At 71.4% G+C, this 57671-nt stretch carries 43 protein-coding genes, 2 pseudogenes and 1 riboswitch (2 of these 46 running past the window's edge); of the genes and pseudogenes, 18 read left to right on the top strand and 27 right to left on the bottom strand.

Annotated features, from left to right (window positions below; all coding sequences use genetic code 11):
• Positions 1-534 carry the start of a SpoIIE family protein phosphatase gene (locus LUX31_RS02080; RefSeq protein ID WP_235472789.1) on the bottom strand. Its footprint begins 1851 nt before the window's first position, so the window shows 534 of its 2385 coding nt (coding positions 1-534); it begins with the start codon at positions 532-534; its stop codon lies off the left edge, out of view.
• A gap of 595 nt (positions 535-1129) precedes the next feature.
• Between LUX31_RS02080 and LUX31_RS02075 the strand changes: the two genes are divergently transcribed.
• From LUX31_RS02075 to LUX31_RS02060, 4 genes are all read left to right on the top strand, one after another.
• On the top strand, positions 1130-3379 hold the full coding sequence (locus tag LUX31_RS02075) for a glycoside hydrolase family 9 protein (protein WP_235472788.1): 2250 nt from the start codon (positions 1130-1132) through the stop codon (positions 3377-3379).
• Positions 3380-3479: 100 nt separating this feature from the next.
• Positions 3480-3725 carry a hypothetical protein gene (locus LUX31_RS02070; RefSeq protein ID WP_235472787.1) on the top strand — a complete coding sequence of 82 codons (246 nt, stop codon included), beginning with the start codon at positions 3480-3482 and terminating at the stop codon, positions 3723-3725.
• Between the two features lie 3 nt (positions 3726-3728).
• Positions 3729-4106, top strand: coding sequence for a toxin Doc (locus LUX31_RS02065; protein ID WP_053745133.1), 378 nt, complete (start codon positions 3729-3731; stop codon positions 4104-4106).
• 471 nt (positions 4107-4577) lie between these two features.
• Positions 4578-6224 (top strand): RICIN domain-containing protein, encoded by a 1647-nt coding sequence (locus LUX31_RS02060; protein WP_235472786.1) that lies wholly within the window; start codon positions 4578-4580, stop codon positions 6222-6224.
• Between the two features lie 215 nt (positions 6225-6439).
• Here the strand turns inward: LUX31_RS02060 and LUX31_RS02055 are convergent, their stop codons facing one another.
• Positions 6440-8059 (bottom strand): purine-cytosine permease family protein, encoded by a 1620-nt coding sequence (locus LUX31_RS02055; protein WP_235472785.1) that lies wholly within the window; start codon positions 8057-8059, stop codon positions 6440-6442.
• A 519-nt stretch (positions 8060-8578) separates the two neighbouring features.
• Here LUX31_RS02055 and LUX31_RS02050 point away from each other — a divergent pair.
• Positions 8579-9013 (top strand): protease inhibitor, encoded by a 435-nt coding sequence (locus tag LUX31_RS02050; protein WP_235472784.1) that lies wholly within the window; start codon positions 8579-8581, stop codon positions 9011-9013.
• Positions 9014-9151: 138 nt separating this feature from the next.
• Here LUX31_RS02050 and LUX31_RS02045 read toward each other — a convergent pair whose 3' ends face one another.
• The 3 genes from LUX31_RS02045 to LUX31_RS02035 all read right to left on the bottom strand — a co-directional run bounded on the left by LUX31_RS02045 (position 9152) and on the right by LUX31_RS02035 (position 11821).
• Positions 9152-9568: an STAS domain-containing protein gene (locus LUX31_RS02045; RefSeq protein WP_235472783.1), complete on the bottom strand. Its 417-nt coding sequence runs from the start codon at positions 9566-9568 to the stop codon at positions 9152-9154.
• A 149-nt stretch (positions 9569-9717) separates the two neighbouring features.
• Positions 9718-10212 carry a methyltransferase family protein gene (locus LUX31_RS02040; protein WP_235472782.1) on the bottom strand — a complete coding sequence of 165 codons (495 nt, stop codon included), beginning with the start codon at positions 10210-10212 and terminating at the stop codon, positions 9718-9720.
• A gap of 97 nt (positions 10213-10309) precedes the next feature.
• Positions 10310-11821 (bottom strand): MFS transporter, encoded by a 1512-nt coding sequence (locus LUX31_RS02035; protein ID WP_235472781.1) that lies wholly within the window; start codon positions 11819-11821, stop codon positions 10310-10312.
• Positions 11822-11990: 169 nt separating this feature from the next.
• Between LUX31_RS02035 and LUX31_RS02030 the strand changes: the two genes are divergently transcribed.
• On the top strand, positions 11991-12839 hold the full coding sequence (locus tag LUX31_RS02030) for an alpha/beta fold hydrolase (RefSeq protein WP_235472780.1): 849 nt from the start codon (positions 11991-11993) through the stop codon (positions 12837-12839).
• A 7-nt stretch (positions 12840-12846) separates the two neighbouring features.
• On the opposite strand, the gene LUX31_RS02025 is transcribed toward LUX31_RS02030, so the two are convergent.
• The 4 genes from LUX31_RS02025 to LUX31_RS02010 all read right to left on the bottom strand — a co-directional run bounded on the left by LUX31_RS02025 (position 12847) and on the right by LUX31_RS02010 (position 19058).
• Positions 12847-15681, bottom strand: a complete 2835-nt coding sequence (locus LUX31_RS02025) for an NHLP bacteriocin export ABC transporter permease/ATPase subunit (RefSeq protein WP_235472779.1) — start codon at positions 15679-15681, stop codon at positions 12847-12849.
• 1 nt (position 15682) lies between these two features.
• Positions 15683-17905 carry an NHLP family bacteriocin export ABC transporter peptidase/permease/ATPase subunit gene (locus LUX31_RS02020; protein ID WP_235472778.1) on the bottom strand — a complete coding sequence of 741 codons (2223 nt, stop codon included), beginning with the start codon at positions 17903-17905 and terminating at the stop codon, positions 15683-15685.
• Positions 17902-18708, bottom strand: a complete 807-nt coding sequence (locus tag LUX31_RS02015) for an HlyD family efflux transporter periplasmic adaptor subunit (RefSeq protein ID WP_235472777.1) — start codon at positions 18706-18708, stop codon at positions 17902-17904. Before LUX31_RS02015 ends, LUX31_RS02020 begins: the two co-directional genes overlap by 4 nt.
• 131 nt (positions 18709-18839) lie before the next feature.
• Complete coding sequence (locus LUX31_RS02010) at positions 18840-19058, bottom strand: type A2 lantipeptide (RefSeq protein WP_235472776.1); 219 nt, start codon at positions 19056-19058, stop codon at positions 18840-18842.
• Positions 19059-20076: 1018 nt separating this feature from the next.
• On the opposite strand from LUX31_RS02010, the gene LUX31_RS02005 reads away from it, so the two are divergent.
• The gene (locus LUX31_RS02005; RefSeq protein ID WP_235472775.1) at positions 20077-21468 is read left to right on the top strand and encodes a S1 family peptidase; all 1392 of its coding nucleotides are present in this window, start codon (positions 20077-20079) and stop codon (positions 21466-21468) included.
• A gap of 542 nt (positions 21469-22010) precedes the next feature.
• Here the strand turns inward: LUX31_RS02005 and LUX31_RS02000 are convergent.
• Positions 22011-24065, bottom strand: coding sequence for a SpoIIE family protein phosphatase (locus tag LUX31_RS02000; protein ID WP_235479769.1), 2055 nt, complete (start codon positions 24063-24065; stop codon positions 22011-22013).
• A gap of 363 nt (positions 24066-24428) precedes the next feature.
• Between LUX31_RS02000 and LUX31_RS01995 the strand changes: the two genes are divergently transcribed.
• Positions 24429-25043 carry a response regulator transcription factor gene (locus tag LUX31_RS01995; protein WP_235472774.1) on the top strand — a complete coding sequence of 205 codons (615 nt, stop codon included), beginning with the start codon at positions 24429-24431 and terminating at the stop codon, positions 25041-25043.
• Positions 25044-25328: 285 nt separating this feature from the next.
• Here the strand turns inward: LUX31_RS01995 and LUX31_RS01990 are convergent.
• The 4 genes and pseudogenes from LUX31_RS01990 to lanKC form a co-directional block, all read right to left on the bottom strand.
• Positions 25329-26231 (bottom strand): annotated as a pseudogene (locus LUX31_RS01990) (ATP-binding cassette domain-containing protein); the annotation flags it as partial.
• Positions 26232-27312: 1081 nt separating this feature from the next.
• On the bottom strand, positions 27313-29040 hold the full coding sequence (locus LUX31_RS01985) for an ABC transporter ATP-binding protein (protein WP_235472773.1): 1728 nt from the start codon (positions 29038-29040) through the stop codon (positions 27313-27315).
• Between the two features lie 86 nt (positions 29041-29126).
• The gene (locus tag LUX31_RS01980; protein WP_235472772.1) at positions 29127-29243 is read right to left on the bottom strand and encodes a SapB/AmfS family lanthipeptide; all 117 of its coding nucleotides are present in this window, start codon (positions 29241-29243) and stop codon (positions 29127-29129) included.
• Between the two features lie 66 nt (positions 29244-29309).
• On the bottom strand, positions 29310-31952 hold the full coding sequence (lanKC, locus tag LUX31_RS01975; protein ID WP_235479768.1) for a class III lanthionine synthetase LanKC: 2643 nt from the start codon (positions 31950-31952) through the stop codon (positions 29310-29312).
• Between the two features lie 183 nt (positions 31953-32135).
• Between lanKC and LUX31_RS01970 the strand changes: the two genes are divergently transcribed.
• The 5 genes from LUX31_RS01970 (at position 32136) to LUX31_RS01950 (ending at position 38449) form a co-directional block, all read left to right on the top strand.
• Positions 32136-34616, top strand: coding sequence for a SpoIIE family protein phosphatase (locus LUX31_RS01970; RefSeq protein ID WP_235472771.1), 2481 nt, complete (start codon positions 32136-32138; stop codon positions 34614-34616).
• A 104-nt stretch (positions 34617-34720) separates the two neighbouring features.
• The gene (locus LUX31_RS01965) at positions 34721-35788 is read left to right on the top strand and encodes a glucose-1-phosphate thymidylyltransferase (protein WP_235472770.1); all 1068 of its coding nucleotides are present in this window, start codon (positions 34721-34723) and stop codon (positions 35786-35788) included.
• Positions 35785-36777, top strand: a complete 993-nt coding sequence (gene rfbB / locus LUX31_RS01960) for a dTDP-glucose 4,6-dehydratase (protein ID WP_235472769.1) — start codon at positions 35785-35787, stop codon at positions 36775-36777. Before LUX31_RS01965 ends, rfbB begins: the two co-directional genes overlap by 4 nt.
• Entirely contained in the window at positions 36774-37649 is an 876-nt protein-coding gene (rfbD, locus tag LUX31_RS01955) for a dTDP-4-dehydrorhamnose reductase (protein WP_235472768.1), read from the top strand. The genes rfbB and rfbD overlap by 4 nt, the downstream gene beginning before the upstream one ends.
• A complete protein-coding gene (locus LUX31_RS01950; protein ID WP_235472767.1) occupies positions 37646-38449 on the top strand; it encodes a class I SAM-dependent methyltransferase in 804 nt (267 codons plus the stop codon). Before rfbD ends, LUX31_RS01950 begins: the two co-directional genes overlap by 4 nt.
• 71 nt (positions 38450-38520) lie before the next feature.
• Here LUX31_RS01950 and rfbC read toward each other — a convergent pair whose 3' ends face one another.
• On the bottom strand, positions 38521-39120 hold the full coding sequence (gene rfbC / locus LUX31_RS01945; protein ID WP_235472766.1) for a dTDP-4-dehydrorhamnose 3,5-epimerase: 600 nt from the start codon (positions 39118-39120) through the stop codon (positions 38521-38523).
• A gap of 4 nt (positions 39121-39124) precedes the next feature.
• On the bottom strand, positions 39125-41083 hold the full coding sequence (locus LUX31_RS01940; protein ID WP_235472765.1) for a glycosyltransferase family 2 protein: 1959 nt from the start codon (positions 41081-41083) through the stop codon (positions 39125-39127).
• Between the two features lie 178 nt (positions 41084-41261).
• Between LUX31_RS01940 and LUX31_RS01935 the strand changes: the two genes are divergently transcribed.
• A complete protein-coding gene (locus tag LUX31_RS01935; RefSeq protein ID WP_235472764.1) occupies positions 41262-41771 on the top strand; it encodes a metallophosphoesterase family protein in 510 nt (169 codons plus the stop codon).
• On the opposite strand, the gene LUX31_RS01930 is transcribed toward LUX31_RS01935, so the two are convergent.
• On the bottom strand, positions 41768-42874 hold the full coding sequence (locus LUX31_RS01930) for an XdhC family protein (protein ID WP_235472763.1): 1107 nt from the start codon (positions 42872-42874) through the stop codon (positions 41768-41770). The genes LUX31_RS01935 and LUX31_RS01930 overlap by 4 nt on opposite strands.
• A 110-nt stretch (positions 42875-42984) precedes the next feature.
• Between LUX31_RS01930 and LUX31_RS01925 the strand changes: the two genes are divergently transcribed.
• The gene (locus tag LUX31_RS01925) at positions 42985-44847 is read left to right on the top strand and encodes a cellulase family glycosylhydrolase (RefSeq protein WP_235472762.1); all 1863 of its coding nucleotides are present in this window, start codon (positions 42985-42987) and stop codon (positions 44845-44847) included.
• 117 nt (positions 44848-44964) lie between these two features.
• Here LUX31_RS01925 and LUX31_RS01920 read toward each other — a convergent pair.
• Positions 44965-45638 (bottom strand): annotated as a pseudogene (locus LUX31_RS01920) (YncE family protein); the annotation flags it as partial.
• Here LUX31_RS01920 and LUX31_RS01915 point away from each other — a divergent pair.
• Positions 45585-45731, top strand: a complete 147-nt coding sequence (locus tag LUX31_RS01915) for a hypothetical protein (RefSeq protein ID WP_235472761.1) — start codon at positions 45585-45587, stop codon at positions 45729-45731. The pseudogene LUX31_RS01920 and the gene LUX31_RS01915 overlap by 54 nt on opposite strands.
• Here the strand turns inward: LUX31_RS01915 and LUX31_RS01910 are convergent, their stop codons facing one another.
• Together LUX31_RS01910 and LUX31_RS01905 are read right to left on the bottom strand one after the other, a co-directional pair.
• Positions 45732-46580: a bifunctional 5,10-methylenetetrahydrofolate dehydrogenase/5,10-methenyltetrahydrofolate cyclohydrolase gene (locus LUX31_RS01910; protein WP_235472760.1), complete on the bottom strand. Its 849-nt coding sequence runs from the start codon at positions 46578-46580 to the stop codon at positions 45732-45734.
• A gap of 22 nt (positions 46581-46602) precedes the next feature.
• Positions 46603-46713: riboswitch (ZMP/ZTP riboswitch) on the bottom strand.
• Between the two features lie 18 nt (positions 46714-46731).
• Positions 46732-47106 (bottom strand): nuclear transport factor 2 family protein, encoded by a 375-nt coding sequence (locus LUX31_RS01905; RefSeq protein ID WP_235472759.1) that lies wholly within the window; start codon positions 47104-47106, stop codon positions 46732-46734.
• A gap of 173 nt (positions 47107-47279) precedes the next feature.
• Between LUX31_RS01905 and LUX31_RS01900 the strand changes: the two genes are divergently transcribed.
• Positions 47280-47576: a hypothetical protein gene (locus LUX31_RS01900; protein ID WP_235472758.1), complete on the top strand. Its 297-nt coding sequence runs from the start codon at positions 47280-47282 to the stop codon at positions 47574-47576.
• Positions 47577-47652: 76 nt separating this feature from the next.
• On the opposite strand, the gene LUX31_RS01895 is transcribed toward LUX31_RS01900, so the two are convergent.
• The 7 genes from LUX31_RS01895 to LUX31_RS01865 form a co-directional block, all read right to left on the bottom strand.
• The gene (locus LUX31_RS01895; RefSeq protein ID WP_235472757.1) at positions 47653-48864 is read right to left on the bottom strand and encodes a type III PLP-dependent enzyme; all 1212 of its coding nucleotides are present in this window, start codon (positions 48862-48864) and stop codon (positions 47653-47655) included.
• Positions 48861-50657, bottom strand: coding sequence for an IucA/IucC family protein (locus LUX31_RS01890; RefSeq protein WP_235472756.1), 1797 nt, complete (start codon positions 50655-50657; stop codon positions 48861-48863). The genes LUX31_RS01895 and LUX31_RS01890 overlap by 4 nt, the downstream gene beginning before the upstream one ends.
• Entirely contained in the window at positions 50657-51868 is a 1212-nt protein-coding gene (locus LUX31_RS01885) for an MFS transporter (RefSeq protein ID WP_235472755.1), read from the bottom strand. Before LUX31_RS01885 ends, LUX31_RS01890 begins: the two co-directional genes overlap by 1 nt.
• Entirely contained in the window at positions 51865-53586 is a 1722-nt protein-coding gene (locus tag LUX31_RS01880) for an IucA/IucC family protein (protein WP_443045918.1), read from the bottom strand. The genes LUX31_RS01885 and LUX31_RS01880 overlap by 4 nt, the downstream gene beginning before the upstream one ends.
• Positions 53583-54770, bottom strand: coding sequence for an ATP-grasp domain-containing protein (locus LUX31_RS01875; RefSeq protein ID WP_235472754.1), 1188 nt, complete (start codon positions 54768-54770; stop codon positions 53583-53585). The genes LUX31_RS01880 and LUX31_RS01875 overlap by 4 nt, the downstream gene beginning before the upstream one ends.
• Before the next feature lie 120 nt (positions 54771-54890).
• On the bottom strand, positions 54891-55931 hold the full coding sequence (locus tag LUX31_RS01870) for an ABC transporter substrate-binding protein (protein WP_235472753.1): 1041 nt from the start codon (positions 55929-55931) through the stop codon (positions 54891-54893).
• A complete protein-coding gene (locus tag LUX31_RS01865; RefSeq protein WP_443045917.1) occupies positions 55928-56650 on the bottom strand; it encodes an iron chelate uptake ABC transporter family permease subunit in 723 nt (240 codons plus the stop codon). The genes LUX31_RS01870 and LUX31_RS01865 overlap by 4 nt, the downstream gene beginning before the upstream one ends.
• Positions 56651-56826: 176 nt before the next feature.
• On the opposite strand from LUX31_RS01865, the gene LUX31_RS01860 reads away from it, so the two are divergent.
• On the top strand, positions 56827-57671 hold the 5' portion of the coding sequence (locus LUX31_RS01860) for a (2Fe-2S)-binding protein (protein WP_235472752.1). It continues 1 nt past the right edge of the window; 845 of the gene's 846 nt are visible here — the first part of the coding sequence; its start codon is at positions 56827-56829; only part of the stop codon is in view: it crosses the right edge, with 2 bases visible at positions 57670-57671.

Genomic DNA, 57671 nt, shown 5'->3' with positions numbered 1-57671 from the left:
GTCGAGCATGTGCTGCTCCAGCTCCGCGCTGCGCCCCTTGCCGCCTATCTCGGCGATCCTGAGCCCCCGGATGCGCTCCAGCGGCAGTCCGATGACCCCGGCCATGGCGTCGTTCAAGCCGTGCAGCCGTAGCCGGTCGTCGTAGACGGCCGTCGCACAGGGCGCCTGGGCCAGCGCGGCCCGCATCAGCGGGTCGTCCTCGGGGCGCGGCCCGCCCTCCAGCGGGGTGACGACGAGCCACTCGGCCGGGCCGCTGTCCGGGGCCGGCCGGTGGTGGGCGAGGAGCCAGGTGGACACCGTACGGCCGTCGCGGTGACGCAGCGCGATGGTGCCGGACCAGGGGTCCTGGTCCGGGCGGCCGGGCCCGGCCGTATCGCCGTCGGCCAGCAGAGAAGCGGCGGGACGACCCAGCACCTCGGCCGCCGACCAGCCCAGCAGCCTGCGAGCGCCCTCGTTCCAGCCGGTCAGTGTGCCCCGCTCGTCGACGACGGCCCGCGCCGTGGCGGCATCGTCGAACGGGTACACCGGACTCATCGTCGCTACTCCATCGTGAACACTCACAGTGAGCAAGGGACGTCACTGGTGTTCCACAGTAGTGCGTTCTTCCCGTGTGCGGTCGGGAACACCGCTGCCCCCGGGCCGCCCGAAAGGCCGCCGCGCGGGGCGCGAATCAGGCCGTTGTGACAGGTGAGACGGGAGTACGTCACCGGAACCTTGACGGGCACATGTTGCTCACCGTCAGAATCTGTTTGGTAACGATCAGTTGTGATTACTTCTGGGCCCTGACGAGAGTTCTGGGCCCTGCCGAGGGAGCACCCCGACCACGGACCACGGCACGACCAGCGGCATCGGCTTCTTCCCCGGCGGCCTCGCCTGGTACCGCCTGCACCCCCACCCAGCCCGTCCGGCGTTTGAGGACGAGGCCGTTCAGGCCGACAGCGGGGGTCTGGGGGCGGCAGCCCCCAGGGATGGGGCGGGTAGGGGCGGCGGGGGCGAAAAACCCGTTCGGAGCGTTGACGCGCCGTGCAACCTCCCACAGCATGGGCCACGTCCGCCCCTGGGAGCGCTCCCACGGCACCCGCAAACGCCGCTCCTCCCCGCGCCCCCACCTCACCCGAGGAGCCCAGACGTGAAACGACGCAGAACCACCCTGCTCTCCCTCACAGCCCTCCTCACAGCAACCCTCACCACCCTCCCGACCACCACCCCCACCGCCGCAGCCGACGAGATCGAGCAGGTCAAGAACGGCACCTTCGACACCACCACCGCCCCCTGGTGGACCACCAGCAACGTCACCGCGGGCCTCGCCGACGGCGCCCTCTGCGCCGACGTCCCCGGCGGCACCACCAACCGCTGGGACGCAGCCGTCGGCCAGAACGACATCACCCTCGTCAAGGGCGAGTCGTACCGCTTCGCCTTCAAGGCCACCGGCACACCCGCCGGACACGTCGTCCGGGCGATCGTCGGCCTGTCCGTCTCCCCGTACGACACCTATTTCGAGGTGAGCCCGCAACTCAGCGTCTCCGGCGACTCCTACACCTACACATTCACCGCACCCGCCGACACCACCCAGGGCCAGGTCGGCTTCCAACTCGGCGGCAGCGCCGACCCCTTCCGGTTCTGCATGGACGACGTGTCGTTGCTGGGCGGGGTGCCGCCCGAGGTGTACGAACCCGACACAGGACCCCGGGTACGGGTCAACCAGGTCGCCTACCTCCCCGCCGGGCCGAAGAACGCCACGCTCGTCACCGCCTCCACCCAGCCCCTGCCCTGGCAGCTGAAGAAAGCAGACGGGACGACAGTCGCCCACGGCAGGACCGTGCCGCGTGGCATCGACGGCTCCTCCGGGCAGAACGTCCACTCGATCGACTTCGGCGCCCACCGCAAACGCGGCACCGGCCTCACCCTCGTCGCCGACGGCGAGACGAGCCGCCCCTTCGACATCGACGCGAGCGCCTACGACCGGCTGCGGCTGGACTCGCTGAAGTACTACTACACGCAGCGCAGCGGCATCGAGATCCGCGACGACCTGCGCCCCGGCTACGCCCGCCCCGCCGGCCACGTCGACGTAGCGCCCAACCAGGGGGACTCCGACGTTCCGTGCCAGCCCGGCGTGTGCGACTACACCCTCGATGTCACCGGCGGCTGGTACGACGCCGGTGACCACGGCAAGTACGTGGTCAACGGGGGTATTTCGACGTGGGAGCTGCTGAGCACGTACGAACGCGCCTTGTACGCCCGTACGGGACAGCGAGGCGCGCTCGGTGACGGCACGCTCGACATCCCGGAGAGCGGCAACAAGGTGCCGGACGTCCTCGACGAGGCCCGCTGGGAGCTGGAGTTCCTGCTGAAGATGCAGGTGCCCGACGGGCAGCCGCTCGCCGGCATGGCGCACCACAAGATGCACGACGAACAGTGGACCGGGCTGCCGCTGCTGCCGAGCGCCGACCCGCAGAAGCGCGAACTGCACCCGCCGACCACCGAGGCCACCCTCAACCTCGCGGCCACGGCGGCCCAGGCGGCCCGGCTGTACCGGCCCTACGACCGTACGTTCGCCGCGCACGCCCTCGCGGTGGCGCGCAAGGCCTGGACGGCGGCGCTCGCTCACCCCGACATCCACCCCGACCCGAACGACGGAACCGGCGGCGGCGCATACCCCGACACCGACGCGCGGGACGAGTTCTACTGGGCGGCGGCCGAGCTGTATCTGACCACGGGCGAGAAGGCGTTCGAGCAGCACATCCTCAAATCGCCCGTCCACACTGCCGACATCTTCGTCCCCCTCGGCTTCGACTGGGCCAGGACCGCAGCGGCCGGCCGCCTCGACCTGGCGACCGTCCCGAACCGGCTCCCCGGCCGGGACAAGGTCCGCCAGTCGGTGATCAAGGGCGCCGACCGCTATCTGGCCACCCTGGCGGCACACCCGTACGGCATGCCCTACGCCCCCGACGCCAGCCTGTACGACTGGGGCTCCAACGCGCAGATCCTCAACAACGCCGTCGTCATCGCCACCGCGTACGACATCGGCGGCGCCTCGAAGTACCGCGACGGCGCGCTCCAGAGCATGGACTACATTTTCGGCCGCAACGCGCTGAACATGTCGTACGTGACGGGCTACGGCGAGGTCAACTCCCACCAGCAGCACAGTCGTTGGTACGCCAAGCAGCTCGACCCGAGCCTGCCGAGCCCGCCCGACGGCACAGTCGCCGGAGGCCCCAACTCGGGCATTCAGGACCCCTACGCACAGAGCAAACTCCAGGGCTGTGTCGGCCAGTTCTGCTACATCGACGACATCCAGTCCTGGTCGACGAACGAGCACACGATCAACTGGAACGCCGCCCTGGCCCGGATGGCGTCCTTCGTCGCCGACCAGGGATAGCCGGGCCGGCCGAGCTGCGCCTCGTCCCCTCGGTACCACTGCCCTACCCGCCTGACCTGGGGGTATTTACGGGTAAGTACCGGCGCGGTACCGTGGGGGCATGCCAGCTCTGAATGTGGAGTTCAGTGACCGCGAGCTAGAGGACCTGCGGCAGATAGCCAAGGAGCGCGGTACGTCGATGAAGGCTCTCGTGCGTGAGGCGGCGGCGGCCGACATCGCCCGGCACCGGGCCCTCCAGGAGGGCGCGGAGGAATTCCGGCGGTTCTTCGCGGCCCACGCGGACGAGTTCGCCGCCGCGTTTCCCGAGGACGAACCGGTCGCGCCGGGTCGGGGACGGGTCGCCTGACCGATGGCTCCCGTCATCCACATCGACGTGCCCTGGCTGCTCCAGCGCCACGAAGAGGTCCTGCCGGACCAGCCCACGGTCAACGACTTCTCGGCCCTGGTGGCCGCCGTGGCCCGGCATCGGGTCGACCCCCCGCGCCTCGGCGTGGACTCCGACCCGGCCTGGCGGGCCGCCGCGCTGCTGCACACCCTCGCGCTGCTCAAGCCGCTGCCGTCGGCCAACGCCCGCTTCGCCTGCGCCACCGCCGTGGCGTACATGTTCGTCAGCGACGTCGGCATCGACCCGCCGTACGGCGCCCTCGTCGACCTCGCTCGCGACCTGATCTCGGGCAAGACCGACGTCTACGGCGCGGCCGACCGGCTGCGCTCCTGGCAGATCTGAGCAGGCGTCTTCTGCCGCCGGGGGTGACTTCGGCCCCGCCCTCGGGGCCGCCGACCGAGGGCGGGAGGAACGGGGTCGGCGGCCGTTTCGCGTGGGAGAGCCGCCGTCCCGCGCGTGGCCTCCGAGGAAGGGCCGGGTTCCAGTGGACTACGCCTTCGCGCGCGCCGGGAGCGTGCGTGATGCACCGGCGCGTGCGTCCGGTTCACACGGGGCGCGGGAAAACACCGAAAGCCGGTACGGCCACCGGTAGTTTCTGCTGTTGCTGACTTTCCTTCAATGAATGGATGTTGCTCAAGCGCCTTGTTGGCCGTGAGTGACTTGTGCAAAGGTGAACTACCTGTGCAGGGGGAATGGCAGGGTTCGATTCACCGGTGGCGGGGGGACGCAAAGCCGCCGGTCTTCGTGCGGACTCGTCCGGGCCGTTTCCCGGAACTGCAGTGAGTCACCCGCGCGTGGGAAGGAAACCGCTCAGTGCCCACCCCCCCTCCTCGTCCGTCCTACCCCCCGTACTCCGGTGGGGTCCCGGGGGAATCGGACGAGAGTCTCGCCGCCCAGCTCAGAAGCAGGCCGGAGGGCGAGACCGGCCCGTCCGTCGCTCTTCTGACGGCGCGGCACTGGCAGGCGACCCACGAGTACGCGGTCATCTGCCTCGCCACTTCGGCCCAGGCCGCCTCGATGGTCACCGCCGCCGCCTTCCACCAGGTCCTGGAACGGGTGATGCGGGCCGAGTCGGCCGTCGCACTGCGCCCCCGGTTCCTCGTGGCCGTTCGCGACACTGTCAGGGGGTGGGCCGCCGACGACCGCATATCCGACGTACTCCCGGATCTGAGGAAACCGGCGGGCGGTCGCGGTATGCGCGCGGCGAAGTCCATGACGCCGGAAAACCGTAAGCTCGCGGAGCGTTCGTTCCAGGCCCTTCCCGGACTCGCGCAGTGCCTGTTGTGGCACACCGAGGTGGAAGCCGAGCCGATGAATGTCCCCGCCGTTCTTCTTGGCATGGACACGGATACGGCTGCGGCTTCGCTGGAACAGGCGCGCGAACAATTCCGTGAGGGCTGTGTACGCGCCCACCGGGAACTCGCGCCGTCCAAGGACTGCCGGTTCTACAACCGTCTTCTCGACGTTCCCATCCGGCGCGGTGGCGCACTGCTGCCCGATGTCCAGCAGCATCTGGTGGAGTGCCGCTACTGCCGTTACGCCGCGGAGCAGTTGAGCCATTTCGAGGGCGGCCTGGGCACGCTGCTCGCCGAGGCGGTGCTCGGCTGGGGCGCGCGTCGCTATCTCGACTCCCGTCCGGGGCGCGGCGAGGTCGGCACACGGACGCGGGGACATGCGCGTCACGGCGGCAGAGGCGAGCGCGGTGGCGCGGGCCGAAGCCGTCTCCTCTCCCGGATTCCCTCCCCGCGCCGCCCGGTGGCGGGCGTGCCCCGGAACAGGAAGACCCTGCTCACGAGCGTGGGCCTGGCCTCGGGGGTCGTCCTCGCGGTCGTCCTGGGCAGTGGCCTGTGGCCGAAGGACGGCAGCGGCGCCGACCCGGCCGCCTCGTCCAGCGCGACCGGCGGACGCGCCCCGGTGCCCGACGCCTCGCCGATCCCGCCGGCAGTGTCCTCCTCGCCACCGGGGACGGGCGGCACCCCGACCACCGCCCGGCAGACCCGGCTGCGCAACGTCACCGCCGACCTGTGCCTCGACGTCCGGGGCGGGAAGGCCACGGCCGGCGCCGTCGCCAGGCTCGCGTCCTGCTCGACCGCGTGGACCCAGATGTGGTCGTACGACGACGACGGGCTGTTGCGCAGTGTCGCCAACCCCGACCTGTGCCTGGACTCGCACGCCGACGCCGGTGTCGTCATCCTCGGCCGCTGCGCCGCCGCGTCCGCGGAGCGGGGGGACGACGTGCGCTACGACCTCACGGTGCGGGGCGAGTTGCTGCCGCGCTGGGAGGAGGGCCTCGCGGTGGCCCCCGCCTCGGACGACCCGGACGCGGACGTGGTCGTCAAGGTCCGGGACGGCTCGGCGGAGCAGCGTTGGCTGACGGACACGGTCACGGCGAGCCCCGAGTCCCTGTCGATAGGGGGCCCAAGAGAGGAGGCGGCCCAGGTGAACGCGAACCCGACGTAGGGAGAGTTTTCTCGCCCCCGCCGCCCTTACCCGTCCCATCCTCGGGGGCTCCGCCCCCGAACCCCCTTGTCCTCAAACGCCGGACGGGCTGACTACCCAGCCCGTCCGGCGTTTGAGGACAAGGCCCCTTCAGGGCCGACAGCGGGGGTCTGGGGGCGCAGCCCCCAGGGGATGGGAATGGGTAGGGGCGGCGGGGGCGAAAAAATCCCCCAGCCTCAGCCCCGCTCCGCGGCCAGCGCCGCAGGCAACCCCTCCCCGCCCGCCCCCGGCCCACTCACCGGCGGCACCGCAACATCCACCGTCCGAGCCAGCCGCGCCCCCTCCGGCCCATACACCGCCCGAGGTTCAGGGAACACCCGCAGCAGCGTCAGGAACAGGACCGCGGAGACGGCCAGGGACAGCGGCAGGCTGATGTCGATGCCGTTCGCCAGATCCCCCAGCGGCCCGACGAACTGCCCCGGGATGTTCGTGAACAGCACGCCGATCACCGCCGAGACCCACCACGCGGTCATGCCCCGCCAGTTCCAGCCGTGCGCGAACCAGTAACGCCCGCCCCGCTGACGCCGGTTGAAGACCTGGAGCGCGTCCGGGTCGTACCACCCGCGCCGCGTGTAGAAGCCCAGGATCATCACCACCATCCACGGCGTCGTACACGTGATGATCATCGTCGCGAACGTCGAGATCGACTGGACGAGGTCGAACCCGAACCGGCCCACGAAGATGAACGCGATCGACAGCACACCGACCAGCACGGTGGCCCGCACCCGGGACAGCCGGGGGAACACCGACGAGAAGTCGAGTCCGGTCCCGTAGAGGGAGGTCGTGCCCGTCGACATGCCGCCTATCAGCGCCAGCAGGCACACCGGCAGGAAGAACCAGTCCGGCGAGATCGCGAGCAGCCCGCCCACGAAGTCGGGCGCCGCCGGATCGACATAGTCCGGGGCCTTCGTCGCGATGATGCTCGCGGTCGCCAGGCCGAACACGAACGGCAGCAGGGTCGCCAGCTGCGACAGGAACGCCGCGCCGATCACCTTGCGGAGCGGTGTGTCCGCCGGGATGTACCGCGACCAGTCCCCGAGGAACGCGCCGAACGACACCGGGTTGGACAGCACGATCAGCGCCGCGCCGATGAAGGACGGCCAGAACAGCTCCCGCGTCGCCGCGTCGGCCGAGTCCGTGAAGACACCGGCGTACGACGGGTCGAAGTCCCCGGCGAACGCGACCGCGCCGACCAGGAACAGCACCGTCGCCGACAGCACCGCGATCTTGTTCACGAACAGCATGAACCGGAACCCGTACACGCACACCGCCAGCACCAGCCCGGCGAAGAGCGCGTACGCGACGCCGTACGTCACATCGCCGCGCGGCAGGCCGAACAGCCGGTGGGCGCCGCCGACCAGGGCGTCGCCGGAACTCCACACCGAGATGGAGAAGAAGGCGATCGCGGTGAGGAGGGAGAGGAAGGAGCCCACCACGCGGCCGTGGACGCCCAGATGGGCGGAGGACGAGACCGCGTTGTTGGTGCCGTTGACCGGGCCGAAGACCGCCATCGGGCAGAGGATCAGCGCACCCACGACCACTCCGAGGAGCGTGGCCGCGAGGCCCTGCCAGAAGGAGAGGCCGAACAGGATCGGGAAGGCGCCGAGGACACAGGTGGAGAAGGTGTTGGCGCCGCCGAAGGCGACCCGGAACAGGTCGAGCGGGGTCGCGGTGCGGTCCGCGTCGGGGATGCGTTCGACGCCGTGCGTCTCGACCTCGGTGAGGGCCGGGGGCGCGGCGGAAGGGGAGGAGTCTGGCAGCGAGGGCGACGGGGGTGACGGGGGCGACGAGGACATGGAGGGCTCCAGCGGGGGATCGGCGGTGGAGCGCGTTGTGGCGCGGACAGAGGGAAGGGCCGCCGTCGCCGCTGGGGTGTGTGGCGCAGGCGGATGCCGTCCTCGGGTGGTCTGCCGACCGTAGGGGGACCGGTGAAGGCCGCACCAGAGGACGTTTCATCCATCTTTCGAGTCCCCCATGGACGGATGTGCCATGGAGGCGACAGGTGCACCGACAGTCGTGTCGCCAGCCGCACCGGAATGTTTCAGGCCGATTAAAAAGGCTGGTGGATCCGGCCAGTCGGTCGCCCCGGGCGATCAATGACCGCCCGGTTGCGGGCTCCAGGCGTTCGAATCACGTGACTTCACGCCACTGATTCAATACGCAAGGTTACTGAAACGCGTGGGGTCGAGATGAGTTTCGGCGCCGGACTCGGCAGACTCACGCTCGCCGATCCGGCCCGACCGGCTGGGATCGAGTACCCATGCGGACCGTTGGACCTTCGATTCGCATTCAAACTGAGCGGAAGGATGCACAAAATGCCGAACACCGCGCGCTGGGCAGCGACTCTGACACTGACGGCCACCGCCGTCTGCGGCCCCCTCACCGGGGCCGCCGTCGCTGCTCCGGCCCCCGCCCCCGCCGGGCTCTACGCACCCTCGGCCCTGGTGCTCACCGTGGGACACGGTGAGACCTCGGCCGCCGTCACCCCCGAGCGTGCCGTCACCCTCACCTGTGCGCCGACGGCCTCGGGCACCCACCCGGCCGCGTCCGAGGCCTGCGCCGAACTCCGCGCCGTCGGCGGGGACCTGGGCATCCTGGAGGCGAGAAATGACGTGAAGTGCACCAAGCAGTACGACCCCGTGGTCGTCACCGTCGAGGGCGTGTGGCGGGGGCAGCGGGTCGCCTATGAGCGGACTTTCGCGAACGAGTGCGTGAAGAGCACCTACGGGACGGCCGTCTTCACGTTCTAGGGACCGGGGTCGCGCGCTCCCGTGAGCCTCGCAGGACGCTCGCGGATGGGGAGGGCGATCCCTGTGTCGCGGGGTGCCGCGCGATCTCGCAGCGGGGCCGGTCGGTGGTGTGGGGCTGCCGACCGGCCCTTGACGTACCTATGAGTGCCCCTGCTCGGGGATCCGGGCGAGTGGCGGGAAGCGGTGCAGCAGGCCCGAGGCGCGCAGCAGGCGGTGGAGGCGGGGGGTGTCGGAGACCAGACGCAGGCGTCCGCCGCGTTCGCGGGCCCGGGTGTCCGCGCGGCACAGTTCGCGCAGGCCCGAGCAGTCGAAGAAGTCGACGTGCCGGAGGTCGACCAGGACGTCCGGGGCGGGGCGCGAGGTCGCGGCGTCCAGGTGCTCGGCGAGGAAGCCCGAGGTCGCCAGGTCGATCTCGCCGGTGACCTCGACCACGGTGAACGGCCCGCTCGGGTACGTGCGGGCATACGGGCCGGCCGTCGGCGGCGGGGCTCCGGACGAGTCCGGGGCCGTGCGCTCGGGCGGCCAGGGGATACGGTCTTCGGCTTCCGGCGTCATGGCTGCTCCACCTCTGCAGGGGGCGCATTCGATCTCGGTAGCTACCCCGGCGGAGTCGTGACCATCCCTGCCGCGCCTCCCACAAGATCTGGTTCACTCGACAAGGTGAATTACGGCCGTTTTGGTTGACGTTTCCGTGCGGGGTGCACTCACTCGCCCTGCCAGGGGTGCGGTCGAGGCCACCAGCCCGGTACCGACCGGCGGTAACGCTCGTACTCGGCGCCGAAACGGTCGGCCAGCGCCGGCTCCTCGTACCAGCGCGCGAACGCCCACATCAGCAGCCCGGCGCAGGCGCCGTACGTGAACAGGACCGGCCGGGCGAGCAGGAGCGCCTGGCCCGCGACTGCGGCGACGACCGCCACGTACATCGGGTTGCGCACGTAGCGGTAGAGGCCGCCGACGACGAGGTGTTCGGTGGGTGCGACGGGGGCCGGGGTGCCGAGGCCCTCGGCGACGAAGCGGGCGAAGGCCGACAGCAGGACGGCCGTACCGGCCGCGAGCGGGATCAGGCCGGCCAGGCGCACGGGCAGCCACCAGTCGCTCGCCCGCCATCCCGTCAGCCACCACGGCAGGAGGACCGCCACGGTGCCGGGGGCGAGTGCCAGGAAGAGTGAACTGCCCAGGGCCGCCGCCGATTTGCGCATGCCTTCACCGTGGCAGCGCGGCGGACGTCGCGACAGCCGAGAGGGCCGCCCTCTCCCTGAAGACGGCGGCCCCTCGGCTTGGACGGACCCGGGTGGGTCACATGTGGATGACCGGGGCGGCGCTCTCGTCCTGGGCCGGCACGCCCGGGCGGTAGAGGAGGAAGGTGATCAGCGCGCCCACCGCGAAGAAGCCGGCCGACCACCAGAAGGCGGTGGTGTAGCTCTCGATCGTCGCCTGGGCCTGGACCAGCTTGTCGCTCGCGTTGCGGCCGGACAGATAGTTGGTCGCGGCGCTCGCGGCGAGCGTGCTCAGCAGCGCCGTACCGATCGAACCGCCCACCTGCTGCATGGTGTTGACCGTCGCGGAGGCCACTCCCGCGTCCTCGTCGCCGATTCCGCTGGTCGCCAGCTGCATCGCGGGCGGCATGATGACGCCCATGCCCACGCCGATCACCAGCAGCTGCGGCAGGACGGCGGTGCTGAAGTCCGAGCCGATGTCGATGCCGGTCAGCCAGACCATGCCGAGCGCGCCGAGGAGGAAGCCCGCCGGGATGATGATCTTGGGGCCGAAGCGGGGCACGAGCCGGGTGGTGGACACCTGGGCCGCGACCATCAGGGCCGCCATCATCGGCATGAAGGCCAGGCCGGTCTTGGTGGGGCTGAAGCCGAGGTTCAGCTGCAGGTAGTAGGTGAGGAAGAGGAAGACACCGAACATGCCCGCGCCGGAGATGAGCACCGTGAGGAACGACGCCCCCCGGTCCCGGTCGAGCAGGACACGCATCGGCAGCAGCGGGTGCTTGGCGCGGGTCTGCCACCAGGCGAACCCGGCGAGGAGCAGTGCGCCCGCGATCAGGAAGCCCCAGGTCTGCGGTGAGCTCCAGTCGTGCGTCTCGGCGTTGGAGAAGCCGTAGACCACGGAGAAGAGACCGGCGGAGACCAGCAGGGTGCCCGGGAAGTCGATCTTCGAGTTGGCGGCGTCCCGGTGGTTGCCGAGCAGCATCCAGCCGCCCACGAACGCGACGACGGCGAAGATCAGGTTGACGTACAGCGTCCAGCGCCAGTCGAGCGCGTCGGTCAGCAGACCGCCGAGCAGCAGGCCCACCGCGCCGCCGGCCCCCGCGATCGCGCCGTACACGCTGAACGCGCGGGCCTTCTCGCGGGCGTCGGTGAAGGTCGTGTTGAGGAGGGAGAGAGCGGCGGGCGCGAGCAGGGCGCCGAAGACGCCCTGGAGGGCGCGGGCGATGACCAGCATCTCGAAGCTGTTGGCGGCACCGCCGAGGACGGAGGCCCCGGCGAATCCGGCGACACCGATGAGGAAGGCGGGCTTGCGGCCGAAGAGGTCGGCGATCCGGCCGCCGAGCAGCAGCAGGGAGGCGAAGGCCAGCGCGTACGCGGTGACGATCCACTGCCGGTTGCCGTCGGAGAAGCCGAGGTCGGCCTGGGCGGAGGGGAGCGCGATGTTCACGATGGTGGCGTCGAGGACGACCATCAGCTGCGCGAGTCCGATGATCGCGAGGATCCACCACCGCTGCGCGTTCGGCGCGGCGGACCCCTTCTCCGTGGTGTTCGCGACGCCCTTCGGGGCGCCTTCGGTCAGGGACTGGGACATCTGAGCACACTCCAGGGAAGGTCGCTCGTAAAGAGGAGTAATGGAGACCGGGGGTTACGAATACGTAAACGAAACGGTTTCGTACTCCCGATGCTTCGAGCCTAGACCAGATTCATCGAAACGGCAAAGTATCGATACGGGAAAGTATCGCTAGGGAGGATGTGCGGACGTGCGCAGCGGCAGGCTGGCGGTCGACGGGGCCGAGCTGTACTACGAGGTGCGCGGGGTCGGTCCGGCCCTGCTGATGATCAGCGGTGCCGGGGGAGACGCCGGCTACTACTCCGGGATCGCCGAGGGCCTCGCCGACGCCTTCACGGTGATCACCTACGACCGGCGCGGCAACTCCCGCAGTACGGGTGGCGGTGACGGCCCGATGGAGCTGGCCCGGCAGGCCGCCGACGCCCGCGCGCTCGTCGGCGACCTCGCGGGCGGCCGGGCCCTGGTCTTCGGCAACAGCGGCGGCGCGATCATCGGCCTGACGCTGGCCGCGCTCCACCCGGAGTGCGTGCTGGGCCTCATCGCCCATGAACCACCTGCCGTGAACGTCCTCCCCGACGGCGACCCCGGGCGCGGCTTCTTCGCCGAACTGGCCGACCTGTACGCGGCGGGCGGCGCCCCGGCGGCGGGCCGCCGCTTCGGCGAGACGACACGCGGCGAGGGCTCCTACCGCTGGCCCGCCGACCTGTGGAAACGGTTCCTGGGCAACGCCGACCACCTCTTCGGCCGCGAATGGCCCGCGTTCGCCGCCTTCCGTCCCGACGAGGAGGCGCTGCGGGCGGCCCCGTTCCCCATCGTCCTGGGCGCGGGTGCGGACGACCGGGGTACGTACTACGCCCTGCCGTCGATCGAGATCGCCCGCCGGATCGGCGTCCCGTGGGTGGAGTTCCCCGGCATCCACATGGAGTTCCTGCGCCACCCGTCCCGCTTCGCGGCGGCCGTACGGGTGCTGGCCACGCAGATGTACGGCGCCGACGGCAGGGTTCCGGAACTGTGGCGGGGCGGGCCGGAGACGCCCTGACGATCCCCTACGCCAGCTGCCGTCGCACGAGTTCGTGCAGCCGCCCGCCCGTGTCCGCCAGCAACTGCGCCGGCGGGCCCTGCTGGGCGACCTTGCCGTCCTCCATCACGATCACCCGGTCCGCGTCCAGCACCGTCGACAGCCGGTGGGCGATCACGATCCGAGTGGCGTTGAGGGCACGCGTGCTCTCGATGACGATGCGCTGGGTCTCGTTGTCCAGGGCACTGGTGGCCTCGTCGAAGAAGAGGATGCGCGGCCTGCGGATCAGCGCCTGCGCGATCATCAGCCGCTGTCGCTGGCCGCCCGAGATCGCGCCGCTGCCCTGGACGATGGTGTGCAGGCCCATCGGCATCCGCTTGATGTCCTCGGCGAGGCCCGCCATCTCGGCGGCGGCCATCGCTTCCTCCGGCGTGTAGGGCTCCGTACCGCAGATGACGTCCAGGATCGAACCCGTCATCGGCTGGGCGTGCTGGAGGACGACACCGCACTGGCGTCGTACGGCCGACTGGTCGAGGGCGCCCAGGTCCTGGCCGTCGTACAGCACACTGCCCGAGACCGGTTTGTCGAAGCCGATCAGCAGGCGCAGCAGGGTCGACTTGCCGCAGCCGCTGGGGCCGACGATCGCGACAAACTCTCCCGCCTTCACCTGGAAGGACACGTCGTCCAGGACGAGCGGGCCGTCGTCCGCGTAGCGGAAGGCGAGTCGGCGGGCCTCGATCGCGCCGGTCAGCACGCCGGGCCGGGTGCTCGCGACACGTACCTCCGGGGTGGCTTCGAGCACCGGCTTGATCTCCTCGTACAGCGGGAGCGCGGCCACCCCGGAGACGAAGGCGCCGGTCAGCTGGGTGACCGAGGTCAGCAGCATCGTCACCGACGTGTTGAAGGTGAGGAAGGCCGCCGCCGACATCTCACCGCGTGCCGGGCCTGCCAGCAGCATGAACATCAGCAGCGTGCAGATCGGCAGGTAGACGGCCCCCAATACCGTCGTGAGGTTCTTGATGCGGCCGACCTTCTGCTGGAGTTCGCGGCTGCGCGCGAACTCGCCCGCCCAGGCCGCGTACGCGTAGTTCTCGGCCGCCGCGACCCGCAGTTTGGGCAGTCCGCGCAGGGTCTGGAAGGCCTGGTTGTTCAGCTTGTTGGACAGGACGATCAGGCGCCGCTGCCAGCGGACCTGCCAGAGGCCAAGTCCCAGGAACACAGCGGCGATCACCACCAGCATGCCGATCGCGGCCAGCGCCATCGGGACGCTGTACCAGAGGAGCAGGCCCAGGTTCATCGCCGCGACCGTGACCGACTGGGTGACGACCGGGGCAACTCCCGCCAGCAGCTTGCGGATCGCGCTGATGCCCATCGCCGCACTCGCCAGCTCACCGGTCGAGCGCTCGGTGAAGAACTTCGTCGGCAGCCGCAACAGCCTGTCCCAGACAGCCGGTTGGAGCGTCGCCTCGATGCGGCCCTCCATCCGGAGCAGGGTGAGGTTCTGCATCAGCATGAAGGCCGCCGCCACCACACTGCTGATCATCACGGCCAGACAGAACTGCACGATCAGCGTGGTCTGCGCCTTCGGTACGAACTCGCCGAGCACCTTGCCGGTGGCGACCGGTACGAGCGCGCCGATCGCGATCGTCACCAGGCTGCTCAGCAGCAGATTCACCACATCGCCCCGGCTGCCGCCCATGCTGAACCGGAGCAGCCGCAGCGGGCTCATCCCGCGTTCGGGCAGTGGCCGGTAGAACATCACCGCCCGCTCCTCGAACTCCGCCGCGTTCGCCTTCTCCACCGGCGTCTCGCGTCCCGACGACGGCTGTACGGCCACGTAGCCGCCGCGCCGCCACAGCAGTGCGACCGGCGAGCCCGACAGGCTCCGGTGGCCGACCAGCGGGCCGACGTTGTCGTGCCACCAGCGCCCGTCGAGCCGGACGGCCCGGGTGCGTACGCGGGAGGCGAGCGCGATCCGTTCGACCGGGTCGAGCCGGTCGCTCTCGGTGCCGCTCTGGGCGGGCTCGGCGAGCGTGATCCCGGCCGCCCCGGCGACCAGCTTGCAGGCCGCGTACGTCGCGTCGGCGTCGGCGGCGGTCGTTCGCTTCGCCGACTGCTTGCCGATCGACGCCAGCAGGGTCCGGTCGGCCTGGGCGCGGACGGCCTCGCCCGCCTTGATCCCGGCCGCCGTACGGGTCTCGTGGCGGCGCTCCAGCTGCTCGATCCACCGGTCGAGGGTGGTGAGCAGCCGGTGCTGCTGGTCGACCATGCCCTGCCAGACCCCGGGGTCCATCAGCAGATCGGCGGCGGCCTCGGCGCCGTACAGCGACCCGTACTGCACGCTGCCCGGCGGGACCTGCATCCAGAACACGTCGTCGTCGGTGGGCGCGGCGGCCCGTTCCGAGGCCATCGGTGCCTGGAAGAGGACGGACATGCCGCGTCCGACGCCCAGGGCGAGGGCGTACTCCAGCGGGCTCGTCGCCGGCGGCACGTACTGGGCGTTGCCGTACTCGTCGTACGACCAGGTCTGGGTGTCCGGCTGCTGGTACAGCTCGCGCAGGTTGATGCGGTGCACCACGCAGTCGCGCACCGGGCGGGCGACCAGGGTGTGCTCCGGTCCGGTGACCGGGCCGAGCAGCAGCGCGCCCGCCTCAAGGCGGCCGATGTGGTGCCACTGGCCCTGCTCCACGGCGTCCACCGCGTACAGGTCGAGCGCGCCGGACGCGACCAGCCACAGCACCTGCGGGCCTTCGAGGTCGAGGCGGGTCTGCCCGGACAGGTCGTAACGCGTCCCCATCTGCCCGAGCGCGCCCAGGACGACATCGCCCCCGGAGACGTCGGAGACATCGGATACGGTCGTCATCTCATCGCTCCCTGACCAGCTCGGCGTACGCCCCGCCGGCCGCCACCAGGGCGTCGTGCCGCCCGCGTTCCACGATCGTGCCGTGCTGGAGCACGACGATCTCGTCGCTGTCCCGCACGGTGGAGAGCCGGTGGGCGATCACCACACAGGCGCAGCCGCGCTTGCGCAGGTTGTCGATCACCGTCTGCTCGGTCTCCGCGTCCAGGGCGCTGGTCACCTCGTCGAGGACGAGAATGCTCGGGTTGCGCACCAACGCCCGTGCGATCTCCAGGCGTTGCCGCTGTCCGCCGGAGAAGTTCCGCCCGTCCTGCTCGACCCGGCTGTGGATACCGCCCGGCCTGCGCGTGACGACGTCGTACAGCGCCGCGTCCTCCAGGGCCGCCACCACCGACTCGTCCGGGATCGACGGATCCCACAGCGCCACGTTGTCGCGGACGCTGCCCTCGAACAGGAAAACGTCCTGGTCGACGAAGGAGACGGAGGCCGCGAGCGCACCGCGCGGAATGTCGTCCAGGCGCTGTCCGTCGATACGGATGACGCCCTCCCAGGGGGCGTACAGGCCCGAAATCAGCCTGGAGACCGTCGACTTGCCACTGCCCGAGCCGCCCACCAGCGCCACCTGCTGACCCGGACCGACGGTCAGGTCGAAGCCGGACAGCAGCGGCTTGTCGAGGGGGCTGTAGCCGAAGGTGATGTTCTGCAGTTCGACGTGGCCGTGCAGTCGGCGTGTCGAATCGCCGCCGCCCGGCCGGTTGTACAACGGGTCCGCCTGGAAGTTCTCGACGTCCTTGAGCCGGGCCACGTCCGCCGCGAAGTCCTGGATACGGCCCGCCACACCGTTCAGGCGGGTCAACGGCGCCGTGAAACGCGTGACCAGGGCCTGGAAGGCGACCAGCAGACCCACGGATATATGGCCCTCGACGGCCCGCATCCCGCCGATCCACAGGATCAGCGCGCTGTTCAGCGTCGCCAGCGTCGGCGCGACCACACCCAGCCAGGCGCTCGGCACCCCGAGCCGCTGCTGCTCCTCCAGCGTGGTCGCGTGCTGCCCGGCCCACTTGCGGAAGTAGCCCTCCTCGCCGCCGGTCGCCTTCATGGTCTCGATCAACTGGAGCCCGGAATAAGCGGTGTTGGTCAACCGGGCCGTGTCCGCGCGGAGTTTGGCGGTACGGGTCGCCCGCAGCCGGATCACCACCCGCATGGCCACGATGTTCAGCAGCGCGACACCGATGCCGACGGCCGTCAACTGCGGGTCGTACGTATAGAGGAGCACCGCGTACAGCACGACGACGACCGCGTCGACGCCCGCCGCCGAGAGGTCGCGGGCCAGCGTCTCGGACACCGAGTCGTTCGACTGGAGGCGCTGCACCAGGTCGGCCGGGCTGCGCTGGGAGAAGAAGGTGACCGGGAGACGGAGGAGATGGCGCAGGAAGCGGGCGCTGCTCAGGGTCGAGGAGATGATGCGGCCGTGCAGCAGGTTCGCCTGCTGCAGCCAGGTCAGGACGAGGGTCAGCGCCACACACGCGCCCATCGACGCGAACAGCACGTTCAGCATCGAGGTCTGGCCGCCGATGAGGAACGTGTCGATGTAGGTGCGGCTGAGCGCGGGCATCGCGGCGCCCACCGCCACCAGCAGCAGACTCGCCAGGATCGCGGCGGGCATCGTGCCCGAAGTACCGCGCAGCCGGGCCGGCATGGCACCCAGGACACCCGGTTTGCGCCCGCCGCGCTCGAAGTCGGGGCCCGGCTCCATGACCAGGACGACTCCGGTGAAGCTGGAGTCGAAGTCCTCCATCGGCACGAACCGGCGGCCCTTGCCGGGGTCGTTGATGTACACCCCGCGCCGGCCGAGGCGGCGGCCCATGCCGTCGAAGACGACATAGTGGTTGAACTCCCAGAACAGGATCGCGGGCGCGTTCACCTCGGCGAGCGCGGCCGTGTCCATCTGCATGCCCTTGGCCGTCAGACCGTAACTCCGGGCCGCCTTCAGGAGGTTGCTCGCGCGCGAGCCGTCCCGGGAGACACCGCAGGAGATGCGCAGCTCTTCGAGTGGGATGTGCCGGCCGAAGTGCCCGAGGACCATGGCGAGGGAGGCCGCACCGCACTCCACGGCCTCCATCTGGAGGACGGTCGGCGTACGCACCGACTTGCCGCTGCCCTTGGGGACCGTGCGCCGGGGCGGGGCCGAGCGGCGCTTGGCCCGGGAGTTCTGTGCGGCACTCACGGCAGCAGCCAATCGACGGGACGCTGGTCGGCCAGCCGGATCGAACCCGAGGCCAGGGTCATGGAGGTGAGCCTGAACGGCGGACCGTCGGCCGAGGACCACTTGTAACCGCTCTTCGTGGCCGACGACTTGTCCAGCTTCACCAGGACGGCGACCGGCCGGCCCTTCTTGGTGAACTGCTCGCCGAGCTGGCTGTCCCCAAGAAACGCGCCGATCTGCTGCTGCGTCTGGGGAGCCCGGTCCACCGACTTCACATGGCCGCGCAGCACCCCGTACTGCTGGGTGGGTGCCGTCTGGACGGTCAGGTCGACGGCTGCGTTCGCGGGAATCGTGGCGGCGTTCTCGGCCGGGACGTACACCGTCGCGTACAGCGGATCGCTCGCGCGGGCGACCTTCTCGACGGCCGCGATGTTCGTGCCCGTGCCGATGATCTGGCCGATCGTGGCGGCGAGCGCGGTGAGCCGGCCCGCGGCGACCGAACGGACGACGGTGTCGCCGGAGGTCGTACGGACCTTCAGCACAGGCGAGTTGGCGGGCAGCTGGGCGCCCTCCTCGGCGAGCACCGCGGTGATCTGGCCGGAGACGGGGCTCTGCAGGACGTAACTGCCCTCCCCGTGCGTGAGGATGGCGGGCGCGCTCACCGTGGACGAGACGGATCCCGTGACCGCCCACACGGACGCGGCGGCCATGACGACCACCGTGACGGAGAGGACCAGCCAGCCCTGGGGGCGCGCGAAACGCACCGGAAGGTCCAGCTCTTCGGGCGACTGGAGCTTGGCGAGGGCCTGTTGGCGGAACTGCACGGGCTTTCCTCACCTGCGTGACGAAGACTTGCCTGAGAGAAGACTTGCCTGGGAAAGGCAGATGGGTTTGTGGCAACCGAGAGTCCCGGAACCGCGAAACGGTTCCGGGACTCAGCGGCACAAGGCGTCGATCAGAGACCGGCGACCAGGTTGGTGACCGCACCGGTGTTCAGGCCGGAGACACCCTCGACGGTGTCGACGACCGAGCCGACCAGCGGGAGCACGCCGGGGGCGACGCCGTCCACCAGGCCCGTGACGGTGCCGACAGCGTTCAGGGACAGACCGCCGGAGACGGCGTCGAGAGCGGCGTCCGAGAGCTCGGCGGTCGCAACCTGGGGGGTGGAGTTCATGTTGGAACTTCCCTTCGTATGGGTGTTTCAAGGGGGAGAGCGGCCCCCTCTGGGGACAGATGACGGCCGCGACCGCAGGGCCGGTCAGGCTCGTTTCCGGAACCTGTTCGGCCCCTGCGATGCGATGGATCAAAGCACGCCCGCACGGCCGTCTTCCAATCAACCAACCGCCTCACCAGGGCACTTGAGCCCCACGGGCCCCAAACCGTGAGGGCGTGCGCACGGCTTGGCGGCGACTTCTTCACATACCCCACGGCTTCGGCGCACCCAGGCCCTTGCGGCCGGGCATGCGGGCCGGTCATGGGTGCGCGACCGAATCGGACAGTCCGCCATCAAAGGCGTGGCGTGTAACGAGCGGATGTGCGGAACCGGAGTGTGCGGTGACCTCGCTGAGTATTCGATGTGCAGATTCCCTGGAGCCTGGATTCGTATCGGTTTGACCGACACAAAGCCACGAGGCGATTACGGAAAGTGTTTCGCTGTGCCTTTCCTGTGCGTCGGCTTGATCGGGAAGCGAGATGCGGGCGAGCGTCGGTGGCCGAGGGGACCGGCTCGATCCGGACATCGGATCCGGTCACCGCGCACGGCTATGTCGGGGCCCGCGGGGTGCGGTCAGGGGGACGAAGGCCCTGTGTGCAGCCGGTGTCGCGTCACCGGCGAGGTGTCCGCGCCGGCCGCCGGAGTCTGCCCCGAACGACCGCTCCCACCAGGGCATTCGCCGCAGTTTGCGGTGCCGGCCCGACTCCTCGGCGGTCAGGCCGGGATCGACTGCTCAGAGGGCGAAGCCGGTGGAATGGATCTTGTCTGCTTCGGCAGGCGTCATCGGCATATGGGTGGTTGTTCCCGGCGGCTCTCGGTCAGGCCCTGGCAATGGCCGATTCGCTGTTTCGCAAAGGGAGTTGGCAAACGCGTTTGAACGCCCCACGTGAACCGTCCGTACCTACAGCCATCCAGGCGCCCCAGTCGGTCGCCGAGAACGATCGGCGGCTAAGACCCCGCCCCGCAGGAGGTCAAGAAGTTGAGTCACAAGCGAGTTCCGAAGCGTAAGGCCGCGATAGCGGTGGGCAGTGTCGCGGCGATCGGCGCGGCGGCACTGCTGCTGCCCAATGCCATGGCGTCCCAGACCGACGCTGCGGAAGATGCGGCTCCGAAGACCCTTCAGGCGACGGCTGCCTCGGATCTGGCCTCGCAGCTCGAGGAACTGCTCGGGGACGCCTTCGCGGGCTCCTACTACGACGCCGACAAGCAGCAGCTCATCATCAACGTCGTCGAGGTCGAGGGTGACAACAACAACGTCATCATCCAGGCCAAGAAGGCCGGAGCCGCAGTCCGCGAGGTCGAGAACAGCGTCGCCGAGCTGAAGGCGGGCGCGCAGACGCTCAAGGCCGAGGCGACCATCCCGGGCACCGCCTGGTCCGTCGACCCCCGGACCAACAAGATCCAGGTCACCGCCGACAGCACGGTCACCGGCGCCAACTGGGACACCATCGAGTCGACCGTCCAGAGCCTCGGCACGGGCATGGCGACCATCAAGAAGAGCGCGGGCACCTTCAAGCCCCTCGTGGAGGGCGGCGACGCCATCTTCGGCGGCGGCGCCCGCTGCTCCCTCGGCTTCAACGTGGCGACCGCGGACGGCACGCCCGGCTTCCTGACCGCCGGTCACTGCGGTGTCGCCGCGGCCGAGTGGTCGGACGCGGAGGGCGGCGCCGCGATCGGCACCGTCGAGGCGGCCACCTTCCCGGGCGACGGTGACTTCGCACTCGTGAAGTACGACGACCCGGCGACCGTGGCCGACAGCACCGTCGACGTCGGCGGCGGCCAGACCGTCGACATCCTCCAGGCCGCCGAGGCCGAGGTCGGCCAGCAGGTCTTCCGGATGGGCTCCACGACGGGCCTCAACGACGGCGAGGTCACCGGCCTCGACGCCACCGTGAACTACCCCGAGGGCACGGTCACCGGCCTCATCCAGACCAACGTCTGCGCGGAGCCCGGCGACAGCGGCGGCTCGCTGTTCACCCAGGACGGCAGCGCGATCGGCCTGACCTCCGGCGGCAGCGGCGACTGCACGGTCGGCGGCGAGACCTTCTTCCAGCCGGTCACCACGGCCCTTGAGGCCGTCGGCGCCACCCTCGGCGCGGCTGACGCCGGTGCCGGCGAGGAGGCCGGTGCGGGCGAGGAAGCCGGCGCCGGTGAGGAAGCGGGCGCGGGCGAAGAGGCCGGCGCTGGTGAAGAGGCCGGTGTGGGCGAGGAAGCCGGCGCCGGTGAAGAGGCTGGTGCCGGTGAGGAAGCCGGTGCGGGCGAAGAGGCCGGACTCGGTGAAGAGGTCGGCGGTGACGAACTCGGCGGTGTGGACGACCAGGCCACCGAGGGCGTGGACGACGGCACCGGTCTGGAGACCGAAGGCCACTGACCGGCCACACCACCAGTAGTACCGGCCGCCAGTGAAACGGTCCGGCCCTCCGGCGGGAGGGCCGGACCGTTCTGCGTAAGGGGGCCTCCGGCGGATTGGCAGCGACCCCCGTCGGCGCAGGTGTGCGTGACATGGCCCCGGCCTCGCCCTGTCGGCCCGACGACCGTGGGAGACCGGCCGCGCAGGGCGGCCCGGCACGGCGGCTGTCACGTCGCCGGACGCCCTTGGCGCAGGTACGCGTCGCATGTCCCGAGCCTCGCCCTGTACCCCGGGCGGCCCAGGGCCACCGGCGTGCAGGCCCCTCCCGCATGGCGGCTGTCGCCTCTCCGGACGCGTCCTCGTGGCAGGTGTGCGTCGCATGTTCCGGGCCTCGCCCTGCGCCCCGGGCGGCCCTGGGCCACTGTCGTGCAGGCCCCTCCCGCAGGGCGGCTGTCACGTCCTCGGCTCAGGTGGGCGTCGCACGGCCCAGGGCCCACCTGCGTGCTTGCCCCTCCCGTAGGGCAGCCGTCGCCTCTCCGGACGCGTCCTAGGTGGGAGAGCCGTCAGTTCTCCGGTCGTGTTCTCAGTAGCAGCAGCGCGATGTCGTCCGCCCGGGCCGTCGTCCCCGCGCCGAACTCCACCAGTCCGTCGGCGAGTTCGTCCAGGGGGCGGTCGCCGGTCTCCGCGAGTCGCCGCCCCAGGGCGGCCAGTGCCTCGTCGATGTCGACGCCCGGGGACTCGATCAGGCCGTCGGTGTACAGGGCCAGGACCGAGCCCGGTGGCAGCTTGACCTCCGTCGTCGGGTACGAGGCCGAGGCGTCGATTCCCAGGAGCGGACCCCCGGCCAGATCCAGGACCCGTACCTGACCGTCCGGGCGTCTCAGCAGCGGCTGCGGATGCCCCGCACGGGCCATCACGGCCCGCCCGGATCCCGGGTCCAGCCGCAGATACAGACAGCTGGCGAACAACTCGGTCCCGAGGTCGATCAGCAGCCGGTTGGTGCTGCTCATGACCTCCTCCGGGTCCTGACCGACGGTCGTGTACGCCCGTACGGCCGTACGGAGCTGACCCATCAGGCCGGCCGCCGTCACGTTGTGCCCCTGGACGTCCCCGATCACCGCCGAGGCCCGCCCGTGCGAGCACACCAGGTCGTAGAAGTCGCCGCCGATGTCCATGCCCTGGGTGGCGGGCAGATAGCGCGCCGCGGCCTCGAATCCGGGCAGCGACGGCAGGGAACTGGGCAGCAGGGCGGCCTGCAGACCATGCGCGACGCGGTGCTTGGCGTCGTACAGCAGAGCCCGCTCCAGGGCCTGGGCGATCAGACCGCCGAGACTGGTCAGGACGGCGCGCTCGTCGGCGGGGAACGCGTGCCGTTCCGCGTACCCCAGTACGCACGTGCCCACCGGCCGCCCGGACGCGATCAGCGGGAGATACGCCCAGGCCGCCATCGTCCCGGGCACCTCCCGTACCGCCGGATACAGCCGGTCCAGCTGCCCCCGCGACTCGAAGAAGGCGGGCACACCGGTGGTGAGGACCTGTGTCCCCGGGGTCTGCTCGGTCAGCGGCAGTCCGTCGAAGCGTTCCACGAGCTCCGGGTCCTCGAATCCCCGGTGTCCGACCACGTGCATGCGCCCGCCCCGCGAGCCCAGCATGACCAGGGTCTGGCAGCCCACCGCCGGCATGATCTCGTCCGCGACCAGCTGGACGACGTCCTGGACGCCCGCCGCCTCGGTGAGCGCCCCCGCCAGGGACAGCACCTGCGAGATCGTGACCAGGCTGGACGGGCCGCCCGGCCGACGCTCCGCCCGGTCCAGCTCGGCCACCGCCCGCGCCCTGGTGATCCGGACGCTCAGCCCGGTCGTGCTCGGGTACAGCTGGAACGACAACCAGTCGCCGGGCGAGCGCAGTGCCACGAACGAGGTGACGTGCAGACTCAACAGCGCGGCGCGGTAGCGGTCCTCGTACACCGGATCGTTCAGCCAGGGCACCGACCCCCACAGCCGGCCGCCGAGCAGCCCGCTCGCGGGGATCCCCAGCAACTCCGTGGCGGCGGCGTTGACGAAACCGACCCGCCCGTGCAGATCGAGCGAGCACAGCCCGTACGGCAGCCGCGACACCATCCGCGCCGCCTCGACCGAGCCGAGGGTGTCGGCCACCGGCGTGCCCGGCCAGGCGGCCAGGAGATCCGCCTCGGGCCGCAGCGTACGGTGCTCGGCGACGGCCCGCTCCAGCCGCAGCGCCAGCCGGTCGCCGGCCGCGGTCAGCCGCTCCCGCTCCCGGTCCGACACCTCCGGCGGGTGCGAACCGGGCCAGGTCACGAAGACCGCCCCGTACACAGTCGAGTCGGTCGCCACCGGTACGGCGGCCAGCGCGAAGGGGTAGGGCAGCACGACGGCGACCCGCGGAAACAGCCGGGCCATGTCCTCCTCGCCACCCACCCACACGAACCGCCGTTCACGCGCCGCCTGGGCGACGGGCACCGGCGAACCGAGCCCGACCCGCTCCCACGGCGCCGCGAACGTCCGGGGCAGCCCCGCCATGACAGCCATCTCCAGCACGGACTCACCGGGCGCCAGCAGATACACCGCGCCCGCGTGGGCCTGGACGTCGTCCATCATCCCGGCCAGCGCCAGCGACAGCAGCGGCCTGCCGAACGCCGCGGAGCCGCTGCCGCCCGGCCGCCCACGTCCGGAGACCTGCGCATCGCCCACCCGGACCACCTCCTCACCGGACCGGGCCCTCCCGGCTCAAGGCTCCCTCCACTCACCCCGTCCCGCACGGCGAACGTCCCGCCGCCCTCGCTACCCCCTCTGCCCCGGCTCATGTCCTCGTCGGTGAAGCGCGAGTCCCAGCGCGAAAGCGCCGCGCATGCGCTCCCGCGCACCTTGTTGGCCGGTTTTGCGCGCCCTTGAGCTGCCGCAAGCCCCGAAATCGGGGCACGCGACACCGGTGAACCGGCAGACGCGACGGAGGGAGCCGCAGTGATCAGGGTGCTTCTGGTGCACGACGCGAGTCTGGTGCGGTCGGTCCTGGCGGAGTGGCTGCGCAGAGAGCCCGATCTCGGGGTGTGCGGCACCTCCTGGCACGGCGCGCCGGGCAGAGCGAGGCTGATGCGCCCCGATGTCTGCGCGGCGGACCTGGACAGCTCGGACACCTGCGGCATCCCCGCGCTGGGCGAACTGCGCGCCTGCGGTACGGCCGGGCCTGCGCCGCGACTGCTGGTGCTCGCCAGCGCCGACAGACCCGGCCTGCTGAAACGGGCGGCCGAGGCGGGCGCGCTGGGCTATGTCGACAAGGACAGGGAGGGGTCGCCGGAGCGGCTGGTGTCCGGCATCCGGAGCGTCGCGGCCGGCGAACGGTTCGTCGACGCCTCGCTCGGCCTCGGGTTCCTCAGAGCCACGCAGATCCCGCTCACCAGACGTGAGCTGAGCGTCCTGTCACTCGCCGCGGAGGGGGCGTCCGTCGCGGAGATCGCCGGCTGTCTGCACCTGTCCCACGGCACCGTGCGCAACTACATGGCGGCCATCACCCGCAAGACCGGGGCCCGCAACCGTATCGACGCCATCCGTATCTCGCAGGGCGAGGGCTGGCTCTGACGGTCCCGGCACGGCCGACCAGCTGCCCACGAGGTCGCGGTAGAGGGGCGAGCGCTCCAGCAGTTCGTCGTGCGTCCCGTACGCGTTCTCCCGGCCGTCCATCAGGAGGACACGGTCCGCCCGGCGCGCCGAGGCGATCCGGTGCGCGACCACGACCAGGGTCGTGCCGGGCCGGCAGGCGAAGGCCCGCTCGGCGCGTTCCTCGGCCTCCGGGTCCAGATGGCAGGTCGCCTCGTCGAGGAGCACCACACCGGCGTACGAGAGGAAGGCCCGGGTCAGCGCGATCAGCTGCCGTTCGCCGTCCGACAGCGCGGCCGGCACGACCGGGGCCCCGGGTCCGCCGTGCCGGCCGAGGAGCGGGGCGAGCCCGACGGCCTCGGCGGCGGCCAGCAGCTCGGACTCGGGCACGGGATCCGGCCGCAGACAGCCTAGGTTCTCGGCGAACGTCCCGCTGAACACGTACGCCTCCTGCGGGATGAGGACCCGGTGCGCGTGGGCGGTGTCGCCGGGCACCGGATGCCCGCACAGCCGGATCGCGCCCCGCTGGGGTAGCAGGAGACCCGCGGCCAGGGACACGAGGGTGGACTTGCCGATGCCGCTGGGGCCGACGACGGCGAGGCGCGCGCCCCGGGGCACGCTGAGGGTGAGGTCCTCGACGACGGGTGCGCAGGCGGGGCCGTAGGCGAAGGTGAGGCCGGAGAGTGCCAGGGCCGGTGTCCCCGGCGGGGCGGGGACGGGGCGGGCGTCCTGCGGGATGCCGTCGGCCGCCGCCGGACCGGGCGGCACCAGGCGGCGCAGGACCACCGCGAGCCGGGAGCCGCTGGTGCCCAGGCCGTGGACCAGGTTCTGCAGGGCGGGCAGCAGGGACTGGGTGACGTAGGCGAGCGCGCCGACCAGGGCGCCGGGCGTGACGCCGTGGCGCAGCAGCCAGGGCGCGGTCAGCAGCAGCAGGACGACGGGGAGCTGTCCGCCGACGGCGATCGACGCCACCCGGGGCACGCCCCAGCGGGCCAGCGAGCGGGCCGCCGACAGCTCGGCGTCGATCCGCGTGCCCGCGTCCGCCGCCACCCACTCCTCCGCGCCCCCCGCGGTGACGTCCCGCAGCCCCGCGCAGACGTCCCCGAGACGGTCGGCGAGACGTTCGTCGGCGACGAGGAAGGCTTCCTGGCGGTGGGCCAGCGGGCGCATGCTCGCCATGAAGAGGCCCACGCCGACGGCCAGCGGGGGAGCGACCACGAGAAGCAGGGGTGGCGCGAGCGAGCCCAGCCCGATCAGCGCGCCTGCGGCCGTGAAGACGAAGGACCGGGACACCATCACCACACCGGCGAAGGTGTCCCGGGCGATCTCCACCTGCTGGGTCAGCGCGGAGAGGGCCCCGCCGTCCGCTTCCCGCACCCCGCGCGCCACCACCCGCTCCACGAGCCGGTCCCGCAACGGCTCGACGAGCGCGGCGACCGCCTCGTACACCCGTCCGGTGCCGTAGGCCCCGACGGCGACCGCGAGCGCGGCGACCCCGAGCCACCCGAGCCCGATGTCCGTGCGATCGCGCAGGAACCCCTCGTCGAGGGCGCGGGCGAGGGCGTACCCCATGAGGAAGGTCTGCGCGGTCTCCAGCAGGGACCACAGCACGAGCCGCGCGACGACGCGCCGGTGCCGCAGCAGGAACCGCAGCCCACGTCGACGAAGCCCACCGCTTCCGGGCGCCCGCGTCCCGACACCGCCGCTGTCGGCCGGCCACCGCCGGACGCCGCGCCCCCGCGGACCGCGCGGCGGGCTGCCGGGGCCTCGGGCCGCCGACGGTGGGGCGCTGTCGTCCGGGGTGCCGGGATTGCCGGCCGGCGGTGGGGCGTCGCCGCCCGGGGTGCCGGAGCCGGCGGCCGCCTGGTGCGGGGCGTCGTCGTTGCGGGGACCGTGCGGCTGGCTGCCGGGGTTGGCGACCGGCTGTGGCGGGGCGTCGCTGTTGCGGGGACCGTGCGGCTGGCCGCCGGGGTTGCCGACCGCCTGCGGCGGGGCGCCGTCGTCCCGAGGTCCGTGTGGTCGGCTGCCGGGGGCGCCGGTCGTCCGTGGTGGGGCGTTGTCGTCCTGGGTGCTGCCGGGTCGGATGCCGGGACCGGTGTCGGGCGGGCGTCGTCGGGCATTCTCAGCCTCCGGCAGGGGTCCGTGTGGTCGGCCGTCGGGGGCGCCGGTCGTCCGTGGTGGGGCACTGTCGCCCGGGGCGCTGCCCGGTCGGATGCCGGGACCGGCGTCGGGCAGGCGTCGCCGGGCATCCTCAGCCTCCGGCATCCGCGAACACCTCCCTGTAGCCCCTCTCCCGCCACAGTTCCGCGTGCGTCCCCACCGCCCGCACCCGCCCCCCGTCCAGCCAGGCCACCGCGTCCGCGCGGGCCGCGGTGGAGACCCGGTGGGCGACGAGCACACGGGTGCTGCCGGGGGAGTGGCGCAGCAGCGCCTCGGTGACCTGGTGTTCGGTGACCGTGTCGAGGCTGGACAGCGCGTCGTCGAGGACGAGCAGTCTGCTGTCGCGGGCCAGCGCCCGGGCGAGGCCGAGGCGCTGCCGCTCGCCCCCGGAGAGGGGCGCGGTCCGGCAGGGGGTGGCGTAGCCGTCGGGCAGCCGGCGCACGAAGGTGTCGGCGCGGGCGGCGGCGGCGCCGGCCTCGATCCGGCCGGGTGACGCGGTCCGGACGCCGAAGCCGATCGTGTCCGCGACGGTGTCGCCCAGCAGGGCGGGGCGTTCGAAGGCACAGCCGATCGCACGGCGCAGCTCGTCGTGGGTCAGTTCGGGCAGCGGTACGCCGTCCAGGAGCACGGTGCCGTCGTCGGGATCGGCCAGGCGTCCGGCGAGGGCCGCGAGAAGGGACTTGCCGGCGCCGGAGCGGCCGACCACGGCGAGTGTGCCGCCGCCGGGCACAACCAGGTCGACGCGGTCCAGGAGGGTACGTCCGCCGCGTCGGGCGGTGACCCCGCGCAGCTCCAGCCTCCCCTGCCCCGGCGGCAGCCGGCGGCCCCCGTACGCCGGTGCCGGCTCGGCCAGCAGCTCGCCGAGGCGCCGGGCCGACGCCCGGGCCCTGACCAGCCCCGACAACTGCCCGACCAGGACACCGACACCGGCCGCCAGGACGGCGTACCGTGAGGCGGCGAGCATCTCGCCCACCGTCAGCCGGTCGCGGACCAGCAGGACGCCCGCCACGGCCACCACCCCCAACTGCAGCAAGGGGGCCAGGGCGACCGCCCGGGCCGCCGCGCGTCCCTGGACGTGCCACATCCGGCGGCCCGCCGCGGCGAGTTCGGGCAGGGGCCGCAGGACCCTGGCCACCTCGCGGTCCGCGGTCCCGCACGCGGCGATGGTGCGGGCCCCGCCGATCGCCTCCGCGAGCCCGCTCGCGATCCGCCCCTGGGCGTTCTGGTAGTCGGCCGCACACCGTGACGAGTCCTGGGTGAAGGCCCGCAACAGGAGGAACAGAACCGGCGCCCCGGCGAGGAACACGGCGGCCAGCCACGGGTCGAGCAGACCGAGCGCCACCACCGCCCCGACCGGCCCCGCGAGCGCGGCCAGCAGCGCGGCGAGGGCGGCGGGCGCGGTCCCGGCCTGCGCGGCGTTGCCGACCAGCCGGGTCACCAGTTCGCCGGACCCGAAGCGCTCCCCGGCCCGTGGCCCCACGGCGAGCAGATGCCGGGTCAGCCGATACCGCAGCCAAGCCGTCGCGCGGGCGGTCGTGGCCGCGCCCAGCACCGTCTCGACGGCGTCGAGCACGGCGAGCAGCAGGACGAGACCGGCGCACCACAGGACCCAGCGCATGGCTCCCGTACCATCCGGGCGGGCCAGCAGCAGGTCGAGGGCCCGCCCCAGGAACAGGGGCAGGGCGAGGCTCAGCCCGGTCGAGGCCGTGGCCACCAGGAACAGGACAGCGCTGCGCGCCCCGGTGCGGCGCACGGTCGCGCGCAGCGGCGAGGCGGTGTCCTCGGACGCGGCAGGCCGGTCGTGGGTGGCTGTCGTCATGCGGGCGGACCCTCCGACGGGGGTGACGGACCGCCGGGCGGCCCTCCACAGGTGGAGTGACCGCCCGGCGTCCCTGTCCGAGGTGCTCAGAGACAGAGGGTGACGCTGGCCGCGCTCACGCAGGACAGCAGGCTCAGTGTGCTGTTGGCGCCGGTGGCGGAGTGGTCGTCGGACTCCATCGTCTGAAGGTCGAGCAGTGCCATGTCGGATCCTTTCGGGTGATCCCGGTGAACCCGGCGGTCCGGGTTCCGGTGGGGACGGGTGTCGCGTCACGACTCCGGGTGCGGAGCCGCGTCATGGGGCCGCTGTGGCGGCGGGAGGAAGGGCAGAGCGGCGGGGGCCGTGTTGTCGAGGGCCGCGCCGAGCGCGAGCAGACACCCCGCGGTCCCGGTGCCCAGGTCCATGGAGAGGCGCATCATCTGGTTCCCGGGGAAGGCCAGTTGGCCCTGGTACGGCATCGCGTACCAGCCGAGCCCCGCGATCTGTTCCCGCAGCCGCGCCTCGGGGGCGCCGGTACGGGCGAGGTGCAGGATCATGCCGGCCCGGCCCTGGAACAGCCCGGGCTGCGCGTAGAAACGTGAGGCGGCGGACGTCAGGATCCGGGCCCGGGCCCGCTCGAAGTCCTCGTACCCGTCGGTGTGCGTCGCGGAGCGCCCCTCGGGCGCGCCGAGCGCCAGGTAGTCGTCGAGGACCAGACCGATCCCCACGCTGCCCTCTGCGAGGTACGGCATGGTCCGCCACCCCTCGTCGACCTCCAGGCCGCCGCCCCGCTGTACGACGCAGCAGTCCAGGTCCCGGCGCAGCGCCGTGCCGGCCGCGTCGAGCAGTGCGGGGTCGCCTGTGACCTCGTACTGCCGGAGGAACAGCAGCGCGGGCCCGCTCGCGCCGCGTAACAGCCCGGCGCGCCTCTTCGGCGGGTCCGGGAGCGGCTCGGCCAGTCGGCCCACCAGGATGTCCGTGACGTCCTGGGCCCGTTCGGCCAGCGCCTTCTCCCCGGTCGTCCGCGCCAGCCGGCCCAGGACCAGGCCAAGCCCGGCGAGGCCGCCGCGCAGGTCCGAGGAGAGCTTGTGCCACTTCTCCCCGAGGACGACGTCGATCAGGTCCAGCGCACGCCCCTGGTGCCCGAGCAGGTCGAGCACATGGGCGACGCCCGCGAGACCGTCGTACAGGCCGAGCGGCGTGCCCACCGGCACCGGGTCGGTGTGGGCCAGCAGCCAGCGTTCGCCCTCCTCGTAGCGCTCGGCGCCCGCCTGGGACAGCGCGTACAGCACCCCGGCCGCGCCGTGCGCGAGCCCGAGGCCGCCGCCGTCGGAGAACTGGGTGATGTCGCCGGGGAAGAGCCGGTCGTCCCGGTCGGGGGTGGCGGAGGCGAGGATCGCCTTCACCATCGAGTCACGGCTGAACGGCCAGTCGCCGGGCTCGACAGGCGTGACGGGCGACGCCGACACGGAGCGGCCGGGCTCCCGCGCGGACACCTCACGGGTGATCTCGGCGACCGCCTCGTCCAGGAACTCCCGCGGTACGTCCGGGAACTGGCCGGCGATCACCTCGGCCAGGTGGGCCGCCTTGCCGCGGTCCACCACGAACAGGGTGGTCAGGGGCAGGAAGAGCGCGAGCCGCAGACAGGCCAGGGCGTACCGGTCGACGTCCTCGCCCCTGCGGTCGGGAGGGGCGAAGAACCCGGGGTGGGCGACGATCTGGCGGCCCCGCTCCTCGGACGGTGCCGCCGCCTCGAAGTCGACCAGGGACACCGACTCCTCGTCGGGCGCCACCATGATGTTGAAGATGTGCAGGTCGTTGAAGACGATCCCGCGCGCGTGCACCGCCTCGACGACCTCCTCGACCGCGCGATGGATGCGCAGCGCCCACCGCGTGTAGTCGGCCACCGCCCCCGGATCCGGGTCGTGGGTGAGCAGGGGGTGCCGCTCGGCGAAGAAGGCGTTGAGCGGGCGTCCCTCGATGAAGTCCATGACGAGGAAGCGGTGGTCACCGAGCGTGAACCAGTCCCGCACCCGAGGCACCGTCCCGAGCCCGGACACCCGCTCCAGCGCGGCACGTTCGCGCTCCAGCCGGGTGATCGCGTCCGCGCCGTCGGCCGCCAGCCCCGCGTGCGGACGCCCCTCCTTCAGAACGACCCGGCGCCCGTCCCGCGTGTCGGTGCCCACGTACACCCCGCCGCCGTTGGAGAAGTGGAGCGCCTTCTCGATGCGGTACGGCAGGTCGGCGACCGTCGTGGCGTTGCGGGCCGCGAGCTGCTCCTCCAGGAACGCGGGCAGCCGCACCCACTCCGGGACCTGGAAGGAGGGCGCGCGCCGGTCCGGCACCAGCCGCCCCTCGCCGTCCCGGACCGCGGGCACCAGCGAGCCCCGCTCGTCGACCACGAAGGAGCGTGCGAATGCCCCGTAGCGGACGTACAGCGGACCCTCCCGCCAGCGCAGATCGGTGAGGATGTACGGCCCCTCGCAGCCCTCCAGCAGTGCGCCCAGCTCGGTCAGCACCAGGTGCAGCGCGTCCTCGTCCGCCGGATAGACGGTCACGAACTTCCCGCTGCCGTCCCGGCCCGCGTACTTGGTGTTCCGCAGATGCAGCAGATGAGGGCCCGGTAAGAACTTGAACGGGATGCCGCGCGGCACGCAGTAGTCCCACACCGCCCCGGCGATCCGCTCCGCGTTCGTCCGGGTGGCCGACGCGTGCACCTTCCAGCCCTGCGTGGGTCCGGGCAGCGGGTCGCCGTCCGGGCCGAGCGGCGTCAGGGCCAGCCAGTCGCCGATCCGCCCCGTCCGCCACCCCTCCGGCACCGCACGGCGCGCCGTCTCGAACAGGGGAGCGACCTTGCCCGGTGCGGACAGCCGGTCGGGCGTCTCGTAGAAGTGCCGGTCGGCCAGTGCGTACACCTCGTACCGCTGGTCCATGCCCACCTCCTCGATGGCTGGCACCGAGCCTTCCAGCCCGGGGGCGGGCGCCGACAGTCACGGCTGTCATGAGGCCACCGTGCGGAACGCACAGGTGCGGTCATGGGCGCCGACTGGGCCGACCGGTGCCGTCGGAACGGCACAGGGGCTGCGCCCGCGCCCCATACGCGCTGTAATGACGACGTGGTCAGTGAGGACGCGAGACGCGGCACGAGAACGTTGCGTGCCGAACTTGCCCTCAAGACGCTCCCCGCCGACCTCGACCCCCGGGAGTACCTGCGCCGCGTCCTCGAACAGGCGCTCGTCTTCGCGGATGTGGCCACCGCCGCCGTGTACACCCCCGGTGATGCCGGTGAGCTGCTGTGTCTCGTCGAGTCCGCCGGGGTGCCCCGCACGCTGTACGGCCTGCGCGACAGCTACGCGGTGGCCGGCGGATCGCCCGCCGCCGAGGCTCATCGCACCGGCAGGCCCGTCTGGTTCGGGCCCGGCGAACTCGCCGACTGCGCCGAGTCACGGCGGATGCCGACCGCCGACGTCCACCTGGCCGCCCTGCCGGTCCGCGCGGGGGCGGCCGTCGGTGACGGCGGCTGTCTGCTCGCCGTGACGGAGAGTCCCGGCGGCTTCGACGACGACGCCCGGGACTGTCTCGCCCTGCTCGCCGACGCCGTCGCCTGGCCCGCACCGATCGCCGCCGGGGATCAAGGCGAACTTCCGGCCAACTCCTTCAGCCTCGCCATGGACACCGGCCGGGTCGAGGTCGGCGACGAACTCCTCGAACTGTTCGCGCTCGACCGCACCGACTTCGACGGCAAGGTCGAGACCCTGCTCGGCCTGACCGTGCCCGAGGACCTGCCCTCCCTGATGTCCGTCGTCGAGGCCGACCACATGTCCATCGGCGACCGCGAACTGGAGTTCCGGGTGCTCCAGCCCGCAGGACCCCCCAGGTGGCTGCGGCTGCGCGGACGGCTCGTGACCGGCGGGGAGGGCCGGCCCGCCCGGCTCGTGGGCACCGTCGGCGACGCCTCCACCCTGCGCTCCGGCGTCACCGACGTGGCCCGCGTCCAGCGCCTCGCCGCCGCCCTGGCCACCGCCGGGACCGTCCGCGACGTCAGCCAGGCCGTCGTCACCGCGCTGCGCGAACCGCTGCGGGCCGACCGGATCGCCCTCGCCGAACTGGAGAACGACCGGCTCGTCGTCACCGTCCTCGACCCGCCCGAGCCCGAGGTCTGGCCCGAGTCGTGGCGTCTGGAATGGCGCTCCGAGTGGCCCGAGTCCCCCGTCCGTTCCATGCCCACGCTGGCCGCCGCCCTGCGCGAGGGCCGCGCGGCGATCTGGCCCGCCGGTACCGAGATGGAGCCCGCGCTGGACGGCGTCGGCCCCGGCGGTCTCGCCGTACTGCCGCTGCCCGCGGGCGGCCGGATGGCCGGCCTCTGCCTGATCGGCTGGGACAGCCCGCACGAGTTCGGCACCGACGAACGCGCCCTGCTCACCGCCGCCGCAGGCCTCGCCGGCCAGGCCCTCACCCGTGCCCACGCCTTCGACGCCGAACACGAACTCGTCGGCATGCTCCAGCGCTCCCTGCTGCCCCGCCGCCTGCCCAAACTGCCCGGTGGGGTCGCCGAGGCCCGCTACCTGCCGACCACCGAGGGCCTGGAGGTCGGCGGCGACTGGTACGACGTGATCCCGCTCCCCGACAACCACGTCGCCCTCGTCATCGGCGACGTCCAGGGCCACAACGCGAGCGCCGCCACCCTCATGGGCCAGATGCGCACCGCCCTGCGCGCCTACGCCGTCGAGGGCCACCCGCCCGACGTCGTCGTCTCCCACTCCAACCGGCTCCTCGCCGACATGGAGACCGACCTCTTCGCCACCTGCTGCTACGTCGAGGTCGACATGGAGGAGGGCACCGCCTGGTACGTCCGCGCCGGCCACCTCCCCCCGGTCGTCCGCCACCCCGACGGCACCACCGAGGTCGCCGAGTCCGACGTAGGACCCCCGCTCGGTGTGCTGCCCCGGGCCGACTTCCCGATGAGCATGCTGCGCCTCCAGCCCGGCACCCTGCTCGCCCTCACCACCGACGGCCTCGTCGAGTCCGCGGAGACCGACATCGAGGACGGCTTGGCCGCCCTCGCGGCCGACCTCGCCGCCGCCGATCCCGCCCACCTCGGCCTGGTCGCCGACGCCCTGCTCGCGGGCGCCAACCGCAACGACGACGTGGCCCTGCTCCTGCTGCGCTACGACGGCATGGAAAAGCGCCCGCTGCGCGAGAGCTGGACCGTGTGGCGGGTGCCCGAGGCGGTCCGGCACGCCCGCCGCTTCAGCAAGCGCACCCTGCGCACCTGGAGCCTGTCCGGCGAGGCGGGCGCCCAGGAGCACCTCGAGGAGAACATGGACACCGTGCTCCTCGTCGTCTCCGAGCTGGTCACCAACGCCCTCGTGCACACCGACGGCCAGGTCCGCCTCGACCTCACCCTCTTCAACGGCCGGCTGCGTGTCGCCGTCGCCGACAACTCGCCCCGCACCCCCATCAGACCCACGAACCTCGGCTGGGAGGCCACCGGCGGCCGGGGCATGCTCCTGGTCGAGGCCATGTCGGCGGCCTGGGGAACCGTCCCGGTCAGCGGCGGCAAACAGGTGTGGAGCGAGATCGTGCTGGAGCCCTGACGGGCACCCGCGCCCGTCACCCGGAGGCACCGGACACGCACCCGTGCCGGTCACCCAGAGGCACCGGATATTACGTACCGGGAAATCGAAGCTAGGGTGAACGGATGAAGGCTCTCGTGCTCTCCGGCGGCGCCGGCACACGGCTTCGGCCGATCACCCATACCTCGGCGAAGCAGCTCGTGCCCGTGGCCAACAAACCCGTGCTGTTCTACGGCCTGGAATCCCTCGCCGACGCGGGCATCACCGAGGTCGGGATGATCGTCGGTGACACCGCGGCCGAGATCGAGGAAGCGGTCGGCGACGGATCGAAGTTCGGCCTGAAGGTCACCTACATCCCGCAGGAGAAGCCCCTGGGCCTGGCCCACGCGGTGCTGATCGCCCGGGACTTCCTCGGTGACGACGACTTCGTCATGTACCTCGGCGACAACTTCATCGTCGGCGGCATCAGCGCCCTCGTCGACGAGTTCCGCGGACTGCGTCCGGACGCCCAGATCCTGCTCACCCAGGTGCCCGACCCGCGCTCCTTCGGCGTCGCCGAACTCGACGCGGACGGCCAGGTGATCGGCCTGGAGGAGAAGCCGGAGCACCCCAAGAGCGACCTCGCGCTCGTCGGCGTGTACCTCTTCACCCCGGCCATCCACGACGCCGTACGCGCCATCCGCCCGTCCTGGCGCGGCGAGTTGGAGATCACCCACGCCATCCAGCACCTCATCGACACCCGGTCCGACGTACGATCCACGCTCATCAAGGGCTACTGGAAGGACACGGGGAACGTCACCGACATGCTGGAGGTCAACCGCATGGTCCTGGAGGGCCTGGAGCGGCGGATCGACGGCGACGTGGACGACGCGTCCGAGACCATAGGGCGTGTGGTGATCGAGAAGGGCGCGAGCATCACCCGCTCCCGGATCGTCGGACCCGTCGTCATCGGCGCCGGAACCGTCGTCAGCGACTCCTACGTCGGACCGTTCACCTCCCTCGCGGAGAACTGCCGGATCACCGACAGCGAGCTGGAGTTCTCCATCGTGCTGCGCGACTCGTCCATCGCCGGGGTGGGCCGCATCGAGTCCTCGCTCATCGGCCGGCATGTCGAGGTGACCCCGGCCCCCAGTGTTCCCAGCGCCCACCGACTCGTCCTCGGAGACCACAGCAAGGTGCAGATCCATTCATGAACCTCCTCGTCACCGGCGCCGCCGGATTCATCGGCTCCATGTACGTCCGCAACCTCCTCACGTCCGACGCCCCCGAGGCGCCCCGGATCACGGTGCTGGACAAGCTCACGTACGCGGGCACCCTGGAGAACCTGCCGGCCGGGCATCCCCGGCTGAAGTTCGTCCAGGGCGACATCTGTGACGCCGAACTCGTCGACAAACTGATGGCCGAGGCCGACCAGGTGGTCCACTTCGCCGCCGAGTCCCACGTGGACCGCTCGATCGACGGCGCCGCCGACTTCGTCCGCACCAACGTGGTGGGCACCCAGGTGCTGCTTGACGCGGCCCTGCGCTACGGCGTCGGCCCCTTCGTGCACGTCTCCACCGACGAGGTGTACGGCTCGATCGAGACCGGCTCCTGGCCGGAGACCCACCCGCTGGCCCCCAACTCGCCCTACTCGGCGTCGAAGGCATCCTCCGACCTGCTCGCCCTCGCCTACCACCGCACCCACGGCCTGGACGTGCGCGTCACCCGCTGCTCCAACAACTACGGGCCGCACCAGTTCCCCGAGAAGGTCATCCCGCTCTTCGTCACCAACCTCCTCGACGGCAAGAAGGTCCCGCTGTACGGCGAGGGCCTCAACGTCCGCGACTGGCTGCACGTCGACGACCACTGCCAGGGCATCAACCTCGTGCGCACCGGCGGCCGGCCCGGCGAGGTCTACAACATCGGCGGTGGCACGGAACTGAGCAACAAGGAACTCACCGGGCTGCTCCTCGAAGCCTGCGGCGCCGACTGGGACAGCGTCGAGTACGTCGAGGACCGCAAGGGCCACGACCTGCGCTACTCCGTCGACTGGAGCAAGCTCCACGACGAGCTGGGCTACACCCCGCGCCACGACTTCGCCGCCGGTCTCGCCGCCACCGTCGCCTGGTACCGCGACAACCGCGCCTGGTGGGAGCCCCTCAAGCAGCGCGTCGGCACCACGGAGAAGCAGGTCAAGGGATGAAGTGGCTGGTCACCGGCGCCGCCGGCATGCTCGGCCGCGACACCGTCGAGGAACTCCTCGGGCGCGGTGAGGACGTCGTGGGTCTCGCCCACGCCGCCCTGGACATCACCGACCCCGACGACGTGCGCCGCGTCCTCACCGAGCACCGGCCCGCCCTGGTCGTCAACTGCGCCGCCTACACCGCCGTCGACGACGCCGAGACGGACGAGGACACCGCGCTCCGCATCAACGGCGTCGGCCCGCGACTGCTCGCCCAGGCCTGCGCCGAGCACGGCGCCCGGCTCATCCACGTCTCCACGGACTACGTCTTCGACGGCGAGACCCGCAGCACCCCGTACCCCGAGGACCACACCCCGGCCCCGCGCACGGCCTACGGCCGCACCAAACTCGCCGGTGAGCAGGCCGTCCTGGCCACGCTGCCCGACGCGAGCGTCGTCCTGCGCACGGCTTGGCTGTACGGCGCCCACGGCGGCAACTTCGTGCGTACGATGATCGAACTGGAGGCGCGTCGGGACACCCTCGACGTCGTCGACGACCAACGCGGCCAACCCACTTGGAGCGCGGACGTCGCCGTACGCATCGCCGACCTCGGACCCCGCATCGGTCCCGAGGTGAACGGTATTCTCCACGCCACCAACTCCGGCGAGGCAACCTGGTTCGAGCTGGCGCGTGAGGTGTTCCGCCTCGTCGACGCCGACCCGGACCGGGTGCGCCCCACCACCAGCGCGGCCTTCGTCCGGCCCGCACCCAGGCCCGCATACAGCGCCCTCGGCCACGGCCGCTGGCAGCAGACCGGTCTCGGACCCCTCCGTGACTGGCGTACCGCCCTGCACGAAGCACTGCCACACATCCGCAAGGAGATTTCCTCGTGAAACGTCATGAGTTCCTCCGGGAGCTCCACAAGGTCAGCGCGAACAGGAACTACCTGGAGATCGGCGTCAACGACGGCCGAAGCCTGACCCTGTCCCGGGTACCCAGCATCGCGATCGACCCCGCGTTCAAGGTGGTCTCCGAGATCCGCTGCGACGTCCATCTCGCCAAGGCCACCAGCGACGACTTCTTCGCCCGGCAGAACCCCCTCGCCCACCTCACGGGCGGCCGGCACCCGCTGCGCAACCTGGCCCGCAACCGCAGCCCGTTCGGCTACTGGCAGCGCACCACGCTCGACCTGTCGTTCATCGACGGCATGCACCTGTTCGAGTACGCGCTGCGCGACTTCATCAACGTCGAGAAGCACTCGGACTGGGCCAGCGTCATCGTCCTCGACGACATGCTGCCGCGCAGCATCGACGAGGCCGCCCGCGACCGGCACACCAACGCCTGGACCGGCGACGTCTACAAGCTGATCGAGATCCTCGCCCGGTACCGCCCCGACCTGGTCACGGTCCTCGTCGACACCGCGCCCACCGGACAGCTCATCGTCTTCGGCGCCGACCCCGACAACACCGTGCTCTCGGACAAGTACGACGAGATCATCGCGGAGTTCGAGGTCGCGGACCCGCAGAAGGTCCCCGAGAGCGTCCTGGAGCGCACGCCGGCCGTCAAGCCGGAGACCCTGGTCGAGGCCGCCTTCTGGGCCCCGCTCGTCCGCTCCCGCAACCGTGGCACGAAGCGCGGCAAGGGCTGGGAGCAGCTGCGCCGCAGCCTGGAGCCGCTGAGCACCAGCCGCTGACGTCAGAGTGAACAAATCCCTGGGCCCGGCAGCTCATCAGCTGCCGGGCCCAGGGATTTCGTATGGGTCGGTTACTGCTTGTCGCGCAGGCCCGCGTAGTAGGCCGCGCAGTCCGCGTACGACGGCAGCAGCCCGGACCGCTCGGCCTCCGCCAGCGTGGGCGCCTCGGCGTCCTTCTCGGACAGCACCGGCTCGATGCCCTCGGGCCAGGCGATGCCCAGCGCCGGGTCGAGCGGATGCAAGCCGTGCTCACGGCCCGGCGCGTACCCGGTCGAGCACAGGTAGACGACGGTGGCGTCGTCGGTGAGCGCCATGAAGGCGTGCCCGAGCCCCTCCGCGAGGAACACGGCGTGCCGGGTGTCGTCATCGAGGCGTACGGCCTCCCACTGCCCGTAGGTGGGCGAGCCGACCCGGATGTCCACCACGACGTCCAGGACCGCGCCGCGCACGCACGTCACGTACTTGGCCTGACTCGGCGGTACGTCGGAGAAGTGCACCCCGCGCACGACGCCCCGGCGTGAGACCGAGCAGTTCGCCTGGGCGAGGGAGAGGTCGTAGCCGGTGGCCTCGCGGAACTCCTCGCCCCGGTACCACTCGTGGAAGCTGCCCCGGTCGTCCGGGAAGATCTTCGGCTCCAGTACCCAGGCGCCTTCGATGTCCAGTGCGCGCATGGTGTCAGGCTCCGTTTCCGCGTCGCAGCCCGGCCTTGCGGGCGATCTTCCCGAGGGTGCGCCGCACCTTGCGGACCACCTTCTGGCCGGTACTCGGCCCGGCCGGCTTGACCGGCCGTACGACCTGGACGCGGCCGGACTTGGCGGCGAGGCTGACGGACATCGCCAGGAAGCGCGGCTCGTCGGCCTCGGGGGAGAGGCACAGCGAGGGCTTCCAAGTCCCGTCGGCCAGCGCGCTGCCGGGCAGCGTCGCCTCGAAGAAGGCACCGGACAGCGTGCCCTCCACGTCCACGGGTTCGGCGGCGGTCGCCGAGGTCAGGCGCAGCAGCGCCTTGGTGTCGCCGGGTACGTGCAGCGGCAACGCGACACGCAGCCGGTCACCCGTGACGGTGACATCGTCCGGCTTCAGCCGGCCCAGACCGACGCCCTTGACGGCGCGGTCGACGTCCAGGGACAGCGTGGCCTGCTTCGCGGTCCAGTACGGCAGGACCACGCGACCGGCGACCACACCGGCCGGGGGCACCGGACGGGGGTCCAGCTTGACCGGGCCGAGACGGCACTCACGGGTCCAGCCGCCCAGCTTGATCCGGACGAACACGTCGAACAGACCGCCGCCGAGCGCGACACCGCCCGCCGCCGTACCGGGGTCGACGGTGGCCGTACCGCGCAGCACCAGCCGCACCTGATCGTCCTCGTCGGCCGGGAGGGTCTCGCGGGTCAGCTCCACCGGCTGGAAGAACTGGGCGGCCGTGGACCGCTCACGCACCAGGAAGTCGGCCGTCGCGCTCCCGAACCGGGCGACGGTCGAGGCCGCCACGCGGGCGATCGCGTCGTCGGCGTCGGTGGGCGTGCCGTCCAGGTCGGCGCCGTCGCTGTCGTCCTCGGCGGGGAACGTCATCGGCTTGCCGTGGGAGGTGAACTCGGCGCTGAAGCCGACGTGGAGGACCCCGTCCTGCCACTCGACACTGAGGGGAGTGGCCGAGGGGGCGAGCGAGGCCTCCCACTCGGCGAACGCGAGCACGTCGTCCAGCCGGTCGGCGGCGATCAGCGCCGCGACGATCCGCTGTGCCTCCTGCATACCGTTCGCGACACCAGGGCCGAAGCGCTCGACGACGACCCCGCGGATCTCGTCGAACATCTCCTTGCGGTAGTCCTCGGGCAGCTTGAGCAGACGGTTGCTGCGCATCCGCTCGACCATCTCGTTGCGCAGCCAGCGCCGGAAGAGCCGGTCGCGCACGGCACCGGGCTCGGTGTAGCGCTCGACGACATCGAGGGCCTCGCGCAGATTCCGGAAGTACCCCACGGGGTCGAAGCGCTGGAATCCCGCGTTCGAGGCGTCGTCGCGCTTGACGTGGTAATAGCAGACGTAGTCGCTGAGCACGGAGACGTTGTCCGCGCGCAGATATGCCTCGGTGACGAAGACATGGTCTTCGAGCCGCCGCCGGCCCTCGGGGAAACGCAGACCGATGCGGTCGAGAAAGGCCCGGCGGACCATCTTGTGCGGGGTGAGACTGTCGATGAGCGGGGCGTTCTCGACGCTGGCCTTGGGGTGGTTGTGCCGGAACAGCTCCACGGGCACGGGCCGACCCTTGCCGGCCATCTTTCCGACGATGACGTCGGCGCCGTTGGCCACGCCGTAGTCGTACATCCGCTCGAGGGCCTCGTCGCCGAGGTAGTCGTCGTTGTCGACGAACATGACGAACTCGCCCTGCGAGGCCTCGATACCGACGTTGCGCGGCTTGCCCGACCAGCCCGAGTTCTCCTGGTGGATGACCTTGAGACGCGGTTCCTCCGCGGCGAGCTGGTCCAGCCGGGCCGGGGTCTCGTCGGTGGAACCGTCGTCGACGAAGATCACTTCGTACTCGTCGGCGGGCAGCGACTGCCGCAGCAGCGACGCGACGCAGTCCTCGATGTACGGTCCCGGGTTGTACACCGGAACGATGACGCTGACCTTGACCGGCATGCGGCTGGAAGCCCCCTTTTGGCTTTACTCCCCGTTTCCGCAATGGCACGGTCCGGGATGCCTGATACTAACCGGGCGCGGCCTCCGCGCCCGAAGGGGCGCGGGGAACTGCGCGACAAGCCACGACGGCGCCGCACCCGCAAAACGGCAAATCGCGGCACCCCCTACGCTCAGGCACGTGCACCTCCTGCTCCTCTCCGACACCCACCTCCCCAAACGCGCCAAGCAACTGCCAGCGGAACTTCTTACCGAACTCCCGCACGCAGACATCGTGATCCACGCCGGCGACTGGGTCGACACACCCACCCTCGACCTCCTGGAGACCCGCTCCCGCCGCCTCATCGGCGTATACGGCAACAACGACGGCCCCGACCTACGCGCCAGACTCCCCGAGGTCGCGTACGCCGACCTCGACGGCCTCCGCCTCGGAGTCGTCCACGAGACCGGCCCCGCGCAGGGCCGAGAGGCCCGCTGCAGCACCCGCTTTCCCGACCTCGACGTCCTCGTGTTCGGCCACAGCCACATCCCCTGGGACACCACGACGGACACCGGCCTCCGGCTGCTGAACCCCGGCTCGCCGACCGACCGCCGCCGCCAGCCCCACTGCACGTACATGACGGCGACGGTGACGGACGACGGCCGCCTCACCGACGTGGAACTGCACAGGCTGCCGCCCCGCCGGACCTAACCCGCCTTCGGCGGATGGATCGCGCCTGCCGTCGCCGTCAGCGCCACCCCGCTGCCGCCCCACCGCAGCGCGACGATCTCGGCCGCCACGGACACCGCGACCTCTTCGGGCGTACGCGCGCCGAGGTCCAGTCCGATGGGGGAGCGCAGCCGGGACAGCTCGGGCCCGGTGAGGCCGGCCTCCGTCAGCCGGGTCCGGCGGTCGTCGTGGGTGCGGCGGCTGCCCATCGCCCCGATGTACGCGGCGGGGCGGCGCAGCGCCTCCTCCAGCAGCGGTACGTCGAACTTCGGGTCGTGGGTCAGGACGCACACCACCGTGCGCTCGTCGGTGTCCGTGCCGCGCAGATAGCGGTGCGGCCAGTCGACGACCACCTCGACCCCCTCGGGGAAGCGCTTCGGGGTGGCGAAGACCGGGCGGGCGTCGCAGACGGTGACCCGGTAGCCGAGGAAGGCGCCGATGCGGGCCACGGCGGCGGCGTAGTCGATGGCGCCGAAGACGAGCATGCGGGGCGGGGGCGCGAAGGAGTGCAGGAACACGGTGACGGCGTCCTCGCGCCGCTCCCCGTTGGGCCCGTAGTGCCGCAACCCCGTTGCCCCCAGGGCGAGTTCACCGCGGGCGTCGGCGGTGACGGCCACGTCGAGGCCGGTCGCGCCGAGCGTGCCTGACACCTCGTCCGGCCACACAGCGAGTGTGGCGCCGAGCGCCGCCGGACCGTCGGTCACGGTGGCCACGGTCACCGGCCTGCCCGCCGCCACGGCCTCCGTGACCGCAGCGAAGGACGGATCGAGAGCGGGCGTGACGGGCCGCACCAGCACGGTGATCTCACCGCCGCAGGTCAGCCCCACCGCGAAGGCGTCCTCGTCGCTGTAACCGAAGGTCGCGAGTCGAGCCTCGCCGTCCGCCACCACCTCCTGGGCCAGCTCGAACACCTCACCCTCCACACAGCCCCCGGACACACTGCCCACCACCTCGTCACCGGGGCCGACCGCCATCGCGGCCCCGGGGTCGCGGGGCGTGCTGCGGCTGACGGAGACGACGGTGGCGAGGCCGAACGGTTCGCCCGCCGCGTACCAGCGCCCGAGCGCCGGGAGGATGTCACGCACGATTCGCTCCTTTTGTCGCCCATCTGACTCGATCATCGCCCACCAGCAAAAGCTGAAGATTACTCAACAGTCACTTGGTATTGACGACCACTGATGCGCGCGGGACTGTAATGGACATGTCGAAGTTGCGCATGCATCTGCTCGGCGTACTGGTCCTGGTCACGGGTTTCCTGACCACCGTCGGCTCCCAGCCCGCCCGGGCCGACACCCTCTGGTTCGACACCCCTACCTCTACCACCCTCACCGTCCAGAACGGTCGGTTCACCGACGCTCTGGGCCGCGAGGTCGTGCTCCGCGGCTACAACGTCTCCGGCGAGACGAAGCTCAAGGAGAACAACGGACTGCCCTTCGCCTCGGTCGCGGACGCCAAGAAGTCCGCGACCGCGCTGCGAGCGCTCGGCGGCGGCAACAGTGTCCGCTTCCTGCTCTCGTGGGCGTATGCGGAGCCCGTGCGTGGCGCGGTGAGCAGCAGCTATCTGGCCGCCGCCACCGCCCAGATGGGTGCCTTCCTGGACGCGGGCATCCGCGTCTACCCCGACTTCCACCAGGACCTCTACTCCCGCTGGCTCTTCGACTCCGACAGCTGGTACACCGGCGACGGCGCCCCCAAGTGGGCCGTCGACCTCGGTGACTACCCGGACGAGTACTGCGGGATCTGCCCCTTCTGGGGACAGAACATCACCTCGAACGCGGCGGTGACAGAGGCGACGTACGACTTCTGGCACAACACCTACGGAATCCAGGACTCGTTCCTCGACACCGCGCAGAAGACGATGGCGTACCTGAAGGCGAACCTCACCAGCGCCCAGTTCACGGGTGTCGTCGGCTTCGACCCGTACAACGAGCCGCACTTCGGGACCCTCGACTCGGGGCAGACCAGCAGGACGTGGGAGAAGGACGTCCTGTGGCCCTTCTACGTCAAGTTCCGCGCCCGGATGGACGCGGCCGGCTGGCAGGACAAGCCCGCCTTCGTCGAGCCGAACCTCTTCTGGAACGCCAACATCGACTTCCAGAAGCAGGAGGGCGGACTGCTCGACGCGGGGACCATCGGCCCGCGTTACGTCTTCAACACCCACTTCTACGACCAGAAGGCCATCTCCGGCGTCTTCATGTGGGGCAAGGCGGAGGACGGCCAGTACGTGACGGACTTCGGTACGGTCCGTGACCGGGCCGCCGCCACCGGGACGACAGGGATCATCAGCGAGTTCGGCCACCCGCTGGCCGGTTCGGTCTCCGACAAGGCGCCGACGGTCTACAAGGCGATGTACCAGGCCCTCGACTCCCGTGTGAAGGGCGCGAGTTGGTGGTCGGGCGCGAGTGGATCGGGGCCGGTTCTCTCCGGCAGCCAATGGCAGTGGGACATCTACAACGGCCGCCACAACGAGCTGATGAACGACAACCCCGACAAGGTCCTCACCACCGGCGACGCCTGGAACGACGAGGACCTGTCCGCCGTCCGTCTCGACGACTCCGGTACGGCGGTGCTGCGGCAGGACGCCCGGATGCTGGACCGCGTCTATCCGGGCGCCACGGCGGGCACGACGCTCGCCTTCACCTACGAGGACCGCTCCCGGGACGGCTCCACGACCCTCACCTGGAACCCGGTGCCGAGTTCGCTGCCGAACGTGTCCACGCTGGTGGGCTCGGGGCAGTACAGCGTGCTGGTGTGGCGCTCGAAGGGGATCTCGGCGCCGACGGAGCTGCATCTGCCGGCGTCCTTCCCTACGGCGACGACCACGGTGGTCTCCGACCTCGGGACGGTGTATGGGCCGCCGGCCTACTCGTCGACGACGCCTGTCGCGGCGGGCACGGAGCCTGGTGGCACGGGGAGTCGGCGGTTGCTGCTCACTGCGGCGGACTCGGGGGTGCTGCACTATGCGCTGGTGACGAATGGGGCGACGGCTCCTTCGGCGGCCCTGCTGAGCGCTGCGCGGGCTGAGTTGGCTTCCTGGGCCGCGTCCGAGTTCAGTTAGGCGGTTGGTTCGTCGGCTGCCGGCCGGTGGGGGCTTGTCGCGCAGTTCCCCGCGCCCCTAAAAGACTAAAAGACTTAGGGGCGCGGGTGCGCGCGTGGCTTCAGCTGAACCGGTACCTCAGTTGGTCGCCGGGCCTGTCCAGTCCGCCTCGACATGTGCGAGGCGGACTCGCTGCGGGTGATCGCCGACCGGGACGGACACCGTCTTCTGGCCCGTGGCGAAGTCGATGGCCGTGATCTGGTCGGAGCCGCTCTCCGAGATGACGCAGGACTTGCCGTCGCCGCTCACCGTCGCCCAGTAGGGCTTCGAGGCGGTGACGAGCGGGCCCTCCTGGAGCGTCGTACGGTCGACGACCGTCGCGTAGTCGTCCATCGTGCCCGCGACGCACAGCTTCGTGCCGTCCGGCTTCATCGAGATGCCGTGGTGGCGTGAGTCGTTGACGAACGTGGTGCGGTCGTCGCTGGTCGCCGGGTTCTTGGGCAGGGTCTTCGTCCGGGTGATCCGGTCGGTGGCGATGTCGTACTCGAAGAAGCCGTTGAAGAACGAGACCTGGAAGTACAGCGCGTTGAGCCGGTCCCGCATGTCGATCACCTTCACCTGCTGGAAGGTGGCCGCGTCGACGACCGTGATCTTCCGGTCGCCCTTCGTGAAGTCCTGCCAGGGAGCGTCCTGCGAGGTGTTGACGCCCCGATGGACATGTTCCAGATGTACTTGCCGTCCTTGGTGAAGATGTTCTCGTGCGGCTTGTCGCCGGTGGCGAACGAACCGACCTGCGCGCCGGTGTTGATATTGTCCTCGGCCTGGAACTCACCGCGACCTATGCGGAGCCCGCGTGGGGCCTGAAGAAGGGCGACGTCATGGATTACAGCGCTTGGATGCGCTGATCAGACGCCGAGTTGCCGGGCGGCGGCGTCGACGGTCTGTTCCAGCAGCACCGCGATCGTCATCGGACCGACGCCGCCCGGCACCGGGGTGATCAGCCCGGCCCGCTCGACGGCGGAATCGAAGTCGACGTCGCCGATGTTCCCGGGGTTGTACCCGGCGTCGATCACGACGGCACCGGGCTTGATGTCCGCGCCCCGGATCAGCCGGGGCCGACCCACGGCGGCGACCACGATGTCCGCCTCGCGGACGACGGACGACAGGTCCCGCGTTCGTGAGTGGCAGTACGTCACCGTCGCGTCGCGCCCGAGAAGCAGCATGCCGACCGGCTTGCCGAGGATCGCACTGCGGCCCACCACCACGGCTCGCTTGCCGGACGGGTCGACGTCGTAAGCGTTCAGCAGCCGCATGATGCCGCCGGGTGTGCAGGACACGAACCCGGGAAGGCCGAAGCTCATCGTCGCGAAGGAGGCGAAGGTGACACCGTCGACGTCCTTCTCGGGTGCGATCGCCTCGAACGCGGCTCGCTCGTCGATGTGCCCGCCCATCGGGTGCTGGAGCAGGATGCCGTGCACGCCGGGGTCGTCCGAGAGGGAACGCAGTGTGCCCACCAGTTCCTCGGTGGTCGTGATGGCGGGCAGCTCGACATGGCGGGACTCGATGCCGGCCTTGCGACAGCGGTTCTGCTTCATCCGGACGTAGGTGACCGAGGCAGGATCCGCACCCACCAGCACCGTCGCCAGACAGGGCGTCGCGCCCGTACGGTCGGTGAGGTCGGCGGCCTTCTTCGCGGTGTCCTCGACGATGTGCCGGGCGAGCGACGTGCCGTCCATGAGCCGGGCCTGGGACATGATCCACTCCTGAGCTGACAGTCGTCATCGCCCAGGCGCACGGCACGCACTCCGCGTTCACGGAGGACTACAGAACTCCGCGAGGGCCGCTCCCCGGTGGTGCCCCACCTCAGCGCCAGTCACGACCCCGGGCCCAGCCTAACCGAGGGCGTCATCCGCCCTCCTCGTCCCACGCCTGCAGCACCGTCTGGTCGACGATCTTGCCGTCGCGGAGGGACAGCATCGAGCCGGCCAGGACTCGGACGCCGTCCGGGTACAGGCAGGACTCGGTGTAGGCGACCTGGTCGCCCTGGATGACGACCTGTTCCAGTTTGTGGGTCATGTCCCTGCTGTACACGTCGTTCAGCATGGCGCCGATCTCGCTGCGTCCGTGCATGACCATCGGGTGGCTGGGCTGGGTGTTGTGGTCGACGACGCGGAGTTCGGCGTCGTCGGCGTAGAGCGACAGCAGGGCCGTCGCGTCCTGTCCTTCGATGCCCCGGCGCAGTGCTTCGGTGTCGAAGGTGTGGCTTGCCGCGGTGCCCATGGTGACCTCCTCCGAGGGGGCGCGGCCCGGTCGGGCGCGGGCCGCGAGGGGCCCCTCCTTCTGAGGCTCCTCCGTCCCGGTGACCTCGGCAAGCGCAGGCAGAAGATGAGCCTGACGAGTGAGGGGGGCGGGGTGGCCGTGTCCGGGGAGGGGCGCGGGCCGTTGCTGAATGCATGATCTCAACACGACGAATCGCCGCCGCCGTTGGTCTCGCCGTCGGCGTCACCGGCCTCGCCGCCCCGCTGGCCAGTGCGGCCCCCGCCGCCGACCAGAACGCGGGCAAGCTGAACCCGATCGCCCAGCTCGACTCGCTCGCCGTGAGCGAGATTCCCGCCCAGTACCACGACGACCTGCCCCGGGTCTCCACCCAGCTCAGCTCGCTGAACCGGCTGAACGACCTCCAGCAGCTGCACCAGGTGACCGACATGGCCGCCCCCGTGACCGGGCTGCTGCCGGGCATCGAGGCCTGACAGACGTAACAGACGCAGCCTTACGAGCAGGAAACGAGGGCCCCCGGCCGCACCGGGCGGCCCTCGCTCCTGTGTGCTACCTCTGCCGGATCGTCGTCGTCGGTTCCGTGCCCAGGAAGTGGAAACCGGGTCTCGGGTGCATCAGGAAGTCGTGGTGGGAGATGTTCCACGCGTAGGCGCCCGCCAGGGAGAACAGGACTCTGTCGCCCGCCCGCAGGCCCGCCGCCGGGACCCGGCGGGCCAGTACGTCCTTCGGTGTGCACAGCTGGCCCGCCAGCGTGACCCGTGCCTCCTCGGCCGCCGGGCGGGGCCACGGGTGCGGCCAGGTGTCGACCGGCAGCACCGTGCAGGGCTGGTCGTGGCCCTTCGTCGCCGGGGTGCGCAGATGGTGGGTGCCGCCCCGGACCACCGCGAACTCCTCGCCGTGGCTCCGCTTCACATCCAGCACCTCGGTGGCGTACCAGCCGCAGTACGCGGTCAGCGCCCGGCCCGGCTCGATGCGCAGGGTCAGTTCCGGGTGGGCCTCGGCCAGCCGGGCGAGGCCTCTGCCGAACGCCGTCCAGTCGAATCGGCGGGCCGGGGCCGTGTAGTCGACAGCCATCCCGCCGCCGACGTTCACCTCGCTGATGCGCACCCCGAGCCCCGCCGCCCAGGTCACCACGGACTCGGCCACCGCCAGCTGCTCCCGGGCGTCGAGTCCGCTCGCCAAGTGGGCGTGGATTCCCCGCAGTTCGAGCTGGGGGTACGTCTCGTCCGTGAGCGCCCGGAACACCCGTGCGGCTCCGGCCGGGTCCAGGCCGAAGGGGGTCGGCCGCCCGCCCATCGTCAGCGAACTGCCCGCCAACGAGCCGTCCGCCACCGGGATGTTGACGCGTACCAGCACCGCCACCCGCTGCTCGGGTCCCACCTGCCGCGTCAACTCCCCGAGCATGCGCAGCTCGTGTTCGCTCTCGACATGGAACCGGTCGACGCCCTGCTTCAGCGCGGCCAGCACCTCGTCCGGCGTCTTCCCCGGCCCGCCGAACGCCAGCGGCCGGCCCGGCACCGCGTCGGCGACATGGGCGAGTTCACCGCCCGAGGAGACCTCGTAGCCGTCGACGTACGGCGAGAGCGCGGCCAGGATCTCCGGCTCCGGGTTGGCCTTGGCCGCGTAGTACAGCTCGACCCGGTCGGGCAGCGCCGCCCTGACCATCGCCGCGTGACCGCGCAGCTCCGTCAAGTCGTAGACGTACGCGGGCAGTTCGGTGGTGGGCAGGGACAGTGCGTGGTCGTGCACGGCGGGGGTCATCGGGTGCTCCGGGTGGTGTCGCGCAGGACGTGCTCGGCGAGCGGGGACGGCAGCCGTACGTATCCTGCCTCGCGGTCCGCCTTGCGCTCCCAGCGGGTGAGAAGGTTGGCCTTCGCGGGCAATGGCACCCCGGCGAGCAGTGCGGCGAGCCGGGGCGGGCAGCCCGAACGGTCGGCGTAGGACCGGAGGGTGTCACGCACCCGCGCCCACAGCGCGGCCTCGGCCTCCGGGTGCAGGTCGGCCAGGGCGGCGAGGAGTTCGGCGATGTGATTGACGAGCAGGCAGTAGACGACCCGGTCCCAGCCGCGCTCCGCGTCGTACGTCATCGGGCCCGCGACCTCGGCCGGTACGGCGGTCAGCGTGTCGGTGTGGTGCTCGGGGACCAGCTTGGTGCCCTCCAGGTCCCGGAAGAGGACCTGGGCGGGGCGACCGTCGGCGCCCACACAGATCAGCACGTTCTGGAGATGCGGTTCCAGGACCAGCCCGTGGTCGAAGTAGGCGGCCAGGACGGGAGGGACGAGCAGTTCGAGGTACGCCGACCACCAGTCGAGGGCCGTGTCCGGGTCCGCGTCGGTGAGCAGCCGGGAGATGTGCGCGGTGCTGGACGGGTACTCGTCGGCAACCGCCGCCGCCAGCAAGGGAGTTGCACCCGGTGTCAGGCGTCGGGGCAGGCCCTCGCGGACGATCACGCCGAAGCCCTCGAAGAGGTCGCGGTCCGGGGTGCCGTCGGGGCCGGGCAGGGCGAGCGTGCGGTAGGCGGGCTCGCGGAGCACCGCGCTGTCGGGGAAGCGTTCGGCCAGCTCCGTGAGGGCCGGGGCGAGGGCACGGGTGAGGGCGACGGCACCGGACAGCTCGTACATGCTGTTCTTGCGCAGGCAGTTGGTGATCCGGACGTTCAGACTGAACTTGAGGAACGTCTCGCCGTCGTAGAGGGTCCGCACGGACGCGGTCGCGGCGAAGGGGCGTCCGCCCGGGCCGAGGTCCAGGACGTCGCCGCGCTCCAATGCGGCCCGCAGCAGCGGGTGTTCGCGCAGGGCCTCGTACTGCCAGGGGTGCGTCGGCAGCAGTCGGTAGCCGTCGGGGACGTCCGTGCGCTGACCGTCGAGCGCGGCGGCGGCCCAGGGGGCGGCGGCCTCCTCGGCGATCAGGTGGGCGCGTACGGCGAGATGCCGCAGCGGGAAGACGGCCCCGGTCTCCGGCGCGTACGCCGCCCAGGCGCGCGGGTCGCCGGTGCGGGCCTTGGGCGTGGGGTGGAAGCGGTGGCCGAACAGCAGGGACTGCTCGGAAGCGAGATAGGCGGCGAGGTGTGAAGTGGGGTGGGAGGCGGGGTGGTTGACCGGCCGTGTGGCGGGGCGCTCGTGGGCGAGTGCGGTCGTGATGGCCTGGTGGCTGGAGGTGATCTGCTCCAGGAACTCGTCGTTGCGTTCCCCGGTGCGCAGGGACAGCTCGTCGCGCGTGTACTCGGCCAGCCGCCGCCAGTCGACCATCGCCCAGCCGTCGCCGGCCTGTTCGCTCACCGGGCCGGTGAACCGGTGGGCGCCGAGGAGGGACGTACGGCGGAGGCTGACCCGCAGGAGAACTCCGCGGCGGGGGAGGCGGAGCAGGAGGTGGCCGTTGTCGACGACGGTCTGGCGTTCCGGGCCCGACACCTCGCGCAGCAGGCAGTTGAGGAGGGTGTGGGTCACCACGTCGTCGGCGGTGGGGAGTTCGGCGACAGGCAGTTCGGAAGCAGACCGTTCGGAAGCAGACCGTTCGGCGGTGGTGGTGGCGGGCGAGTCGGTCAGTGAGGGCATCAGCGGCTCCAACGGGCGTGGTGCGAGCGGGGGTTGGGGAGGAAGAGGGAGGCGAGGACGGTGAGTGCGGCGGCGCCGCTGCCGGTCAGTACCGGCGCGGCCGGGCCGAAGCGGGCGCTGCCCGCCGCCGCGGCGAGGCCGGCGGCGACCGCGCCGGCCTTGGAAAAGAACTCCAGCGCGCCGAACATCCCGCCGGGCGCACGGCCTTTGGCGCAGTCGGCGGCCAGCACGGACAGGGACACCAGGCCGAGCGTGAGCCCCACCCCGAGGACCAGCCGTACGGCGATCAGCGCGGTCAGCGAGTCCGCGACGCCGTGTCCGGCGAGGCCGAGCGCGATGAAGGCGAAGCCGAGGACGATCCCGGTCCGGGGCCGGTCCCGGACCACGGAGTGCACGGCCAGCGCCGACACCAGATAGACCAGGTGGGGGAGGGCGAAGAGGACGCCCGACAACGTGGCCGACGTACACGGCAGTCGGTCCTCGACCAGGGAGATCAGATAGGGGAAGGAGATGACGGTGGAGAACACGAACGCGAACTCCAGGGCGTACAGGGTGCGCAGGGAGACCACCGGCGCGGCGGAGGGCGCGGTGGTCTCGGGTATGGACTCGGGCGCCGGCTCCTCGCTCGGCTCGGGGAGCGCGGCGAGCAACAGGGCGGCGGTGAGCGGGAGTACGGCCAGCAGTGCGTACTGGCGGTGCGGCGAAAGCCAGCCCGACAGCGCGCCGACGACGATCGGCGCGACGACCAGGGCGGCTCGGGCGCTGCCCTGCATCAGGGTGAGCGCCTTCGACAGGGCAGGGCCCTCCAGCGCGGCCCCCAGGTAGCCGTTGGACGCGGCGAACGTGCCGCCGAGGATGCCCTGGAGGATCAGCGCCACCGTGAACGTGGCCAGCGAGTCCGCCCAGCCGGCGAGCAGAAAGGCGACGGCGAGGCCCAACTGGGCGCGCAGCAGCAGCCGTTTGCGGCCGTAGCGGTCGGCGATCCTGCCCCAGAGGGGAGCGCCGAGCGCGCCGAACACCGTCGGGACCACGTACAGAACCCCGGCCCAGCGCGCGGAACGGTCGCCCAACTCCGGGAGGATCTCGGTGAGATACGGCGGAAGGCCCAGGGCGGCGAAGGACGCGACGAAGTAGCAGGCGGCCACCGCGTGCACATGGCCGCGGCCGAAGGGTGAGGGTCTCGGCAGGCGCCAGGCGGCCTCGGCACTCATACCGAATCCCCTGCCTGGAGAAGGTAGTTGGGGCCGGTGGTGTAGTGCTTGTTGATGTCGGCGGCACCCGAACGCTCCTTGCTGAGCAGGGTTCCGGCGCTGACCATCGCCTTCACGGGCAGGTGCGGCGAGTCCAGGATTCGGTTGCGCAGTACGGCGGCCGGGGTGCTGCCGAGCCGGTCCACGGCCTCGGCGAGCCGGTCGCGGACCAGCCCCAGCAGCGTGGGCAGCGGGGCGCGGCCGTGCCGGGCGAGCCCGAACGCGTAGGCGCCCGCGCACAGATGGACGGTGATGGTGGCGAACACGTCGGCGACCGGCCCGTCCTCGGTGCCGTAGGTCCGCTCGTCGTCGAAGCCCCACGGACCCGGCAGAACGGCGGCGAGCCGGTCGGTGTTGATGCGCGGCCCGTCGTTGTCCTTGAACAGCAGCCGCACCCGGCCCTGTTCGGGCCCCAGGAGCAGCGACACGTTCTGCTGATGCGACTCCAGGGCGATGCCGAGGCCGAAGAGGGTGGTCTGCCAGTCGAAGAGGAGGGTGAGGCAGGCGTCCAGCAGGGCGAGCGGATCGCCGCCGTGGAAGCGGTCGGCCAGCTGGTCGACGACCAGCCGTCCGCCGGGCGCCTCGGCCAGCAGTGCCGCCAGCGGGACGACGGCCGTGTCGTCGAGGCCGGCCGGGTAGCGGCGGCACAGGACGGCGAGGAGTTCGTGTCCGGCGTGCGCGTACGTCGTCTCGTCGGCGTGCAGAACGGTGTCCCGGAAGCGGGGCTCGCGCTCGACGACCCGCTCGATCAGCCGCTGCCCGGCGGCGCCGTCGACGAGCGTGCCCGGCTTGATGGAACGCCGGTTGCGCAGCCCCAACGTGGCGGTGGCCAGGGGGAGTTTGAGGTGCAGGGTGGGATCGGCGGTCACCGCGACGGTACGCATCGACAGCGTCGGCACCACTTCGAGGTACCCGTGGTCGGCGAGCCGGGCGCGTCCCACGAGGCCGGTGACCCGCAGCGCCTCGTCGAGCGGGGCACCGACGGTCAACGGGTGCACGGGCAGGGCGATGTGAGTGCTGCTCAGATCCTCCATTCCGAGCACGGCGGGCGTCGGCCAGCCTTCCGGCAACGCTCCCGCGAGGGTCACCGCCTCCCGGGGCACGACGAGCCAGCGCAGCGCGAAACGGGGGTGGAACTCCGGTGCGTACGCCCGCAGTTGCTCCTCCGTCAGGCCTGACCGGCCACGCGCGGTCGGATACACGGGATGGTCGATCCGGGCCGCGAGGGCGTCGTACGCAAGGGAGGCCGTGAGGCCCGTCCAGCCTGCCGGGTCGGCGCCATGACGGTCCGTCAGTCGCTCGGTGACCTCGTCCCGGGTGGCGTCGTGCAGCCGCAGGGTGGCCAGGGTCTGCCGGCACTCCTCGGCGAAGGCGTCGAAACCGTCGCGGTCCACGGGGTCGGCCAGCGCGCGGAGTTCGGCGAGCACGGTGTCGTACGAGGTCAGCTCCGCGCCGTCCGACTCGCGTACGAGCAGCGGCAGCCGGGCGGCGTACACGCACTGGAAGCCGTCCTCGGTGAGCGGCAGTAGCAGGGCGTCGTCGGTGTCCGTCGGCAGACGCAACCAGATGCCGTCCGGGCGGTGGGTGAGCGTGCCCTGGGTGCGCAGACCGACGACGTCCTCGCGGAGCAGGGCGCTGAGGACGCGGGTGAGCAACTCGGCTCCGGCGTCGGCGGTCACGGCTGGACCTCCCAGCGCTGCGCCGCGAGGAACTCCGCCGACACCCGGTCGACCGTCGGCTGGTCGGTGCCGGTGGCCCGCAGGACGCCCAGGTAGTCGCGGTTGGTGCGGTACAGCTCGTGCCGCTCACCCACCGCGCGCAACGGACGGTACGTCAGATGGACGCCGTCCACGGTGAGTTCGGTGGCCGCGGGAGCCGAGGTCAACGTGCCCGCGCGGTCGGCGCACGGGTACTCCAGGCGGGCGGCGCCGTCGCGGCGGAAGCCGAGGTCGGTCGGGAGCGGCTCGCCCAGGTGGGTGCGCAGGATGTGCTCGAAGAGCGGGATCTCCAGGAGCCGGGCCAGCAGCAGGTCGACCTGGTCGCCGATGGCACGGTAGTTGACCTCGATGATCCGGGCGCGCCCCTCGTACACCACGAACTCGGTGTGGCAGGCGCCGAACCCGACGCCCAGCGCGTCGAGTTGGGCCAGTATCTGGGCGACGACCGGCTCGGGGTGGGCCGGGACGAAGACGAGCCGCTCCTCGATGAAGTACGGGGGCGGCGACACCTCGGTGTGGAATCCGCCCAGGATGTGTCGGACGGTCCCGTCGCCGAGCGTCTCCAGGGTGTACAGCTCGCCGGGCAGATACTCCTCGACGACCAGCACGGCACCCGGCCGCCGCGCGAAGATCTCCTTGGCGCGGGCCGCCAACTCCTCGGCGCCGCCGACGAGTACGACGTCCTCGCTGGCCACACCCTCACGCGGCTTGAGGACACACGGGTACGGGGCGGCCGACGCGACGGGCTCGATCGGACCGGTCTCCGTCAGCTCGGCGGACCACACGGTGTCCACGCCCGCGGCGGAGAGTCGGCGCCGCATCTCGGCCTTGTCCTTGCAGGCCAGCGCGGCCCGCCAGTCCTTGCCGGGCAGGCCGAAGTAGTCGGCGGCCAGGGCGGTCTGGGTCTGGAGATGGTCGCTGTTGCTGAAGACGGCGTCGGGCCGGTGATGCGTGGAGATCCGGGTGACGACGGCCCGGAAGTCACGGACGTCGCACTCCAGGATCTCGACGTCCGGGTACACGGCCCGATGGGCGTCGGGCTGGTCGGTCAACACGGTGACGTCCAGGCCGAGTTGGGCGGCGGCGGGCAGGAAGCCCTCGGTGACCGAGTCGGTGGGGTTGAGGGCGAGCAGGTACAGACGCATGACGTGTGGAACAACTTCCGCTAGCGGGTGAGGGGTTGGGACCCAGGTCGGCAGTTCGGGCCGGGGGCCCGGGGCGGGGCGCGTGCAGAACGGGCGCGCCCCGCCCCCGTACAGCGGGAGTTACTCCTTGGGGAGCCGCACACCGGTGGCCTCGGCCACGTCGGCGAGCATCTGTTCGGCGGCCTGGACGCCGATGCCGGACATCCAGATCTCGTCCGGGACCTCGAAGACCTTGCCGCTCTTGACGGCGGGCAGGCTCTTCCAGACCGGGTTGGTGACGACCTGCTGCTTCTGGGTCTTGTCCTCGGTGTCGGCGGCGGTGACGAAGATCAGGTCGGCGTCGGCCTGGTCGATCTGCTCCGGGCTGACGTCCTTCATCGTGACCTCGGGGTCGGTCGAGACCTGCGACTTGGGGCGGAGCAGGCCGATGTCGCCCAGGACGACACCGCTGTAGGAGTTGGACTGGTAGAGGCGGGTCGGACCGGCGATGAAGCGGACCACGGACGCCGTCGGCATGGTGCCCTTGTCCTTCGCCTTGATGGCCGTACCGAGGGCCTTGGCCCGTGTCTCGTACGCCTTGAGCTTGGCGGCGGCCTCGGTCTCCAGGCCGAGGGCCTCGGCGTGCACCTTCAGGTTCTGCTTCCAGACACCGCCGGTGGTCTCCGTGAAGACGGTCGGCGCGATCGCGCTGAGCTTGCTGTAGATCGCCTCGTGGCGGACCTTCGAGGACAGGATCAGGTCGGGCTTGAGCGAGGCGATCAGTTCGAGGTTCGGCTCCAGGAGCGGACCGACGTCCTTCGTGCCGCTCAACTCGCCCTTCAGGTACGTCGGGAAGCCGCCCTCGGACTTGAAGTGCGGGGCGACCGCGCCGACCGGGTCGATACCGAGCAGCGTCACGTCGTCCAACTCGCCGGTGTCGAGCACGACGACCCGCTTCGGCTTGGCGGGGATCTTCACCTCGCCGGTCCCGGCGGCGGGCTCGAGGAGTCGGCTCAGCCCTCTCAACAGGGTTGATTTCCCACAGGCGTTGGGGCCGACGATCGCGGTGACGGCGCCGCCGGGCAGGGTGAGGTCGAGTCCGCCGACGACGAGCCGGTCGTCGTAGCGCAGATCGAGAGCCTCGGTGCGCAGCTGGTTGACGGTGTCCGGCCGGGCGGTCATGCGTGACTCCTGTGAACGGGCTTGCTCTGACGGAACATCAGCACCAGCAGCCAGGGCGCGCCGAGCGTGGCGGTGACCGCCCCGACCGGCAGCCCCTCGACGGGCAGCAGATGCTGGACGACCAGGTCGGAGGCGAGCAGCAGTACGGCACCGGTGAGACCGGCCAGCGCGAGTGAGACGGCGGTCGGCGGGCCGGTGAGGAAGCGGACGATGTGCGGCACGGCGAGCGCCACGAACGTCACCGGTCCGGCGAGCGCGGCGGCCAGCGACTGAGCAAGGAGGGTGGCGCCCGCAGCGCCCGCGAAGGCGAACCACACATGCTCGACAGGGTCGTTGAGCTTCAGCGTGAAGATCGCGACCACCACCGCGAAACCGGCACCCGCGTTGATCCCGAGGGTGGTCGGTGAGGCGAGCGGATTGCGGGTGATGCCCTGGGCGACCGCCCCGGCGACCCCGAGCGCCGCGCCGACCGCGAGCCCGATCACCGTACGTGGCAGCCGCAGCCCGGTCACCACGAGCGCGTCTCTCCCCTGGGCGTTGCCGAACAGCGCGTCGGCCACCGTCGACAGGGGCACCGAGCGCGCGCCGAGGGCGAGGCTCAGCGCGGAGATCAGGGCCAGGGCCCCGAGTCCGGTGAGAAGGATCGGGAGGTGCTTCAGGGCATGGAAGGGCACACCGGTGGTCACACCGGTCGGTGCGCCCCGGCGGGTCGCAGTCACGAGCCGGGAGCTTAGGTTAGGCATGCTTTACGTTTCAACCAGCTATGGAAGTGCTGTGACGTGCATGGTCCTTGATCATCGACATAAGAGCACCCCGGTAACCGCCTTGCGATCTTGCCAGTAAGGTAAGCCTTGCCTATCTAACCCCACCCGCACCTCTCTGCGCAGGAGTACCGATGAGCGTCGCCCTTGAGACCCCGCCGGCCACCGCCGCCGCGCGCGTGCTCGGCGGCGCCTATCAACGCCTCGCGGACATCTGCGAAGTGCTCAGCGTGCAGGTCGCGAGGCCGGTTGTGACGGGCCCTCAAGCGGGTGTCACCGGAGCCGACTTGACGGACAGTCACGAAGCTCTCGACGCCTTTGTCGAGGCCGAGACGGCACGGATCCAGGAGCGTTACGGGCACACCGCCCGCCCGCATGTCGCCGCGTCCCGCGCCCTGCACGACTATGCCTGGTCGGTCGGCCTGCTGATGAGCGGGGTCTGGTACCTGGAGCGCCGTGTGCCACGCATCCGGCCCGAGGAGGTGCGGCTGGACCTCGCCACCGGGGAGTACAAGATCACACCGGGTTCCTACTTCTCCTGCCTCCCCGGGGACCCCGCCGCCACCCTCCCCGGAGTCACCGTGCTCCCGCACGAGGACGCGCTGCGCACCGAGTTGCGCTCGGCCGTCGCCGACCACATGGCCCCGCTGCTCACCGCACTCGGCCCGGTCGCCCGTCGGCGATCACGCGCCCTGTGGGGCCTGGTCTCCGACGACCTCGTCTCCGGGATCTGGTACCTCGGGCGCGTCCTCGGCCGGGAGGGCGACGCCATCCGCGCGGCCACCGAACTGCTGCCCTCCGCCGTCTCCCCGTACCCCGGCGGCGCCGACTTCCGCTACCTCACCGACACCTCCGGGCAGCGCCACCCGACCCGCACCCGCGCCGGCTGCTGCCTCTACTACACGATCCGCCCCGACGAGGCCTGCTCCACCTGCCCCCGCACCTGCGACACGGAACGCCTGCGCAGGCTGGAGAGCTG

Source organism: Streptomyces sp. GQFP (genome assembly GCF_021545335.1).
In the GTDB taxonomy this organism is placed as follows: Bacteria; Actinomycetota; Actinomycetes; order Streptomycetales; family Streptomycetaceae; genus Streptomyces.
The sequence above is the reverse complement of the archived record's forward strand: the minus strand, read 5'-3'. Positions and strand labels throughout refer to the sequence as shown.

Bases quoted from the DNA above. Each gene is read 5' to 3' on its own strand.
- LUX31_RS02070 (WP_235472787.1), top strand. From the start codon at position 3,480: ATGCCAGCTCTGAATGTGGAGTTCAGTGACCGCGAGCTAGAGGACCTG.
- LUX31_RS02065 (WP_053745133.1), top strand. From the start codon at position 3,729: ATGGCTCCCGTCATCCACATCGACGTGCCCTGGCTGCTCCAGCGCCAC.
- LUX31_RS02055 (WP_235472785.1), bottom strand. From the start codon at position 8,059: ATGTCCTCGTCGCCCCCGTCACCCCCGTCGCCCTCGCTGCCAGACTCC.
- LUX31_RS02050 (WP_235472784.1), top strand. From the start codon at position 8,579: ATGCCGAACACCGCGCGCTGGGCAGCGACTCTGACACTGACGGCCACC.
- LUX31_RS02045 (WP_235472783.1), bottom strand. From the start codon at position 9,568: ATGACGCCGGAAGCCGAAGACCGTATCCCCTGGCCGCCCGAGCGCACG.
- LUX31_RS02040 (WP_235472782.1), bottom strand. From the start codon at position 10,212: ATGCGCAAATCGGCGGCGGCCCTGGGCAGTTCACTCTTCCTGGCACTC.
- LUX31_RS02035 (WP_235472781.1), bottom strand. From the start codon at position 11,821: ATGTCCCAGTCCCTGACCGAAGGCGCCCCGAAGGGCGTCGCGAACACC.
- LUX31_RS02025 (WP_235472779.1), bottom strand. From the start codon at position 15,681: ATGACGACCGTATCCGATGTCTCCGACGTCTCCGGGGGCGATGTCGTC.
- LUX31_RS02010 (WP_235472776.1), bottom strand. From the start codon at position 19,058: ATGAACTCCACCCCCCAGGTTGCGACCGCCGAGCTCTCGGACGCCGCT.
- LUX31_RS02000 (WP_235479769.1), bottom strand. From the start codon at position 24,065: ATGATGGACGACGTCCAGGCCCACGCGGGCGCGGTGTATCTGCTGGCG.
- LUX31_RS01985 (WP_235472773.1), bottom strand. From the start codon at position 29,040: ATGACGACAGCCACCCACGACCGGCCTGCCGCGTCCGAGGACACCGCC.
- LUX31_RS01980 (WP_235472772.1), bottom strand. From the start codon at position 29,243: ATGGCACTGCTCGACCTTCAGACGATGGAGTCCGACGACCACTCCGCC.
- lanKC (WP_235479768.1), bottom strand. From the start codon at position 31,952: ATGGACCAGCGGTACGAGGTGTACGCACTGGCCGACCGGCACTTCTAC.
- LUX31_RS01965 (WP_235472770.1), top strand. From the start codon at position 34,721: ATGAAGGCTCTCGTGCTCTCCGGCGGCGCCGGCACACGGCTTCGGCCG.
- rfbB (WP_235472769.1), top strand. From the start codon at position 35,785: ATGAACCTCCTCGTCACCGGCGCCGCCGGATTCATCGGCTCCATGTAC.
- rfbD (WP_235472768.1), top strand. From the start codon at position 36,774: ATGAAGTGGCTGGTCACCGGCGCCGCCGGCATGCTCGGCCGCGACACC.
- rfbC (WP_235472766.1), bottom strand. From the start codon at position 39,120: ATGCGCGCACTGGACATCGAAGGCGCCTGGGTACTGGAGCCGAAGATC.
- LUX31_RS01940 (WP_235472765.1), bottom strand. From the start codon at position 41,083: ATGCCGGTCAAGGTCAGCGTCATCGTTCCGGTGTACAACCCGGGACCG.
- LUX31_RS01925 (WP_235472762.1), top strand. From the start codon at position 42,985: ATGGACATGTCGAAGTTGCGCATGCATCTGCTCGGCGTACTGGTCCTG.
- LUX31_RS01910 (WP_235472760.1), bottom strand. From the start codon at position 46,580: ATGTCCCAGGCCCGGCTCATGGACGGCACGTCGCTCGCCCGGCACATC.
- LUX31_RS01905 (WP_235472759.1), bottom strand. From the start codon at position 47,106: ATGGGCACCGCGGCAAGCCACACCTTCGACACCGAAGCACTGCGCCGG.
- LUX31_RS01900 (WP_235472758.1), top strand. From the start codon at position 47,280: ATGATCTCAACACGACGAATCGCCGCCGCCGTTGGTCTCGCCGTCGGC.
- LUX31_RS01895 (WP_235472757.1), bottom strand. From the start codon at position 48,864: ATGACCCCCGCCGTGCACGACCACGCACTGTCCCTGCCCACCACCGAA.
- LUX31_RS01890 (WP_235472756.1), bottom strand. From the start codon at position 50,657: ATGCCCTCACTGACCGACTCGCCCGCCACCACCACCGCCGAACGGTCT.
- LUX31_RS01885 (WP_235472755.1), bottom strand. From the start codon at position 51,868: ATGAGTGCCGAGGCCGCCTGGCGCCTGCCGAGACCCTCACCCTTCGGC.
- LUX31_RS01875 (WP_235472754.1), bottom strand. From the start codon at position 54,770: ATGCGTCTGTACCTGCTCGCCCTCAACCCCACCGACTCGGTCACCGAG.
- LUX31_RS01870 (WP_235472753.1), bottom strand. From the start codon at position 55,931: ATGACCGCCCGGCCGGACACCGTCAACCAGCTGCGCACCGAGGCTCTC.